Genomic DNA, 57,671 nt, shown 5'->3' with positions numbered 1-57,671 from the left:
TTCCCAGTTTTTCAGATCATTCTGATAGGCCGATTTACTTTCATACAGATGCAATGCACCGTTTGTGCGCACCATAGATGACAGGCCACAACGATCCAGCATCAAGGCAAAACTATCCTTGCCCAAATGCATCAACGCTGCCTGCACGTCTATACTGCGTTTAAATTGTCCGGGGCGTGCTGCTTTTAAGAAACGGATCAACCAGCCCATTGTGTGAGGAAGATCCTGTGGCACCACGGCAAAGGGGCCGACAGGATCCAAAAACCACTTAATTGCTTTTTTAACAATACCGGGGGAAGCCAACGGCATAATATCGGAAAACGCCAATCCTGCCGCATTACCGCGTGAGGCACCGGCTGCGATTTCTTCACGTTCTATCAAGGTCACAGAATGGCCTTCATGCACCAGTTTTTCCGCAATCGCCAATCCGACGATCCCTGCGCCGATAACGATAATGTCCTCTGACTTCCCCATGATATGTGTCCTTAAGCTTGAGTATAAGACGTTTTAACGGTGGTGTAGAACTCAACTGCATATCGGCCTTGTTCCCGCGAACCGTAACTGGACCCTTTGGTCCCGCCAAACGGCACGTGATAATCCACACCCGCTGTCGGCAGATTGACCATCACCATGCCAGCCTTGGAACGTGCCTTAAAATCGGTGGCATATTTCAAGGATGTCGTACAAATTCCGGCAGACAGGCCGAATTCCGTATCGTTGGCAATTGCCAGTGCTTCGTCATAATCTTTGGCCTTGATCACGGTTGCGACCGGACCGAAGACTTCTTCGCGGTTGATGCGCATGTCATTGGTGGTATCGACAAACAAGGCCGGGGTCATGAAATGCCCTTTGCCATCGATTTTTTCACCACCACAGGCCAGTTTCGCGCCTTCGGCCTTGGCTATTTCGACATATTCAAGGTCTTTTGCCAATTGGCGTTCATCAATGACCGGGCCGATTTGTGTGGCGCTGTCACGGGCATCACCGACTTTCAAACCACTGACAGCCTTGCTGAGGGCCGCGACGAAATCATCATAAATACCTTGCGTCACAATCAATCGACTGGACGCTGTGCACCGTTGTCCGGTTGAGAAAAACGCCCCGTTCAGACATGCACCGACAGCCACATCAAGATCGGCATCATCCAGAACGACCATCGGGTTTTTGCCCCCCATTTCCAACTGAACTTTTTTCAAGTTCTTGGTACAGGCTTGTGCAACAGAACGACCTGTTTGTACGGAACCCGTAAAGGAAACAGCCGCAACTTTCGGATGATCAATCATAACCGGGCCAATTTCAGAACCACGACCATTTACAAGATTAAACACACCGGCAGGCAGACCGGAACGGTGAATGATATCTGCCAAGGCCCAGGCACTACCCGGTACGGCTTCGGCAGCCTTCAAAACAACCGCATTGCCGTAACACAGGGCCGGGGCTGCTTTCCACGCCGGAATGGCGATGGGGAAATTCCACGGTGTGATCAGGCCGATCACGCCAACAGCTTCGCGGCGCATGTCGACTTCCACGCCAGGACGAACAGAATCAAGTCGTTCCCCCGGTATGCGCAAGGCTTCCCCGGCAAAGAATTTAAATATTTGTCCGGCACGGGCAACTTCGCCGATCCCTTCCGGCAATGTCTTGCCTTCTTCACGCGCCAGTAATTCACCCAGTTCTTCTTTACGGGCAAGAATTTCTGTTGCGATTGTATCCAGCACATCAAATCGTTGCTGCGGGGTCGATGTCCCCCACCCGGCTTGCGCTGCATGGGCGACTTCAATCGCTGTATTCATTTCATCGGCTGTCGCACTGGCGGCTTCGCCGATGATATCATTTATATCGGACGGATTGACGTTGGGGACACTGTTGGTCCCCATCGTCCATTCCCCACCGATCAAGTTGGGAAAAGTAGTCATTATAAAAGACGTCCCTTTTACTTAGAGTGCGTATTTAGACAGGTCCGGGCGGCAAGCGATTTGGTCACGGATGATTTTTTCAACGCGTGCGCGGTGCTCACCTTTCAGGATTTGACGCGGCGGACGTACATATTCCGTGGAACCTACGGAAATGGCTTCGGCCAATTTAATTTGTTGAACAAGGAACGTTGAAACATCCAAATCCAGAAGTGGGCGCAACCAACGATAAATTTCACGCGCTTCTTCCGTACGACCGGCACGAACCAGATCATAGATACGCTGGTTTTCTTCCGGGAAAGCAATCGAAACGCCGGAAACCCAGCCATCTGCACCCATCAACAGAGCTTCCAGACCCAGGTTGTCTACACCTGTCAGGATTTTATAACGATCACCACAAACATTGATGATCTCTGTTAAACGACGGATATCATCAGAACTTTCTTTAACGGCCACCATACGGTCATCATCGGCCAGTTCCATCATCATTTCCGGTGTCACATCCACACGGTAAGCCACGCGGTTGGAATAAATCATCACCGGCAGATCACCCGCAGAAGAAATCGCTTTCAGGTTCGTGATCGTTTCATCACGGTCAGTGTGATAGATCGGACTTGGTACAATCATCAGACCATCCGCACCAGCCTTGCGACCCATCTGCGCAAGTTCACAAGCTTCGCGTGTACCCGCTTCGCTAACGGTCAATAAGACGGGTTTATTACCGCAAGCCGATTTTGCAATTTTTACCGTTTCGATGCGTTCCTCGTGGGACAGCATATTGCCTTCCCCAAGTGTACCGCACACAATAACGCCTGCATTGCCTGCATCCATCTGCAAACCAACGCAACGTTCCATTTCTGCTGCGTCAATCGCACCGTCTGCTGTAAATTTCGTTGTGACAGCAGGCATCATTCCATTCCACATGGTTCTCAATCCTTCCAAAGATAAGTATATGATTTTGTTTTTTTATTAGAGCATGGCGCGCTCAATAACTGTCACTTGCCATGCTCTAACTTATTCGTTTGACGCAACTTGCGTCACCGCAATCCCAACTGGACCGCGTTAGTCTCGTCTTAACGGACGTTTGCGAGGAACTTACGTGTATGTTCACTCTGGGCTTCACCGAAAATTTGCTCCGGCGGGCCGATTTCTTCCATAATCCCTTGATGGAAATAGGCAACACGGTCAGACACATCACGGGCAAAACCCATTTCATGCGTGACACAGATCATGGTCATGCCTTCTTCCGCCAACATGCGCATGGTTTCCAGAACCTCCCCGACCAGTTCCGGGTCAAGTGCGGAGGTTGCTTCGTCAAACAACATATATTCCGGTTCCATCGCCAAAGCGCGCGCAATGGCCAAACGTTGCTGCTGACCACCGGATAATGAATTAGGATACACATTCAACTTGTCCCCCAAGCCAACGTGCTTGAGTTGCTTGGCGGCAATTTCCAAAGCATCTGTCTTGGAATGCTTTTTCACAATCTGCGGCGCCAGCGCCACGTTTTCAAGCGCGGTCAAATGCGGGAAAGAATTCCATTGCTGAAAAACCATCCCAAGATTTTGGCGCAGTTTGTTGACATCGGTCCCTTTGGCATGCACATCGACACCATCCACAATCACCGCACCTTTCTGAATTTCTTCCAGACCGTTGATACAGTACAACAATGTCGATTTCCCGGAACCGGAAGACCCGATCACGCTCAGGACTTCACCTTTTGCAACATTCAGGTCGATGCCTTTGAGGACGTGCAAATCCCCGAAATATTTGTGGAGCCCTTTGATCTCGATCATGACGCCCACCTTTCTTCTAATTTCTGTGAATATTTAGACAGCGGATAGGAAAGAACGAAGTAGAACGCCCCTGCCACTGCCAAAATGATAAATGGTTCTTGTGTTCGTGTGATCAGGATTTGCGATGCACGCAGCAATTCAACATAGCCCAAGACAGACACCAGTGCGCTGTCTTTCATAACCCCAAGGGCAACACCGACCCACGCCGGGAAAACAGCCCGTAAACCAATCGGCCAGACAACATAGCGCATATCCTGCCAATAACTCATCCCCAGGGAACGTGCCGCGCGACGCATCGGTTTGCCGACAGCTTCGATCCCGCCACGCGCGACCTGCGCAACCAACGATGCCGTATAGAGGCTTAAAACAAATGTCCCTGCCGCAAACGGTTCCAGCGGCCATCCCATAATCGGGAAGAAGTTAAAGAACAAAACCAGTTGGATCAAAAGCGGCACACTTCTGAAAACGTCCAGAACCGTCCCCAAAATAGCACGAACAACCCAATTCCCGCTTTGCAACATCCAACCAAAAATAATTCCAAACACGGTTCCGGTCGAAATCGACAAAACGGAAATAAGAAGTGTTTGCCCCGCAGCCTCAGCCATGAACAAAAGGTCATGGGGCTGAAATCCGCTAAAGAATGACATATTATTACTCATCTAATTCGCCTCCCTAATACCGAAACAGGCGGATAGATGCCAATTTTGCTGCGCCCAAAATAATCTTGACGATCGCGTAGTAAATAAGGGCAGTCACTGCAAAATATTCAAAAATACGAAATGTCTTGGATGCAAAGAACTGGGTCTCGCCTGACAATTCACGGAAACCGACCATCATGCCAAGCGAACTCATCAACACAGCCCAAACCATCTGGTTAGTCATCGGATGATAAACAATGCGTAAAACTTGTGGAATAATGATACGGATATAAGCTTGTGGGATCGTCATCCCCAGCGAACGTGCCGCGCGCAATTGTGTATCGGGAACAGCCTGAAAACCACCACGGAAGTTTTCCGCCAAATAACCTGCATTATTAAAGGAAAGCCCGAACAGGACGATAAAATATGGTGCGAAATGGATCCCGAATGCACCCAGACCAAAACCAAAAAAGAATAATTGAAACAGCGCCGGTGTGTTACGAGCGAGTTCGACCCAACACGTTGCAAACCAACGCAGCGGCTTGATCGGCGACATTCTAGCCAAAGCCAACAAAAGGCCGAGGATGATGCCGATGATCATTGAAAGTACAGCAACCTCAAGCGTTGTCAGACTTGCCTGAAGAAGTTCGGGCAGTTTCTGAAACACGGGGCGCCAGTGAAAATGGTAATCCACGATTACTTACCTCCGGCAAAAAAAGCCCCGGGCCGAGTTTATCAGCGGATGATGACCCGGGGAATATATGCGAGCGTTCTCTTAGTACATTACGCCGGGGATACGCAGTTCGGGTGCTTCGCCACCGACATAAGTTTCCCACAATTCAGCATAACGACCGGAACGAACCTGATGCGTGATGAACAGGTTGAGGTAGTTCAGCCAAGAAACATCCTTGCGCGGACCGGCAAAGGAGGCATAATCCGGTGTCCACGGCATACGCGGGCCAGCTTCAATCGTGTCATATTGTTGTACAATCGGACGAACGGCTGTGTTGGTTGTAATACCGACATCCGCTTTACCCTGTGCAACGGCCAGAACAACTTCGTTTTGGCTTTGGTAAGCTTGATAATCTTTTTCCCAACCGCGTTTCTTTGCAATTTCCAGATAGGCTGCTTCTTCAACAGTGCCCAAACCAGCGGCAACACGTTTACCGGCCAGATCATCAAATGTTTTCACGCCGGCGTCTTTATTGACAATCGCTTGCGCAAAGAAAATCACATAAGGAATTGAAAAACCGACAGTTTTTGCACGTTCCAGCGCATCGGACGTTGACCCGATAACCACGTCTGCGCGGTTAGTAACGATCAACGGCAGGCGCTCAGACCATGTCACAGGCAGCAACTTAAGATCAACGCCGAGTACTTTTGCCAGATCTTTACACATATCCACATCGTAACCGGCTGGCTCATTTTTTTCGTCACGATAGCCGATTGGCGGGAAATCAAGAACAACGCCACAACGCAGTTCACCGTTGTCAATTACGTCATCCAGTTTGTCTGCGTGCGCAGGGGATTGGGAAAATGCGATGGCAAGACCAGCACCCAGTGCCATAGTCTTAAGAAAACGTCCAATCATTGAAACCTCCAAATATAAAACAAATCTGATTTGCGCGCTTTATTCGTCATCTTCAAACCAGCGATGTAGAACCATATTTTAAATTGGATCCAATATGCAATATATTTTTTACAAAAATTTCTATATACTGCACTTAGTTTGACATAAAGTTGTTTGTGGATTATGCACCAAGCGGCTGAAAGCATTGAAAGGACGGACTTTGTACGACGACTTGAAACAGCGGGCGATTGATCTGGGAAAGACAGCTTCTTCTTCAGATATTATTTTCGACGCGTTGCGTGATGCCATCATCAGCGGTTCGTTGAAAGCGGGTGAATCCATTCGTCAGGAATATATTGCAAAAATTTTCAATGTTTCTCGTATCCCTGTGCGTGAAGCCTTGAAACGCCTTGAATCACAAGGGCTTGTTCGCAACGAACGCTATAAGGGCGCCATCGTTTCCTCCCCTAATAAAGAGGAAATCCGCGAAATTTACGAAATTCGTTTGTTGCTGGAGCCGAATATTATTCGTTACGCTGTACAAAATATGTCCAAAGGGACATTGCGAATCGCAAGCGAGTGTCTGGATAAATTGGCCGCCGAACAAGATTCCAGCAAATGGGGGGAATTAAACCGACAGTTCCACGAGGCGCTTTATCGTGATGCCGGACGTCCGATCCATCTGAAAATCGTCAACGATTCAATTGACCGGATTGATTCTTACATTCGTGCACAGCTCAATTTGTCCGGCGGAATGGAAAAGGCGCATGAAGAACATATGGCCATTCTGGAAGCCTGCGAAGCCGGCGATGTTGAAAAAGCTTACGAGTTAACGGTCTCTCACATTAAAGATTCATACAGTACCGTTATGACCCATCTGGGTCACACAGGTGCGATGCTGGACTAAGGCGTGCCTTGCGTTTTCGCCCAACGCAATTTCATCCACCGTTTCCGGTCTGTTGAAGCCACAACGATGCCAAGCGTTGCAATTCCCACCCCAATCATCTGGCCCTGTGTCATTCCTTCGCCCAAAAACGGCACCGCCAGTGTCGCTGCACAAACCGGGATCATGGCATAAAACAGGGCAACCGCACCGGCACCAATCGTGCGTGCCGCATAAGTCGTTATCAACATCGCAAACAAGCCGGGTACAAGCCCCTGCAACGCCCCCTGAAACAAAAGTTCGCTGACCTTATATTCAGCCAGTAACGATGTATCAGAAAACAAAATCCACAACGGCAGGAAAAACAACCCGTTTAAAACAGTACAGGCCGTCAAACTTTGTCCGATACTGACCTGCCAGCGTTCCGCATAGATAATAAAGGCCGCAAAAGACGCGATTGCAAGCACAGCCATAGCATTGCCACTCCAGACCGCCAGATCAAACGCGACCCCCGATTGGTCCGCAACCATCAACAAAATACCGCCGAAGATAACCGCACTACCCAACGCTTGTTCCACCGTAATTTTTTTGCGTAAAAACAAATAGGAAATAACGGCTGTCACAACGGGCGTTGTCCCGTACATAAAGACGCAAACCAACGCAACAGGGCTGCGTTCCACCGCTTCATATGTCAGGATATTCTGGGGCAATCCCCCTAAAACGGCAAGGATAAGGTAACGCTGTACAGACAGCCCTTTCCATGTGCCGAGGTACCATAAGGCAGGCACCAGAACCAAACAGGCCACTATAAAGCGCAAAGCCAGCAGGTCATAAACACCGATATCCGTTTTTAAACCCAAACGGGTTGCCATAATCCAGGACGACCATGTCAACGTAATCGCCAAACCGGCAATCAGACCGGTCAATTTGGTTGCAGGCATCGGCACTATCTTTCTTTATTTTTAATAGAACGTCATATTCATTTGGAGGTTTCATTGACAAGATGCCGCAATACAATGGATAATAAAATCTAAACTTTCTTAAAACTAGAGTTAGATTTAATTACTCATGTCTTTAAACAAGCTTCATATTTTCAAAACTGTGTATGAATGCGGGAATACGGCTGATGCGGCCGCTCTGCTCAAAGTCACCCGACCGGCCATCAGCCAGAATTTATCGCGTTTGGAAGATGAACTGGGCATTAGTCTTTTCACCCGTTTCCCCAAAGGGCTCATTCCCACACCACAGGGGCATCAACTGGCCCGCAATGTCGGCCCCCTTCTTGATCAATTAAATATCGAAATAAGTGCGGTATCACACAATCAGGACAGCCGCGTCGGTATTTTGCATATCGGCGCCCCGCAGGCGACCGGAACCCTTTATATGCCGCGCATTGTTGAACGGTTCAACGCGCTTTATCCCAACGTCGAAATTCACCTCTATCTGGAAAGTTCGACCTTACAACTGGCTCGTTTAATGAAAGGGGAACTGGATTTCGCCATTATAGATGTTTATGGCGGTGAGGAACTGCATCGTAATTTCCAATCCTATTGTTTCAGTGAAACCCTTGTTGAGGAATTTGTCGTTCTGGCGTGTTCCCCCCGCTATTACGAAGAAAACATTGCAGGCGATCTCAGTTTTGACAAGCTGGCCTCGCTGGATTTTCTCACCACACAGGATACAGCACTGGAACTCAAAAGCTGGTTCTATGACCAATTTGGCAAAATACCGCCTTCTTTAACAAAGCGGGTCATTGCGAATAACGGCATTGCCCTTATTGACTGTGCGCGGCGCCATCTTGGCGCCTTTGCCACCGGCAGCAATCTGATTAAAGAATATGTGGAACATGGCGAATTGATAGAAATCACCCCGCGCAGTCGCGGCGAAAACAACAGCATTTGCCTCGCCCAATTGTTGGACAAGAAACCTTCCGCTTTGGAAAAAGCCTTTATCACAGTGCTTAAAGACTATGCACAATCCACATGGGGCAGAGAGTAGCCGAACCACGATTAAAAGGAACAACTTTAAGCAGAGAAAATAAAGGTTGTTTTATCTATGGGATTGCACCTCATTTCCGCCTAAAAGACTATATATATTTTGTATTCATCATACGCATAAAGATAACCCTCTAAAATAAATGGTATTTTTTTACGAAAGTTTTTTGGAAACTGTGTAACGGTATGATAAAAATACACGACTGCTCCGAAAGATAGGACGCGAGGGGAGAGCCGAATGGCTGTTGAAGTTGAAATTTTAAAAGAGTCGCGCATTCTTGTCGTCGACGATAACCCATCCAATGTTCTACTATTGGAAGCCCTGCTTATGCAGGAAGACTATCAAAATGTCAGCAGCACGACCGATCCGACTCAGGTTCGCGCCCTGCATGAAGAAAATGATTTTGATCTGATCCTGCTTGATATTCAAATGCCGAAAATGAACGGTTTTGAAGTTATGAAGCAGCTTAAAGAGCATCACGACCAGGATGATTACCTGCCGGTTCTTGTCCTGACAGCACAAACGGATATGGAAACGCGGCTACGCTCCCTTGATCTTGGGGCGCGTGATTTTGTCACCAAACCATTCCAGCATGCAGAAGTACTGCAACGTATTCATAATTCCCTCGAAATTCGCCATCTTTACAAACAAAAGAAAGAATATACCCATACGCTGGAAGACAAGGTCCATGAGGCCACGGCAGAATTACGCAAATCACAGCTTGATATCATTCGCTGTCTAGGGCGTGCGGGGGAATATCGTGACAATGAAACCGGTGAACATGTTATCCGCATGTCAAAATGTTGCCAGCTTCTCGCCCTTGAAGCCGGTTTAACAGAACGTCATGCGGAATTGATTCTTTACGCAAGCCCCATGCACGATGTCGGTAAAATCGGTATCCCCGACCACATCCTGCTCAAACCAGGGAAATTGACGCCACAAGAATGGGAAACCATGAAAAGCCATGCCGAACTTGGCGCTGATATTTTGGCAGATAATGAGTCTGAAATGATCCAACTGGCGCGCACCATCGCAATTGCGCACCATGAAAAATGGGATGGGTCTGGCTATCCTTATGGCCTGAAAGGCGAAGACATTCCGATTGAGGCCCGTATCGCTGCCATCTGTGATGTTTTTGATGCCCTGACCTCGGCACGCCCCTATAAAAAGGCATGGGATGTCAAGGATGCCATTGCCTTTGTTGAAGAACAATCCGGCACTCATTTTGACCCCAATCTGGTTCCTCATTTCATGAATATTCTGCCCCGTATCCTTGAAATACGTAAAGAACATCAAGACCCGGACGAACTACAAACGCAAGTGGGTTAAACAAATTTGAAACAGGAACAAGCCGAAACCATCGCCCTGCAGGCCATCGCCTTTATCGGGCAGGAAGAACATGCCTTAAACGGTTTACTGGCCCAAACCGGAATGGGTGTGGATGATTTGCGTGAAAACATGCAGGATCCGGCTTTTTTAGGCGGCATTCTGGATTTTCTGCTGAGTGACGAAAGTGCCTTGCTGGCTTTTTGCGATGCAATCGAAATTGCCCCTGAATTCCTGATCCGCGCGCGCCGTTGCCTGCCCGGTGGTGAAAACCTGTGGGACGGCTGAGCCCCAAAATTAACCCAGCCGTCTGACACAATTTTTTTAATTTAAATGACGTCTTCCAGTTGATCAATAAAGCCGGAAACGACTTTCAATCCACGTTTCCAGAAGGTTGGATCACTGGCATCCAGCCCAAAGGGCGCAAGCAATTCCTTGTGACGTTTCGACCCACCGGCCCGCAGCATATCCATATATTTTTGCTGGAACCCATCATGGCCGCTTTGGTAAACGTCATAAAGTGAGTTCACCAAGCAATCCCCAAAAGCATAGGCATAAACATAAAAGGGGGAATGAATGAAGTGTGGAATATAAGCCCAGTAATGCTTGTATTCTTCATCAAAACGAAACGCACCACCCAGACTTTCGCTTTGTACGCTCATCCAGATTTCACCAAGGCGATCCGAACTCAACTCCCCTTTGCGCCGTTCATCGTGTACATGGCGTTCAAAATCACAAAAAGCCACCTGACGTACAACAGTATTGAGCATATCCTCAACCTTACCCGCCAACATAATCCGGCGGCGTTTTTCATCCGTTTCACCGTTGAGCATCGAACGAAACGTCAGCATTTCCCCAAAGACCGATGCCGTTTCCGCCAAGGTCAAAGGTGTATTGGCCATTAACGCCCCTTGATCGGCAGCTAAGACCTGATGCACACCATGGCCTAATTCATGGGCCAGCGTCATCACATCGCGCACTTTGCCATGATAGTTCAACAGAATATAGGGGTGTGCTGACGGAGTTACAGGATGAGAAAAGGCTCCGCTATCCTTGCCAGCGCGCGGCGGTACATCAATCCAGTTTTCGTCAAAGAACCGCTTCCCGATCTGCGCCATTTTCGGATCAAAGGCATGATAAGCATTCAAGACAATTTCGCGCGCGTTGTCCCATTCGATCTTACCATCATCATCTTCCGGCAAAGGGGCGTTACGGTCCCAATAATCCATTTGATCCACACCAAACCATTTGGCTTTCAACGCGTAATAACGGTGTGATAAATCGCCATAAGATTCCTTAACCGATCCGATCAAGGCATCCACGACCTCGTCTTCAACCAGGTTAGAGATATTGCGCGACGAAATCGGTCGATCAAACCCACGCCATTGATCCTCTGTCGCTTTGTCTTTGGCAAGCGTATTGGTAATTAAAGACAACAGACGAATATTATCACCAAGCACCTGACCAAATGATTTGGCGGCCTCTTTACGCACCGCACCGTCTTTGGACGATAATTTATCCAGAATTTCCGAATTGGTCAGCATATTCCCCTGAAATGGAAAACGTAACCCCGCCATTGTTTCATCAAACAAACGTGACCACGCCCGTCGCCCACTGACTGATTTTTCGTGAAGCAGACGTTCGATTTCTTCATCCAGTTGATATGGACGATAGGCGCGCACATCCATCACCCACGCACGGTAATAGGCACAGGCGTCATCTTCAAAATACCCGTCCAGAACAGCGTCATCCAGTTTGTTGATTTCCAAGGTGAAGAATAAAATGGCACTGGAAAGGTCCGTTATTTCTTCTTGTACATTCTGGTAAAATTGCGCAATCGCACTATCGGTATTGTCAGCAGCATACTGGAGTTGCGCATAACTCACCACGCGCCCCAAAATATCGTCCAATTTTTCATAACGTTTCAGCGCATTTGCAAACTCTGCCCCATCCAGTTCAGCAAGCTTGCCTTGATAGGTTTTAGCAAAGCTTTGTGCCAATTCTTTTGCCGTGTTCAGATCATCTCGCAACTGCGGGGCATCAATGGCGCTGTAAAGATGGGTTAAGTCCCAAGTCGGTAATTTTGTCGTCATATTTTTGTCATTTCACTTTGAACGATAGGGAAGTTTAGGGCATAAACGGATATTCATAAAGTAGATCGGCGCATGCATTTTCCGCCTCTCGGGTTAGAATTGTTGTATCGGCCTATATTGTCAACTCTCAGTACCGAATATTTCCATGACACATCCCAATTGGCCTAATCTGGTATCCATGTTCTTTGAACAAGCGCAAAAGCGTGCGTCCAATCCCTTCGTTTGGCAAAAAGTCAACGGCACCTACCAATCAACCAGTTGGAAACAAAGTTCAGATAACGTTGTGCATCTGGCCCGTGCCTTACGCAATCTTGGCATTCAAAAAGGTGACCGCATTGTTTTGGTGTCAGAAAATCGCAGTGAATGGGTCATGGCCGATATGGCAATTATGGCCTGTGGCGGCATCACGGTCCCGGCCTATACGACCAATACGGTGAATGATCATCGCCATATCCTGAACAACGCGCAGGCCAAAGCCGTTATTGTCTCCACTGCCAAGCTTGCCGCGCCCCTGCTGCATGCCAGCCATGAAGCCGCCGATGTGGAATTTGCCATATCGATGGAAAAGCTCGATTTAAAACAAGAGTTATCGCATCCGGTCTATCTGTGGGATGATATGCTGAATAAGGGGGCCATGCTCACCGACGATATCATTGGGGAAGCCAACGCCATAACGCGCGAAGATACGGCCTGTATTATCTATACCTCCGGGACAGGCGGCACCCCGAAAGGCGTGATGCTGCCCCATCGTTCCATTCTTCATAACTGTGTCGGCGCAACCAACCTGTTGAAATCCATTGGTCTGGATAACGAGGTCTTCCTTTCTTTCCTTCCGTTGTCTCATTCCTATGAACATACCGCCGGGTTGATGTGGCCGGTTTATCTTGGTGCGCAAATCTATTACGCTGAACGTGCAGAAACCTTGGCGGCCAATATGGCGGAATGCCACCCGACCCTGATGACCGCCGTCCCCCGCCTTTATGAAATGATGCGTCAAAAAATATTGCGCGGACTGGAAAAAGAAAGTGAAAGCAAACGTGCGCTCTTCTTAAAAACCTGCGCCTTGGGCAAAGCCAAACATCTGGGCGAACCACTTGGACTAATCGGGACCATTCAGAATTTCTTTCTGGAACGTCTGGTGCGCAATAAAGTCCGCCAACGGTTTGGAGGGCGTCTCAAGGCGATGGTCTCGGGCGGTGGTCCTTTGAACCCGGATGTCGGATTGTTTTTCCAGGGATTAGGTATTCGGATTTTACAGGGCTACGGTCAAACGGAATCCGGTCCGGTTATCAGCGTCAACACACCACAGAAAATCAAAATGCATACGGTCGGACCAGCCCTTGATCATACAGATATAAAAATCGCATCGGACGGTGAAATTCTGGTGCGCGGTGAACTTGTTATGAAAGGCTATTGGCGCAATGAAAAAGCGACTAAAGAAGCCTTAAAAGATAACTGGCTGCATACTGGCGATATCGGTTTTCTGGATGATGATCAATATTTGCAAATCACGGACCGCAAGAAAGATATTATCGTTAATTCCGGTGGCGATAACATTTCCCCACAGCGGGTTGAGGGATTTCTGTCACTGGAAAAAGAAATTGCTCAGTCGATGGTCTATGGGGACAAGCGCCCGCATCTGGTTGCCTTGATTATCCCGGATGAAGAATATGCAATGGAATGGGCCAAGACACACAATATGGAATATAATCTGCAACATCTGATTATCCATAAAGATTTTATTGCCGATATCTCCCACGCGATCAGCCGTGTGAATAAAGAACTTTCCAATATTGAAAAAGTCAGAAAGTTTATTTTAAAAGCTCAACCCTTCACAATTGAAAATGAAGAATTAACCCCCACCCTGAAAATTCGCCGACACATTCTTCATTCTAAATATGGAGAAGAGCTGCGAAAACTCTATAAATAGGCACCAAAGTCCCGATACAACCAGATAATCGCTTTTGACGATTTTGTTTCGTATAATGCACGCTTCTAAGCGATAAAGCACAGTGAATAAAAGAAAGAACAACGCATTATGCTGCAACAAACCCTGAGTGAGAGAGATCGCTCACTCGGTGAGCGATTATACAAAATCCACGAAGAGATACGGGCGAACTTTCCTGATTTATGCCGGATTGCCGTGGCGTTATATGACCATGAAACCGATATTTTAAAAACATTTGCCCATTCAACGGATGGCATTTCCCCCATCAGTTTCTATCAGGCAAAATTGTCGGAGGCCCATTCCTTACAAGAAATCGCAAAAACCAATCAAACGCGCATTATTGATGATTTGACAACACAGGAATCGCAAAAGGCCCATTCAACCAAGTTGCTTGAATCCGGTTATAAATCAAGCATGACTATGCCGATTATTTTTAATGACCATCTTTATGGGTTTCTCTTTTTCAATTCACCGAAAAAGAACTTCTTTTCCGATATCCGTTGCGCAACGATCAAGGCTTATGCCGGGGTGATTTCCTTGCTGGTTGTGAACGAAATGCAAACCCTGACCACCTTTCGCGGTGCGGTTCAAACGGCACGCGAATTCAGCCGTCAACGGGACGAGGAAACCGGCAATCATCTGGAACGTATGTCACGTTATGCCCATCTGATTGCATTGGAATTAGCCCCAAAATATAAAAAGGCTGATGATTGGGTCGAATATATATTTCAATTCACCCCCTTGCATGATGTCGGCAAAGTCGCCGTCCCTGACGAAATTTTACTAAAACCCGGCCGTTTGACGGACGATGAGTATGACGTTATGAAAACGCATGTCCAAAAAGGCGGGCAAATCATTTCGCTGATGCGCCGCGAATTTGGATTAGATTCCGTCAACTTCTTCGATATGTTGAATAATATTGTTTTATATCATCACGAAGCCTTGGACGGCAGTGGCTACCCCTACGGTCTAAAAGGCGATGAAATCCCACTGGAATCGCGCATCTGCGCCGTGGCCGACATCTTTGATGCCTTGACCAGTAAACGCCCCTATAAAAACGCATGGTCTAATGGCGATACCATGCAATGGTTATTGGACAATGCCGGGGAACGTCTGGATACGGAATGCGTTCAGGCCTTAAATAAACATATGGACGAAGTCAGAAAAATTCAGGCGGAATTCGAAGAAGATTTCATTGGTTAAATCTCGATTCAGCTCGTCAACCGAACATTTTTCGCAGATGCAACCGAAATGCTGCACTGCATGGCACGCAATTTTACCTTCACGGGAATGAGTGACCGGGTAATTTTTTAAGGCGTTTACCCAAAATCGACATTTTTTATTGCGAATTTTAGGTCAGCATCACTTACCTACTTGAAATCTAGCAATTCATTCCCTGATACTTACATAATAAGTACAAACATTTATATCAGGGACGAGCCATGAACATTCAACGCGATGTAACCTTATCGGACAAATACGCGCTCGAGCGTGGGCAAGCTTATATGACAGGGACACAAGCCCTTGTCCGCCTCCCCATGCTTCAGCGTCAGCGCGATTTACTACGCGGATTAAATACTGCCTGTTTTATTTCCGGCTATCGCGGTTCACCGCTCGGCAATCTGGACCGTGAACTTTGGCGCGCCAAAAAATTTATTGCCGAACAGCACATTCAGTTCGAACCCGGTGTGAACGAAGAACTCGGCGCAACAGCGGTTTGGGGCTCACAACAAGTCGGCCTGTTTAAAGGGGCAAAATACGATGGTGTTTTTGGCATGTGGTATGGCAAAACCCCGGGGATCGATCGTTCCGGTGATGTTTTCAAACATGCCAACTATGCGGGCACATCCAGATATGGTGGTGTCCTTGCCTTGGCAGGTGATGATCACAACTGTAAATCCTCCACCATCCCGTGCCAGTCTGAATATGCGTTTATGGATGCGCAAATTCCGGTTCTCAATCCTTCCAACGTACAGGAATTTCTGGATTACGGCGTACTCGGTTGGGAAATGTCGCGTTTTTCCGGTTGCTGGGTGGCAATGAAGACCATTTCGGAAACAGTTGATGCCTCTGCTTCCGTCTATGTAGACCCGGAACGTATCCAGACCGTCTACCCTGATTTTATCTTCCCCGAAGGTGGCGTTCATATTCGCTGGCCCGACAAGCCACTGGATCAAGAATACCGCCTGCAAAAATATAAACTTTACGCGGCCATCGCCTTTGCCCGTGCCAATAAAATTGACCAAATCAAGATCGACAGCACAAACGCCCGTCTTGGTATTGTCACATCCGGCAAATCCTATCAGGATGTTCTTCAAGCCTTGGACGACCTCGGCATTGATAAAGAACGCGCCAGCCAATTAGGCGTCCGTCTTTATAAAGTCGGTATGCCTTGGCCGTTGGAACCTGAAGGCATTAAAGAATTCACCAAAGGACTTGATGAAATTCTTGTTGTCGAAGAAAAACGTGCCGTTATTGAAAACCAGTTAAAAGAACAACTTTATAACTGGTCTGAAAATGTGCGCCCGCGCGTGATCGGTAAATTCAATGAAGAAGGCGAATGGATTTTACCCAGCGCCAACGAATTATCCCCGGCCCGTATTGCCCGCGTTATCGCATCCCGTATTCAAAAATACCATGATGATGAAACCATGCAGGAACGCCTTGCCTGGTTGAATGCCAAGGAACAGGAACTCGCAAAACCGCGCAATACCACGCACCGCATGCCGACTTTCTGTTCCGGCTGTCCGCACAACACATCCACCAAGGTCCCCGAAGGATCGCGCGCCTTGGCCGGGATCGGTTGTCACTATATGGCAACATGGGTTCGCCCGGATACAACACAGACTTTTACCCAAATGGGCGGGGAAGGTGTGCCGTGGGTCGGACAAAGCCATTTCACCGATGAAAAACACGTTTTTGCCAACTTGGGTGACGGTACCTATTATCACAGTGGCATCCTCGCCATTCGTCAGTCCTTGGCGGCAAATGTCAATATCACCTATAAAATCCTGTTCAATGCCGCCGTTGCCATGACAGGCGGGCAACCCGTGGACGGCCCCTTGACCATTCAGGGCTTAACCAAACAGTTACATGGCGAAGGTGTGGGCCGTATTGCCATTGTGGCCGACGATCCCAATAAATATCCAACAAAAACCGACTTCGCCCCCAACGTCACCTTTAATCATCGTGATGAACTGGATCAAATCCAACGCGATTTGCGCAACTGGAAAGGTGTCTCCGTTCTGATTTACGACCAGCACTGTGCGACAGAACTTCGCCGTATGCGCAAACGCGGCAAAGCGCCGAAACCAAACCGCCGCGTGTTTATCAATGATGCCGTCTGTGAAGGCTGTGGTGATTGCGGTGTTGTGTCAAACTGTGTTTCCATCACCCCGAAAGAAACATTGCTGGGTCGTAAACGCAAAATCGATCAATCCACCTGCAATATGGATTACTCCTGCGTAAAAGGTTTCTGTCCAAGCTTTGTTTCCGTACATGGCGGTAAATTACGTAAAAAAGAAGGATCATCCCAAGCCGATCATTTTGCGACAACTCACCTACCCGCACCGATCCTGCCCGCAACCAAGGACACATATTCCATCGTTGTCACCGGGATTGGCGGCACAGGCGTTGTCACCATTGGTGCGTTGTTGGGGATGGCTGCCCATATGGAACAAAAAGGGGTTTCCGTTCTGGATATGACGGGACTGGCCCAAAAGAACGGGTCTGTTATTTCGCACATCCGCTTGGCAGACAGTCCCGAAGATATCTATTCGGTTAAAATCCCGGCTGGGGAAGCCGATCTTTTATTAGGGTGTGACCTTGTCACTTCTGCAAGCTTTGACTCCTTGGCAAAACTGAAAGCCGGAAAATCCAAAGCCATCATCAATGATCATAAAGTGATGACCCCGGATTTCACCTGCAACCGGGATGCCCCCTTCCCGACCAACGATATGAAACAATCCATTGCAGAGTCCGTTGCAAAAGATGACAGCTGGTTCTTTGATGCCAGCCATCTGGCCTCTCAATTGCTGGGGGATTCCATTGGATCAAACCTGTTTGTTGTCGGTTATGCCTTCCAGCTCGGTCTCATTCCCATTTCCGAAGGTGCGTTGCTCAAAGCCATTGAACTGAACGGTGTGGCGGTTGATTTTAACCAACGTGCCTTTATCTTGGGTCGTTGGGCGGCACACGACATGGATAAATTGTCAGAATTGATCAAAGAAGAAAAACCGGAGTTCATCCCGCAAGATCTGGATAAACTGATCGAACATCGCATTAAATTCCTGAGCGATTATCAGGATGCCAGCTATGCCGATCAATACCGTCATATGGTTGATCGCGTTTATCGTGCCGAAAAAGAATTGGGAACAGGTTCACAAGAACTCACCAAATCAGTGGCACACGTTTTGGCTAAACTGATGGCGTACAAGGACGAATACGAAGTCGCTCGCCTCTATAGCCAGCCGGATTTCAAAAAGAAACTGGATGAACAGTTCGAAGGAAACTACAAACTGTCCTTCCACCTTGCCCCGCCGCTTCTGTCCGAAAAAGATCCGAAAACAGGTCATCTTATCAAAAAAGAATATGGCCCCTGGGTTTTAAAAGCCTTCAACATGTTGGCAAAATTCAAAGGACTGCGCGGGTCTAAATTCGATCTCTTTGGTAAAACAGAAGAACGCAAACAGGAACGTGCCCTGATTTCAGAATATAAAGGGGTGATTGAAGAAATCTGTCAGAACCTGAATGCAGATAATCTGAAACTTGCCATTCGCATTGCAGACCTTCCCCGCGATATTCGCGGCTACGGTCACGTCAAAGAAAAAGCAATCCGGGAAGTCAAAGCCAAAGAAGCCACTCTTCTGGAAGAGTTCAGAAACCACAAACCGCATCAGGTTGCCGCACAATAAAGGAACCAGCCCTCACAAAAAAGCAGCGGCGCTTGACAATTAACACCGCTGCTTTTTTTTATTAAGTATTCTGAAAAATTTACAAGACGTACCACAACAAAGCAGGCAAAGCGGCAAATCCCATGAACGTTGATACGATTACCAGACCCGCAACTTCTTGCGGACGTTGGTCATAAAGCTGCGCAAACAAATAACAAAAGACCGCCGCAGGCATGGCACATTCCAAAATCACGACACCGGCGGCAGCCCCACTTAATCCCATAATTTTGACCAGTCCAACGCCGACCCCAAACCCCATACCGAGGCGCAGAATCGAAAGCCATACGGCGCGTTTTAAACTGCCCATCTGTAGGCTGGCAAGCGAAACGCCCAAGGTAAACAACATCAAAGGAATGGTCAGATCACCAATAAGTTTCGTCGTATTAAAAAGCCAGACAGGGACTTCAAGGTCGCTGAATAAAAAGACCGAGGCCAGAATAGTCGCAGGAATAATCGGCATTTTCAAAAGGGCTTTGGCCGAAAAACTGCCTGAAACAAAGGCCACCCCAACCGTCATTTGCAACACCACATAAACAGTGAAGAAAGCAACCGCCAGCGCTAGACCTTCTGGACCAAATGCCAACAGGCACAACGGCAAGCCGACATTGCCCACATTGGGCCAGGTCAACGCCTGTAAAAACGCCCGTTGCGGCAATTTAAAAAGCGCCAACGCCGCCGCACCGATAATTGTAAAGGCAATATTGGCTGCCAAGGCGGCAATCCCCATATCCCAAAGATAGGATGTATCCAGTTCAACCTTGGCCAGTGCATAAAACACAAGGCAGGGCGTGGCAAAATAGGTCACAATTGTTGTGACCATCGGGGTGTCGAACGCCCGTCCGCTTTTGGACCAGCCGTAGCCAATACCAACACAAACGAAAACGGGCGCCAGAATAGAAAAGATTTCTGAGAACATGTACCTAACTTAAAGTCGCGATCCGTAGAATATTCGTTGCCCCCGGCGTACCAAACGGCACCCCTGCAGTCACAACCAGCGTATCCCCACGTTCCCCGATCTTTTCAGCCTTGGCCATTTTACGCGCACCTTGAACCATTTCATTAAAGTTTTTGGCATCCGGTGTCACAGAAGCCAGCACCCCCCAAACAAGTGCCAGCTTACGCGCTGTTTCGACTTTTGGCGTCAATCCCAAAATCGTGATTTCCGGGCGTTCCCGCGCCACACGATAAGAGGTCGACCCCGTTGTCGTATAGGTTACAATCGCCTTGGCTTTAATGGTTTGCGCCACTTGCCGCGCCGCTGCACTTATCGCATCGGCTTCGGTTTCTTCCGGTGCAACCCGGTCCGCATCGCGCAGTTTGTGATAAAGGACATCCCCTTCGACACGTTGAATAATGCGGTCCATGATCTCGACCGTTTCAATCGGATAATCCCCGGCAGCCGTTTCCGCAGACAACATCACCGCATCGGTCCCGTCATAAATCGCCGTTGCAACATCGGACGCCTCTGCCCGTGTCGGGGCCGGTGCTGTGATCATGGATTCCAGCATTTGTGTTGCTACAATAACCGGTCTCCCTTTTTCGCGTGCTTTTGTGATGATGCGTTTTTGCAGGATCGGCACATCTTCGGGCGGCAATTCCACCCCCAGATCCCCACGTGCGACCATCACGGCATCTGCCAATTCAACAATTTCATCCAAATCATCAATGGCCGATGGTTTTTCCAGCTTGGCAATGATGGATGCTTTCTTGCCGATAATCTTGCGCGCTTCGCGAATGTCATCTGCTTTTTGTACGAAAGACAGGGCCACCCAATCCACACCGATTTGCAGACCAAAACGCAAGTCTGCCATATCTTTTTCCGTTAAAGCAGACAGGGGCAGAACGGCATCAGGAACATTCACCCCTTTGCGATCACTGAGCACACCATCCACCATCACTTCTGTTTCCGCAAAATCGGCACCGCATTCCAGTACCTTCAAACGCATTTTTCCATCATCAAGCAACAGGGTCATACCCGGCTTCAGCACCTCGAAAATCTCGGGATGAGGGAGCGGGGCGCGTGTCACATCACCCGGTGCGTCATTCAGGTCAAGGCGAAAACGGCGCCCGATCCCCAACAACGCACTGCCATCGCGAAACTTGCCCAGACGTAGCTTCGGTCCCTGCAGGTCCATCATAATACCGATGGGTGCCCCCAGCTCCTTTTCCACATCGCGGATCGCGTCATAACGTTCCTTGTGATCTTCATGTGAACCATGCGAGAAGTTCAGGCGAAAGACATCGGCTCCGGCCTTGAACAACTGCTCGATACGTGTGCGGGTCGAACTCGACGGGCCCAGCGTTGCGATAATTTTTGCGTTTCTTGATCTTTTCATATTGGTAGAATAGCGAGATGTGTTTAGATTTCCACAAGATTTTCGTGCTACAATCAGATATCGGTTCAATTTTCATATCGTTGAAACAAAAGACATCATGTTCGAGTCCTTACAAAAGATCTTGCTGAACAAAGCAATGGGCAAAACGGATAAGAAAAAAAACCGTCAGGCCAACGAAAAAAACAAGCATTCTCAGGAAAATGACTTGCGTACCGTCTCGGGTATCGCCTTGGATGATGCCATACAAAAGTTGGAAAGCAGTGGCGAAAAGATGGACGACCTGCTGGCGAAAAACGAAGACCTTCTTGCCCAAGTCAAAGCCGAAGCTGCCAAAAAAATGACACCGGAGCGCAGAGCCTTGATCGAGTCGGCGCAAAAAGTCCGTAAAGCGAAAGCGCAAATTCTGGAAGATCTCGATGATGAAACACGGGCGAAACTTTACCTGACCGCCATTCGCGCCTTTACTGGACGGAATTAATCTACATCCAACGCGCGCGGCTTTATAAAATCTGCCAAGGTTCCTTTTGTCTGTTTAACTTCTGCCCAATCAGAAATATCGAAGGTTAAATGGACGCAAGCCGCCGTGGGAAATTTGCTCGCCAGATCAGCACGTAATTTTTCATCCCCCGTCCCACATAAAAGGTGGGCACATACTTCCAGCCCGGGATTATGTCCAATCAACATCAAAACATCAGGCGTTCCAACCTTGGCGATTTCATCAATCAAGACAGCCTCACTCGCATGATAAAGGCAACGTCTTAGCGCAATATCAACAGGATGCGCGTAGACCTGCAACAAGGCTGACAATGTTTGTCGTGTGCGGTGTGCGGTGGAACATAAAATGACATCAGGTAACGGCAGGTGTTGGCTCAAATAGTTTGCCATATTTTGAGCGGCCTGCATTCCCCGTTCATTCAACGGGCGGTCAAAGTCCAACAGGTCCATATTCACCCAACTGGATTTTGCATGCCGAAATAAAAGTAAATGCTTCATTTCCCACCTTTCCCTACGATTTATTTTATATATAATAAGCTGTTATCATAAAAGTTTCATAATTTTCGATTACACCCCAGCCAATCGGATACATGCAGCAAACAAAATCGCGTTCTTCGCGTTTGCTCTGTATTCTTGCCTTTTAATATAATAGGGAGTCTCGCCGCATGACGACAGAAAATCAGGCCAATCCAATCGCCCCCGCCATTGCACCGGACTCCCCGGAACGTTTTATCAACCGCGAACTCTCGTGGCTTGCCTTCAACACCCGTGTGTTGGAAGAAGCAGACAATGTGCGCCATCCTTTACTGGAACGTGTACGCTTTCTGTCTATTTCAGCGGCAAACCTTGATGAGTTCTACATGGTTCGCGTTGCCGGCCTGAACGGTCAGGTTCATGCCGGCATTAAAAACCTGAGCTATGACGGCCTCGGCCCGGCACAACAACTCGAACAAATCCATAAATCAGCAAACAAACTGATTATGGGACAGCAGGAACAATATCGTTCACTGCGCGCCCTACTTTTAAAAGAAGGGATTAAAGTTTTAAAATGTCAGGATATCCCGAAACGCGATATTGCGTGGCTGGAAGAACATTTCCTCGAACAGATTTTCCCATCCCTGACACCGCTTGCGATTGATCCGGCCCATCCCTTCCCCTTTATTCCGAACCTCGGGCTTGCGATGATGTTTGCATTGGAATCCGATCTTGACCAAAGCGCCCTCAAAGCTCTTGTTCCCTTGCCGCAAATGTTGCCGCGTTTCGTGCGTCTGCCTGATTATGGAAAAACCATTCGTTTCATGCCGATGGAAGAGGTTATTCGCCTGTTTCAGCGTCATCTGTTCCCCAATTATGCGGTGGCTTCGTCCGGGCTTTTCAAAATCATTCGGGACAGCGAGATGGAAATCGACGAAGAAGCCGAAGATTTGGTACGCACCTTCGAATCAGCCTTGAAACGCCGCCGCCGGGGATCTGTGATCCGCATGTCACTGGATGCTGAACTCTCCGACGAATTGCGCGATTTGGTGGTTGAGGAATTGGGTGTTGATCCTGCCGATTGTTTTGTTCTGGACGGGTTGCTCGGTTTGGCAGACACCAAGGAATTGATCGTCGATGAACGTCCTGATCTGCAATTCAAACCCTACAACGTGCGTTTCCCGGAACGTATCCGTGATTTTGGCGGGGATTGTTTTGCCGCCATTCGCAAAAAAGATTTTGTTGTTCACCATCCTTATGAAAGCTTCGATGCGGTGGTTCAGTTTGTTTTACAAGCCGCACGCGACCCTGATGTCGTTGCCATTAAGCAAACGCTTTATCGGACCTCCAACAACTCCCCGATTATCAAAGCCTTGGTCGAAGCTGCCGAGGCCGGGAAATCCGTCACCGCAATGGTGGAACTGAAAGCCCGTTTTGACGAAGAAGCCAACATCCGTTGGGCGCGCGATCTGGAACGTGCTGGCGCGCAAGTGGTCTATGGGTTCGTCGATAAAAAAACCCATGCCAAGATCAACCTTGTTGTGCGCCGCGAAGGTGAAAAACTCCGTTCTTACGTCCACCTTGGAACCGGGAACTACCATCCGATTACAGCAAAAATTTATACCGACTTATCTTTCTTCTCCTGCGATCCGGCCTTGTGTCGCGATGCGACCAAACTGTTTAATTACATGACAGGTTATGCAGAACCGGAAAAGATGGAGAAAATGGAATACTCTCCCCTGACATTGCGGAATGCCGTCATTCGCGGGATCGATCAGGAGATCCAGAATGCCCAGTCCGGCAAACCCGGTCATGTCTGGGCGAAAATGAACTCCATCGTTGATCCAAAAATCATCGATGCGCTTTATCGCGCTTCGCAAGCCGGTGTTCAGGTCGATCTGGTTATTCGCGGTATCTGCTGCCTGCGCCCCGGTGTCCCCGGCCTGTCGGATAATATCCGCGTCAAAAGCATTGTCGGGCGTTTTCTGGAACATTCCCGTATCGTTTGTTTCGGCAATGGGGGAAAACTACCAAATGCCAAAGCAAAAATTTATATTTCATCAGCGGACTGGATGCCCCGAAATCTGGATCGTCGCGTGGAAACCCTCATCCCTATTGAAACCGATACCGTTCATCGCCAAATCATGGATCAAATTTTGGTCGCCAATTTGAAAGATGAGGCACAAAGCTGGGTTTTGAAAGCCGATGGGTCTTTCAGCCGCGTTCCTGCCGGGGATGATGGTTTTTCCTGCCATACGTATTTTATGACCAACCCCAGTCTTTCCGGGCGTGGGTCGGCATTAAAGAAAAAGGGTACTATCCTGAAAAAGTTGATGCTGGACTAAAATTAAAGAAAAGAAGACGCCTTTATGACACATCAATTCGGGTCCGCACACAAAGGAAGCCTGACAGCCATTGTCGATATCGGGTCCAATACCGTTCGTCTGGTTGTCTTTCACGGCCCGGCGCGTATCCCCTTGCCTGTTTTTAACGAAAAAGTCCAATGTCGTCTCGGCTTGGGGATTGATCAAAGCGGGTGTCTCAATCCCGAAGGTGTTAGCCTTGCACTGGAAACGCTCAATCGTTTTATGAAACTGGTTGAGGTCATGGAGGTTGATAATGTCAGCCTGCTGGCAACGGCCGCTGTGCGCGAAGCCCGTGACGGTCCCCACTTTGTGCAAAAGGTAAAAGACCTCTTCAATGCCGATGTACAAGTTCTAAGCGGTGAAGAAGAAGCCAAACTCGCTGCCTTCGGTGTTTTAAGTGGCTTGCCTGATGCCGATGGGCTTTTAGGGGATATGGGCGGTGCAAGCTTCGACCTTGTGGCCCTTGATCAGGGGCGTTTTTCCCAACATGATACGACCCCCTTGGGCCATTTGCGTATTCTGGATGAAAAACGCAAGACGGTCACCCAAATGCGCGACTTCATTCACGAACACCTGAAGCCTTTAAGTTGGACAAACCAGATGAAGGGCCGCCCGTTTTACGCGGTTGGCGGATCCTTACGCGCGGTCGCCCGCTTATTCATGCACCGTCTCGATTACCCCTTGCATGTCATTGATAACTTTACCCTGCCCACCGATCAGGCCTTAAACCTGCTGGATCAACTGGTTCAAATGACACCGGAAGAATTCATGCAAGTTCCCGATGTCTCAAAAAAACGGCAGGAAACACTGGCGGCCGCAATTGCCCTGTTGCAAGAAGTATTGGAAACCATAAAGCCGTCCTGCCTTGTTTTTTCAGGATACAGCATGCGCGAAGGACAATTTTTTCTTTCGCTGGATGAAGACCAAAAGGCCAAAGACCCCTTAATCAGTTCCTGCATCAATCTGGTTGAACGCGAAGGTCGTTTCGGTCAACAAGGTGAAGAAGTCTTCCACTGGATGACCCCTTTATTTGCCAATGAAAGCGATAAACATAAAAAATTGCGCCACGCCGCCTGCCTCTTGCACGATATTGCTTGGGCGGAACACCCGGATTATCGCGCGGACCATGGTTTTTTGCGCGTTCTACGCCTGCCTGTTGCCGGACTTTCCCATCATGACCGCGCCTTGATGGCCGCCTGTGTCTACAGTCGCTATAAAGGGAATTTTAACGCCCGTATCGCCAAACCGTTACGCACGTTTTTAGATAATGATGATGCAATATGGACAAAAACAGTCGGCGCAGCCTTACGGTTGGCACATACACTTGCCAGCGGCGCACCGCATTTGCTGGAAGACACACACCTTGAAATTCGCGGTGGCGAGTTGATCTTATCCTTGCCCGAAGGTGAAGATATATTTATCGGTGAAGCTGTCGCCAGACGCGTTCAAACCGTTGCCAAGCATCTCAATTTAAGTGGTCGCCTGGAACATGATTAGCGCATGTCTCATTTAATCTAATTCAGAAGATATGCTCTAACTTATTGATTTTACGCAAATACGTTGTCGTAATCTGTTTCAGATTACTCGGGATTTGCTCTAGCGCCTAAACGTCTTCCCCAACATCAATCACACGGATTGAACGCCCTTTTACCGCCAAGGCCAAATCGCCCGCGCATAAACGTAACGCATCGTTTCCAAAAAGATCGCGGCGCCAACCCTGTAAGCACGGTACGTCCGCCTCTTCCCCATAAGCGGCAAGATGTTCAAGATCACCGGCATTGGCGATTAATTTTTGTGCCACATCATTATGTTCGGATTTGAATTTCAATAACACTTTCAACAAGTCAACAACCGGCCCCAATCCCTTGGGTAAATCTTTCTTGGTCGGTGCTGCCGGATGGTCTTCCGGGGCCAGACTCATCGCCTGTTGAATGGCTTCCAGCATCTCGTTGCCATAACGCCCATTTGCGATGGATTTATTCATCCCGCGCACCCGTTCCAATGCCGCCGCATCTTTGGGTGATTGATGGGCGATGTCGATTAAAGTATCATCGCGAATAATACGGTTGCGCGGCATGTTTTTCCGCTGCGCTTCATATTCACGCCATGCTGCAACGGCCTGCAAAACAGCCAGAACTTTTGTGCTTTTCGTACGTGCCTTTAATCGTTTCCATGCCGTTTGCGGATCAACAATATAGGTTTCAGGACTGGTCAGGGCCATCATTTCTTCCTCCAACCAACCGGCCCGATTATTTTGTTCCAGCTTGTCCCGTAAAAAGACATAGATATCGCGCAAATACGTAACATCGCCCAAGGCATATTTGATCTGACGCTCTGTCAAAGGCCGCTTGCTCCAATCGGTGAAGCGCGATCCCTTATCCAGATTTTTCTTGCAAATATTATTGACCAGTGTTTCGTAACCAACAGATTCTCCGAACCCGCAAACCATTGCCGCGACTTGCGTATCGAACATGGGCGTTGGTGTCGCCCCCGTTGCCTTGACAAAAATTTCAACATCCTGACGGGCGGCATGAAACACTTTCAGGACATTTTTATTTGCCATTAGGTCGAACAAAGGTTGCAAGTCGATCCCATCGGCAAGGACATCGATACAACAGGCCTCGTCACTGCCGCCCAACTGCACCAGACAAAGCATCGGCCAATAGGTTTTTTCCCGCATAAATTCCGTATCGACCGTGACAAAACGTTCCGTTGCCAACCTGTCGCAAAACGCCACAAGCGTTTCTGTATCAGTAATTAAATCCATGACGATAGCTATACACTTTTTCCCAAGATGAGGAAACGAGAAAACCTTACAAATAAAAAGTCAATTGATTCCAACGCACCCTTTCACATACTCTTAGCTGTAAAAGCGCAGAAAATTGTCGGCACTTCTAAAAGAAATGATTGGAATATGATGAAAAAGTTTTCTTCCTTCCTTGTTGCACTTACTCTTTTGATGGGGCTAAGTCATATCGCGCAGGCTGTTGAACAACGTTTTATTACAGTTGCGTCCACAACATCCACAGCCAACTCGGGTCTTTTTGCTTATCTTCTTCCCAAGTTTACAGAAGAAACCGGGATTGAGGTGCGCGTCATTGCGGTCGGTACAGGACAAGCCATACGCATCGCACGCAAAGGCGATGCCGATGTTCTCTTCGTTCACCACCGCCCTTCAGAAGATAAATTTGTCGCAGATGGATATGGAACCAAACGTTACGATGTGATGTATAACGATTTCATCATTGTCGGCCCCGAAAACGACCCGGCACAAATCAAAAATTGCACGTCACCGATGCAGGCTTTGCTCAACATTCGGCAAAACAAACAGGTTTTTGTCTCGCGCGGGGATAATAGCGGCACGCATAAGCGAGAACTTTCCATCTGGAAAACTACAGACATTACACCGGACCAACTTCAAGGAAACTGGTATCGCAGCACAGGGTCCGGCATGGGGGCGGCCCTTAACATTACGGCCGGTATGGATGGCTATACCCTCAGCGACCGGGGAACATGGCTGGCCTTTAAAAACAAACGCAAGCTCGTTATTTTGTGTGAAGGCGGGGATGCGTTACTCAACCCTTACGGTGTTATTGCTGTCAATAAAAACCGTTTTCCTCATATCAAATCACAAGACAGTCAAATCTTCATTGACTGGCTGGTTTCGGACAAAGGGCAGAAGCTGATCGGAAGTTTTAAAATAAACGGAGAACGTTTATTCACACCCAACGCACAAAAATAAAATAGTCAGCCTGCAATCTTGCGATAAATATTTTCAATTCGCTTGATCAAGTCAGATTCGCTATAAGGCATGAGGACATATTCATTCACACCGTAACGCTTGGCTTCCATGATGGAGGCCTCGTCGTTTTTTGGCGATAACAGCATAAACGGCAACCCTTCATCCAGATCTCGGACTTCTTCCAGAATTTCCTGACCTTCCATATCGGGCAGGTTGTCCGAACAAATCATCAGCTTAACGGGTGTGCGTTCGGCCTCAAAAACACGCAAGGCGGTTTCCCCATCCCCGACACTGCGAATATCGATAAAGCCGAGTTCTGTTAAAGAATTTTCAAGACGCCTGCGCATTTCATCATTTTCTTCAGCCAGCAAAACACGACTATTTGAGAAATGTTCCGTATATCGACTGCGCACCTTATTCATCCGGTTAAAGACGGTTCGTCGCAAATCCATAACAACATCATTGGGCAGGTTATGTTTTGAAATCATCTGGTTAACCAGACTTGTGGTCACATATTCCGCAATATTTTTAACAGCCTGTTCCGGTAATTCATCCCGGTTGACCAATGGACCATGCCAATTTTGATGATCGACCGCTTTTTCAGAAATAAACGTCAAAGTATTATCGGAAAGCTGAGCGGAATTATTCTCCAGCAACGCCTGAACCGCTTGACCGCTTTCTGTTTCTGCAACCGCATGTGCAACGTGTTCGCCTAGTCCTTTGCGCTTTGCAATCGCTGTCAAGGCATCGTCTTGAATGCTATCTGAAATAATTTCAATCAGTTCGTTATCTTCCAGCAAGGGAGAGAACTGCAACATGGGTGAAGAAACAGTCGCATCCATATCGCGCGCCAGCCTGGACACCGTATGTTTCGGAATACTTTCCATATGCTTGATTTCTTCGGTCAAAATCGCCCGAATTTCAGAAAGTTGATCCGTTGCCAGACCTTCCAAAACCTCAATTACCATTTGCGAGGCACGCGATGATGCATCCTGATCCAGGGCCGGTGTCAGTTCCGCAATACGGGACGCCAGCTTTGCACGAACCGCTTTATCTTCATCCTTACACAGAACAACTTTAGCCTGAACCGGAGCGGCCTTGTTATCAGCGACCGCCTTGCGGACTTCCGGGTCTTTGTCGGTTGCGAAGAAATATAAAAGTTCAGGTTCCAGATCGGTTAAGGCCGCAAGGTCACGACGTGCTGCGACATTGTCGCTTTTCGCGATTTCCTTCGCCTCCTCATAAGAGGGACTCGTATCACGTTTGCCTTTTAACCAACCAAACACTTAGTTTTTCTCCATTAAAGCGGATACAACAACAGACATGGACTTATCGCTCCCTAAAGGCATTCAGCAAAGACACATAGACAGGCCTTGTCAGATACGCCAACAGGGTTTGTTCGCCTGTAATAATATTGGCCTGAACCGTCATGCCGGGAACGATTTTATGTTTCACACCATTGGCGGTCAGATGTTCTTCATTCAACCGAATATGCCCCCTGAAAAACGGGTTCCCTTTTTCATCCATAAATGTGGTTGGCGACATATTAATCAATTTACCTTTCATGGTACCATACCGTCTGGCATCAAACCCTGTAACGGTCACGGTGGTTTCCTGTCCGACCTCAACATGCCCGATATCACTGGGCAGGATCTTGTTCTCGATCAAGACATCTTCATCTGCAGGAATAATTTCCATGACCACTTGTGCCGGTTCAACCACTGCTCCTGCCGTGTTGACCTGCAAGGCATGGACGACACCGCTGACGGGGCTTACAAGTTCCAGACGGGTGACTTTATCTTCAAGGCGGGCAATATTTTCACGAACTTCAGCCAACTGCGCACCGACATTATCCAGTTCATCCAGTGCCCGCCCCCGTTCTGTCACATCAATTTCCAGCATCTGGTTTTCCGTTTCCACAATGCTTGCCAGTGCTTGTTCCTTGGAGACTTCTGCTTCCGTAATCGAGCCTTTATTCTTTGCTAAATCCAATTCTGCATTGATCAGATTAACGCGTGATCCATGACCGGAATCAAACAATTTTTTGCGCATGGCCACAGACTGACTTAATAATTTTTGCTGTTTTGTCAGACTGATAATTTGTTTTTCAAAATTTTCAACGGATTTACGCTGTTGCGCAATTTGAGAACTTAAAACCGTTTTCTCCCCTTCGATACGCGCGCGTATCCCCTTCAGGTTGAAGTTACTTTCCTCCACCAGTTCCGGGTATTCTTTCTCAAACGCACTATAGTCCGGCATTGTCCCATCGATAAAAGCACGCAAGCGCTGCTTTTTTATCGACAAGGCCGCTTCACGTGCGCGGATCTGGTTTAATTCAGCCGTGCGCAACGTGGGTTCAAATTGCAGCAACGGTTGCCCTTTTTCAACGATATCACCATTGCGCACCAGAATGGATTGAACGATCCCACCTTCCAAATGCTGCACCACACGTTTATCACCAGATGGGATAACAGTCCCGAGTGTGGTTGCCGACGTTTTAATATCCACATAATTGGCCCAGACAAAAGCCACAAACAGCATTGATGTAATCAAGACAATAAGGGTTGAGGCCGCCCGCGACGGACCAGATTCTTCCAGCATCGCTTCATGCGACAAAAGTTTAAGCTGTTCACGCGGCATCGTACGCGTTTTTGACAGCATTTCCTGTACACCATTATCAGATGAATTACTCATGCTGCTGTTCCTTGCGGTTTCGGATTAGGTTGGGGTTTTGCAAACATTTTTGCCAACACCTCCTCCGGGTTACCATTCATGTCGATTTGCCCTTCTTTCAACACCAATAGCCGATCACACATCCGCATATGGCTGGGACGTTGGGTAATCATAATAATCGTTTGTTTCCCCCGCACCCGTTTCAAGGCCTCGATAAAGACGGCTTCATCCTTTTCATCCATCGAACCGGCGGGTTCATCCAAAATCAATACGGGTGCCTTTCGCAAGAAAGCGCGGCCCAAGGCAATTTTGCGCAAGAAGCTTTGTGGAATTTGCGTTTGCAAACCCTCTTTAAATTCCGTCTCAAAGCCACGGGGCAAGGCCTCAATCGTATCAAGGATACCGGCTTGACGGCACGCTTTGCGTACTTGTGCAAAACTCGCTGTTGGATCCGCTAACGTCAGGTTTTCGTATATATTTCCGGGGAAAACATGATTGCTTTGCGGGACATACGCCAATGTCTGACGCAATGTAATCGGGCGCAACTGTCGAATATCGACCCCATCCAAAGTAACTGACCCGGCCTGTGGACGATAAAGACCCAAGATGAGTTTCGCCAAGGTTGTTTTTCCTGATCCCGAATGCCCTGTAACCGCAATCATTTCACCGGGTTGCACCTTAAAGCTTACGCCCAGCATGGCCGGATTGGCATCGGATTTATAACGCATACTGACCCGGTTAAATTCAATCGCGCCTTTATATTCAACATTTGCATGCGGCGTATCCCCCGGTTCCTGTTCCGGGGCAAAACGCAAAATGCTTTTCAGTTGGCGTACACCATTTTGCATTTGTTCAATCCGGTTTGACACATTGAACAAGGCTTGTAACGGCGACAAAATGCGCCAGACCAGCATCATGGTCGCCACCAACGCGCCCAAACTGATGACGCCGTTCATAACCCCATACACACCAAAAACAAGCGTTGCAACACCAGCCGCCATCATCAGGCTTTGTGCAATATTCTGTACATTGCCTTGCAGGCGGGTCACTTGCATATTCGCCCATGCCGCATCGCCGGATAATTCCCGAAACCGTTTCAACCAACGTTCTTCACTACATCTTTGTTTTACTTGGCGCATTTGCCAGAGCATCTCGACTAAAAACGTATAACGCGCAGATCGAACCTCTGCCGACATCTTCGACCGTGCCCGTATTTCCGGCATAATAACCGCCCCAAAAATCGCATATATGGTCGCAAGCACCATTGGAACCGCCACCATAGGACCAGCAATAAAACCAATCACCGCCACAAACAAAAGAACAAACGGTAAATCCAATAACGTATTGGCCAATGAACCCGTGAAAATTTCGCGCAAGGATTCAAAACTGCGAATACGTGACACTTGGCCGCCAACCGGGGCGCGTTCGGTAAAAACGGGTGGCAAATGCAAAATTTGCTCAAAGACTTTCGTACTGACCAGATAGTCAAAACGCGCCCCGATATAAGCTTGTTCCTTGGAACGCATGATCCGCAGCAAAAGTTCAAACCCCAAGGCAAGCCCCACGCCACTGGCAACATACAGCAAGGTAACCTTGGATTCTTTCGCAATCACCTGATCATAAATCATCATAACGGCCAACGGTATAGTCAGGGCCATCAGGTTAATGAAAAAACTGACAATAAAAGACTTCGCAATCAAGGGCTGGAATTGTAAAAACAAATTTCTAAACCACAGGGCGGACCGATCCACATCGTCCGCTTTTTCCCGATCAATCTTTTCAATGACATAGAATGTACCCCCGCGCACACTGCGAACGGGTTTATCCTCACTTGAAACCGGATCATGGGCAACAATTTTTCGCCCATCGGCACGCACAATATAATACCGTCCTTTTGCATGCAGGATACAAGGGCACAGCCGCAACGATAACTTGTCATGGCGCGTTTTCAATCGAATGGTTTTAAATCCCAAACGCATCAAAATATCGCGCAAATCATAAATCGTCATTTGCCCCGCATCATAAGGCATAGCCTCAATTAAACGATGGGGCGACCCTTTCCAGTCAATCGCTTCCAACAGAGACAATAAACTTTGCAAAACAGGTTCAAGTTCTTCTGCCCCTGTATAATTAAACAAAGCCTTTCGCCACAATCGCGATAAATTTTGAGGTGGTGGCTGATGTAAAACAACATGTCCCATTATGCCACTCCCTTCTGTTCATGCGGGCGTGACGGTTTCAAGGGATTGGGCCTTGGTTTCGGCCTTGACCCAAAGCCTTCCCATTCAATTTGTTTCACCACACCATGCGAGGCGTCAAAGACCCGATCTGCAATATTAATCAGGGACGGACGTTCCGTGATCATTAAAATTGTCGTTTCGCCCTTCAACGTTTCCAAATACTCGCGCAATCGTCTGTCGGCATCACCGTCCAAGGCCGTATTGGCTTCGTCCAACAAAAGAATGCGGGGCTTGTCTGCAAATGTCAGGGTTAAGCTCACCATCTGCTGAACGGAGCCCGATAAACCTTCCGATGCCGACTCCCCCACCGGCGTGTCCAAGCCTTTCGGCATCGCCGCGATAATCTCGCTCAACCCCAATTTATCCGCAATATCAAGGGCAGCGGGTAAATAATCCCGACCTCTGAATTTTGTCAGGTTCTCGCGCAAGGTCCCTCTAAATAACGGGGCATTTTGACGGACATATCCCATTTGTTGGCGAAGTTTGCGATAACTCAACTGCCTTGAATCAACACCATCATAATAAAGGTTCCCTTCCAAAACAGGAATAAAGCCTGCAATCGCCTCAAGCAAAGACGATTTCCCCCCGCCGACCTGCCCCAAAATGGCAACCGTTTCACCCGCACGAATATGCAAATTCAAATCCTTGAAAATTGGCATTCCCGTATTAATCTGATAAATCGTCGCCTTTTCAAAAACGATATCCCCTTTGATTTGCGGTGTATTTTCTTCGTGAACGGGTTCTTTATTTTCCTGACGGATCGCCCCCAGCTTTTTCAATCGCTCGTTTGACAATTTCAATGACCGATATTGTACCCAAACACCAATCATGCGAATTAAGGGTTGAATCGCACGCCCACCCAACAGGGTACAGGCCATCAACGATCCCCCCGTCAAGTTGCCCTCAATCACAAATATACTGCCCAGCAAGGCAACCGATACCATTGCAAAGTTGCTCAAAATTGCGCCAACGGATTGCCCAAGGGAAGAATAAAACACCATTTTTTCCATAATCAGGGCAACCGGTGCATGTAAGTGCTGATAATGGCGACACATCAAGCCTTCCATCCCTAATCCCTTGACGGAATGGATGCCATTTAAAACCTGAAATATGAAATTGTAACGATCATCATCCAGCTCATTTCTTGTCCGGATAATTTTATCAAGGCTATAGCCCAGCCAAATCGCAAAAATCGCGGCTATAGCACAGACCGCAATCGGTGCAATCACCAAGGGACCGCCAATAAGCGCAATCAACGCCACAAAAATCACCGCAAACGGCAATTCGGTAAAGCTGATCAACCCTTGCCCGGATTGATGATCGCGCAGTGCCTCAATTGATGAAAAACGCTCCATTTGCACACCGGGTGGCGTTGTCTCAAAATCCTGAATTTCCGAACTTAAAAAAGTTTCACAGGCGCGCACAGATGCGGCATGCTCAAAACGCGTCCCCGCCCATGTAATCGTATATGTTCTTAAAACCCGCAGACTTCCATCCAACAAAACGACACCGACCAATCCCAAAACCATAAAGGTAAAGGTGTCCGTTGAACTGCTGGGTATAATCCTGTCATACACCTGAAGAACTACTAGAGGTAGAGCTAACGTCAGCAAATTTACCGCAAACGACGATAAAAGCACATCCATGCGACTAAGCATTACGCGACGCATCGGTCTTACAAATCGATTCTGTGCTTTTTCATGGGCCATAGAATTATTTCATTACTTTTTTCAAATATTTACCAAAAAGTGAAGGACTTTGACTTTTATGGACTCTATCCAAAGTGTAGGATTCGTTGGTTAATAAATAGTAACGACTATCCATAAGGCTATAAGTAACCTTCCGTATATTTACGTAATTATACCTAATACCTTTTTCGATTATGTTATTTTAAATAATATTAATTAATCTTATTTTCAGACTTATATTGAAACTTCGAATCTCAACGACCTCCCTATGATAAGATTAGGCAACTTCTAGTTTATTTTTAAAAGGTTGCTTACGCCCGAATCCGGTGTTTGCGTCAGGGGAACGATCATGGAACAGAATCAGGCCACCAAAAGCAGTATCGAAATGTTTGATCTCGACACAGGGGCAAACGATCAGGGCTTGTCCGACAAAGTCGTCGTTATTAACAATTTTGAGATTGAACAGGAAAGCGATCTGGCCCTGCAATCCACCCATATTGCAAGCGATAAATCCAAATCCCTTGGTGAACAACGTATCTCAACTGGTAGCCGCCTTTCAAACGACGATGACGCAAACAGTCTTCAACACCTGAAGGTCAATATCTCCTCGGAAGACTTGAGCTCTGCGGCCCAAGCCGGAAAATTCGCTCTCCTTTCTCTTGATTTATCTAAATATACCGATGGTACCAACCAACAAATTATCCTGCGCAACCTCCCCCAAGGTGTTGAATCTTCTGCGGGCTACGTTCAAGGAGACGGTTCTATCGTCATTAATACGTCAGATAGTAATGAGTTTTACCTCGCCATTGACCCGCAACAAACAACCGTTAACATTCAACTTGAAATCGACATCGTTTTAAATACCGAAAACGACAAAGACACCACCGATGATATATCAGAAGAAAACAGCGCACCTGTTGCAACAGAAGATGCTTCCCTTGAAGTCAACGAAGACGGCACCCTGACCATTACCCAAGCCGACCTTCTCGAAAATGTCACTGATGCAGATGGTGACCAACTGACAGCTTTCGACTTGCAGATGGAAGGCGGTAACCTGACCGACAATGGCGATGGCACATGGACATTCCAGCCCAACGCCGATTTCAACGGTGATATTGACCTCTCCTATAAAGTAACAGACGGCGAAAGCACAACAACCGTTGAAGGCACGATTGAAGTTGCCGCCGTCAATGACGCAGCCGTGGTCAGCGAAGATACCTCGTTTGCCATGAATGAAGATGGCACCATTACCATTTCTGAATCTCAGTTGCTGGCGAACGCATCAGACGTCGATGGCGATAATCTGTCTGTGCAGAACCTCGCAGCCGATGGCGGCACGCTGAGTGATAACGGCGATGGCACATGGACGTTCGAACCCGCTGATGATTTCAACGGATCCATCGATCTCACGTATGATGTCTCGGATGGCACCACCATCACCGCCGCCGGTGGCACCATCGAGGTCGCCGCCGTCAATGACGCGGCCGTGGTCACCGAAGACACATCGTTTGCCATGAATGAAGATGGCACCATTACCATTTCTGAATCTCAGTTGCTGGCGAACGCATCAGACGTCGATGGCGATAATCTGTCCGTGCAGAACCTCGCAGCCGATGGCGGCACGCTCACCGATAACGGTAACGGCACATGGACGTTCGAACCCGCTGATGATTTCAACGGTTCCATCGATCTCACGTATGATGTCTCGGACGGCACCACCACCACGCAAGCCGGTGGCACCATCGAGGTCGCCGCCGTCAATGACGCAGCCGTGGTCAGCGAAGATACCTCGTTTGCCATGAACGAAGATGGCACCATCACCATTTCTGAATCTCAGTTGCTGGCGAACGCATCAGATGTCGATGGCGATAATCTGTCCGTGCAGAACCTCGCAGCCGATGGCGGCACGCTCACCGATAACGGTAACGGCACATGGACGTTCGAACCCGCTGCGGATTTCAACGGTTCCATCGATCTCACGTATGATGTCTCGGACGGCACCACCACCACGCAAGCCGGTGGCACCATTGAGGTCGCCGCCGTCAATGACGCAGCCGTGGTCAGCGAAGATACCTCGTTTGCCATGAATGAAGATGGCACCATTACCATTTCTGAATCTCAGTTGCTGGCGAACGCATCAGATGTCGATGGCGATAATCTGTCCGTGCAAAACCTCGCAGCCGATGGTGGCACGCTGAGTGATAACGGCGATGGCACATGGACGTTCGAACCCGCTGATGATTTCAACGGATCCATCGATCTCACGTATGATGTCTCGGACGGCACCACCACCACCGCCGCCGGTGGCACCATCGAGGTCGCCGCCGTCAATGACGCAGCCGTGGTCACCGAAGATACCTCGTTTGCCATGAACGAAGATGGCACCATTACCATTTCTGAATCTCAGTTGCTGGCGAACGCATCAGATGTCGATGGCGATAATCTGTCCGTGCAAAACCTCGCAGCCGATGGTGGCACGCTGAGTGATAACGGCGATGGCACATGGACGTTCGAACCCGCTGATGATTTCAACGGATCCATCGATCTCACGTATGATGTCTCGGACGGCACCACCACCACGCAAGCCGGTGGCACCATCGAGGTCGCCGCCGTCAATGACGCAGCCGTGGTCAGCGAAGATACATCGTTTGCCATGAATGAAGATGGCACCATTACGATCTCTGAATCTCAGTTGCTGGCGAACGCATCAGACGTCGATGGCGATAATCTGTCTGTGCAAAACCTCGCAGCCAATGGCGGCACGCTCACCGATAACGGCGATGGCACCTGGACGTTCGAACCCGCTGATGATTTCAACGGTTCCATCGATCTCACGTATGATGTCTCGGACGGCACCACCACCACCGCCGCCGGTGGCACCATCGAGGTCGCCGCCGTCAATGACGCAGCCGTGGTCAGCGAAGATACCTCGTTTGCCATGAATGAAGATGGCACCATTACCATTTCTGAATCTCAGTTGCTGGCGAACGCATCAGATGTCGATGGCGATAATCTGTCTGTGCAAAACCTCGCAGCCAATGGCGGCACGCTCACCGATAACAGTAACGGCACATGGACGTTCGAACCCGCTGATGATTTCAACGGTTCCATCGATCTCACGTATGATGTCTCGGACGGCACCACCACCACCGCCGCCGGTGGCACCATCGAGGTTGCCGCCGTCAATGACGCAGCCGTGGTCAGCGAAGATACCTCGTTTGCCATGAATGAAGATGGCACCATCACCATTTCTGAATCTCAGTTGCTGGCGAATGCTTCGGATGTGGATGGCGATAATCTGTCTGTGCAGAACCTCGCAGCCGATGGCGGCACGCTCACCGATAACGGTAACGGCACATGGACGTTCGAACCCGCTGATGATTTCAACGGATCCATCGATCTCACGTATGATGTCTCGGACGGCACCACCACCACGCAAGCCGGTGGCACCATCGAGGTCGCCGCCGTCAATGACGCGGCCGTGGTCAGCGAAGATACCTCGTTTGCCATGAATGAAGATGGCACCATTACCATTTCTGAATCTCAGTTGCTGGCGAACGCATCAGACGTCGATGGCGATAATCTGTCTGTGCAAAACCTCGCAGCTGATGGCGGCACGCTCACCGATAACGGCGATGGCACATGGACGTTCGAACCCGCTGATGATTTCAACGGATCCATCGATCTCACGTATGATGTCTCGGACGGCACCACCACCACCGCCGCCGGTGGCACCATCGAGGTCGCCGCCGTCAATGACGCAGCCGTGGTCAGCGAAGATACCTCGTTTGCCATGAATGAAGATGGCACCATCACCATTTCTGAATCTCAGTTGCTGGCGAACGCATCAGACGTCGATGGCGATAATCTGTCCGTGCAAAACCTCGCAGCCGATGGCGGCACGCTGAGTGATAACGGTAACGGCACATGGACGTTCGAACCCGCTGATGATTTCAACGGATCCATCGATCTCACGTATGATGTCTCGGACGGCACCACCACCACGCAAGCCGGTGGCACGATTGAAGTTGCCGCCGTCAATGACGCGGCCGAGGTCAGCGAAGATACCTCGTTTGCCATGAATGAAGATGGCACCATCACCATTTCTGAATCTCAGTTGCTGGCGAACGCATCAGACGTCGATGGCGATAATCTGTCTGTGCAGAACCTCGCAGCCGATGGCGGCACGCTCACCGATAACGGCGATGGCACCTGGACGTTCGAACCCGCTGATGATTTCAACGGTTCCATCGATCTCACGTATGATGTCTCGGACGGCACCACCACCACGCAAGCCGGTGGCACCATCGAGGTTGCAGCGGTCAATGACGCAGCCGTGGTCAGCGAAGACACCTCGTTTGCCATGAATGAAGATGGCACCATCACCATTTCTGAATCTCAGTTGCTGGCGAACGCATCAGATGTCGATGGCGATAATCTGTCCGTGCAGAACCTCGCAGCCGATGGCGGCACGCTCACCGATAACGGCGATGGCACCTGGACGTTCGAACCCGCTGCGGATTTCAACGGTTCCATCGATCTCACGTATGATGTCTCGGACGGCACCACCACCACGCAAGCCGGTGGCACCATCGAGGTTGCAGCGGTCAATGACGCAGCCGTGGTCAGCGAAGATACCTCGTTTGCCATGAATGAAGATGGCACCATCACCATTTCTGAATCTCAGTTGCTGGCGAACGCATCAGATGTCGATGGCGATAATCTGTCCGTGCAGAACCTCGCAGCCGATGGCGGCACGCTCACCGATAACGGCGATGGCACATGGACGTTCGAACCCGCTGATGATTTCAACGGATCCATCGATCTCACGTATGATGTCTCGGACGGCACCACCACCACCGCCGCCGGTGGCACCATCGAGGTCGCAGCCGTCAATGACGCAGCCGTGGTCAGCGAAGATACATCGTTTGCCATGAACGAAGATGGCACCATCACCATTTCTGAATCTCAGTTGCTGGCGAACGCATCAGACGTCGATGGCGATAATCTGTCCGTGCAGAACCTCGCAGCCGATGGCGGCACGCTCACCGATAACGGTAACGGCACATGGACGTTCGAACCCGCTGAGGATTTCAACGGTTCCATCGATCTCACGTATGATGTCTCGGATGGCACCACCATCACCGCCGCCGGTGGCACCATCGAGGTCGCCGCCGTCAATGACGCGGCCGTGGTCAGCGAAGATACATCGTTTGCCATGAATGAAGATGGCACCATTACCATTTCTGAATCTCAGTTGCTGGCGAACGCATCAGACGTCGATGGCGATAATCTGTCCGTGCAAAACCTCGCAGCTGATGGCGGCACGCTCACCGATAACGGCGATGGCACATGGACGTTCGAACCCGCTGATGATTTCAACGGTTCCATCGATCTCACGTATGATGTCTCGGACGGCACCACCACCACCGCCGCCGGTGGCACCATCGAGGTTGCCGCCGTCAATGACGCAGCCGTGGTCAGCGAAGACACATCGTTTGCCATGAATGAAGATGGCACCATTACCATTTCTGAATCTCAGTTGCTGGCGAACGCATCAGACGTCGATGGCGATAATCTGTCCGTGCAGAACCTCGCAGCCGATGGCGGCACGCTCACCGATAACGGCGATGGCACATGGACGTTCGAACCCGCTGATGATTTCAACGGATCCATCGATCTCACGTATGATGTCTCGGACGGCACCACCACCACCGCCGCCGGTGGCACCATCGAGGTCGCAGCGGTTAATGACGCAGCCGTGGTCAGCGAAGATACATCGTTTGCCATGAATGAAGATGGCACCATTACCATTTCTGAATCTCAGTTGCTGGCGAACGCATCAGACGTCGATGGCGATAATCTGTCCGTGCAGAACCTCGCAGCCGATGGCGGCACGCTCACCGATAACGGTAACGGCACCTGGACGTTCGAACCCGCTGATGATTTCAACGGATCCATCGATCTCACGTATGATGTCTCGGATGGCACCACCACCACGCAAGCCGGTGGCACCATCGAGGTCGCCGCCGTCAATGACGCAGCCGTGGTCAGCGAAGATACCTCGTTTGCCATGAACGAAGATGGCACCATCACCATTTCTGAATCTCAGTTGCTGGCGAACGCATCAGACGTCGATGGCGATAATCTGTCTGTGCAGAACCTCGCAGCCGATGGCGGCACGCTCACCGATAACGGTAACGGCACCTGGACGTTCGAACCCGCTGATGATTTCAACGGATCCATCGATCTCACGTATGATGTCTCGGACGGCACCACCACCACCGCCGCCGGTGGCACCATCGAGGTTGCCGCCGTCAATGACGGCCCAACAGCGAATGCCGATACGGCAAGTACGTCGGAAGATACAGCCGTCACCCTTGATTTGACAGGCAATGACAGCGACATTGAAAGTGATGATCTCAACATCACTCAAATCAACGGTGTTGATGTATCCGCAGGTGATAGCGTTGATGTTGGCAATGGGACTGTCACATTGAATGAAGATGGTACGGTCGAGTTCAGTGCCGATGAAGATTACAGTGGAACAGAAAGCTTCAGCTATACCGTCAGCGATGGCATCGACAGCGCCACATCAAACGCGACTGTTGATGTCAGTGCAGTGGCCGATGCCCCCACAATTTCTATGAATATTGGTGACGGAACAGCCCAGACTGTGGGTGGACAAACCACAGAAGTAACAATCGACAACAATAACGTGCTGGATGGTGGAAATGGATTTAGCGTCTCTGGCCGGGTCATTGATCATGGACAACTGAGCGAAGCCTCCAGCGATAATATAGGTGTCACCAACGGAAATCCTTCAGGTTTTGGTGTGAATGGTCGTGCCTCGGGTGCCGATGTCGAAACAGGTCACAGCAATGGCTTGTCTGAAGAATTAATCGTTGATTTTGACAATGACGTATCCAGTGTCGATGTTTCCTTTGCTTGGCAAAACAGTCAAGAAGACGCCAAATACGAACTGTATCAAGATGGTGAAAAAGTCGGTGAAGGCGTTATTCATGGTGGAAGTGACGGCGTTGACGGTGCAATCACAATCCATACAGATGACAACAGCGCCTTTGATCAAATTATTTTCACCGCACCGGGGGATGATGACGATTTCCTGATCAACAATATCGAATTTGAACATGTTGAAGCAGGTAACCCTGTCATTGATTATCCCATTGACATCAATGTTGCCCAAACAGATGCGGATGGATCGGAAACATTATCCGACATCACCCTGAATGACATTCCCGCTGGGGCTGTACTGTTGGTTAACGGAGAAGAAGTCGAGGTCAGTGACGCCAGCGCAACTCTTTCCACGAATGATTTAAGTGATGTTGTTCTGCGGATGCCACAAAACCACGATGGATTTGACCTTTCTGCTTCCGTCACATCAACAGACGGGGATGACAGTGCCACAAGCAGTACAACAGCCCAGGTCACAGCCGATGCACAGGCCGATGCCCCCTCACTGAACCTTGAAATCGGCGAACCGAGCACAATCATCCTTGGGGCCGAAGCTGGTGAAACTACCACTGTCTTTTCAACAAGCTTTGGTGAAGCCAGCAGCGGCTTCCATTCTGGTGAAGTGGATGGTTGGGATACCAATTCAGATGCCATCGAAGTCTGGAATCAATCCCGGTATAACAACGATTATTCCGGTGATGGTGCCTACGTTGAATTAAATGACGATGCCCGCGACCATTATGATGATGCTACCAGCATTAACCGGACCATTGATACGGTAGAAGATGCGACCTATAACATTGAGTTTGATTATTCTGGTCGCCCCGGCTTTGATGAAAACGTCAACGCCATTGAAGTTCGCATCAATGGCCAAACGGTTGCAGAGTTCAGCCACGACAATTCTCATGGATCAGATACCAACTGGCAAGATGGGTCTTTCAGCTTTACCGGAACGGGCGAGCCAATGACCATCGAATTTGTCAGTGTCGGCGATGCACAGGATTATGGCCGGGGAATGTATCTCGATAACATCGACGCAACACAAACATTGCCGGATAATCCGGGTGAAACATTTGTCGATTACCCCGTAAACCTGAGTGCCGAATTAACAGATACAGACGGTTCAGAAACTCTTTCTGATGTAACGCTTAGCGATATTCCTGATGGAGCCGTCCTGTTGGTTGACGGACAAGAAGTCACCATCACCGCAGGATCAGCAAATATTTCGGCTGATAATCTGGGAGATGTCGTCCTTCGTCTACCTGAAGGTCATGGCGAATTCAATCTGTCTGCTTCTGTAACCGCCAGTGAAGGTTCGGATACCGCAACGACAAGCGTAAGTGCTGAAATCGCAGCGCATGAAACGGAAACGCCTGAAGACCCCGTTATTGTGGAACCCGAAGTACCACTATCCAATATCGAAGCCGAAAACGAAAATACCGATAACAGCAATTATCGCGAGTTCGATGAAGCAAAAGACGACATGGGGGGATCAAAAGCGTTCACCAAAAACAATGGTAGTGGTCGTGATGATAATATGGATGCCCACAACACAGACTGGAAAACCGATGGCAAAGAAATGTACACTGGCAAAGGAGGCGATGACCGGGTTGGTGATGCCAACGACAACTATGGCGACGACCTTATGTCCGGTGGGGCTGGCGATGACCGTGTCTATGGCGGGGCTCATAACGATGTAATGTACGGCGACGACGGAGACAATCTGGATGCCGCCACAGACAATAACACCGATGGCAACGACACATTAGACGGCGGGTCCGGCAACGATGAAATTTACGGCGAAGGTGGTAACGACGTTCTGGACGGTGGATCCGGCGATGATTTCCTTGTCGGCGGGTCCGGTGATGACCAACTGACTGGGGACTCTGGAACCGATACCCTGCATGGTGGATCGGGCGACGATACACTTGAAGGCGGGTCTGGTAACGACGAATTGGTCGGTGGGTCCGGTGCCGACACCCTGATGGGTGATGGAGGCGATGACAAGCTGGTTGGTGGGAGCGGAAACGACACCATCTATGGCGATGATCGCAACAGTACCGATTGGGGCAATGACGATATCGATGGCGGTGCCGGGGACGACACCTTGTTTGGCGGTCGTGGGTCCGACGACATATCCGGCGGAGACGGCAATGATGTTCTGGATGCCGGCAACGATTGGAGCAGCAATACGCTGGATGGTGGCGCCGGTGACGACACCTTCTATGGCGGGGCTGGCAACGACACGATGATCGGCGGTGAAGGCGATGATCTGTTCTACTTCGGGGAAGGGTCCGGCGATGATGTTGTTCATGGTGGTGACAGCGGGGCCGAAGGGTGGATGGACACCGTCTATCTTGAAAATGAAGATGGCAGTGCTGTTGCCGAACACGAATGGTCGCTGGACCTGGAAAACGGATCTATCGAAGAACAAGCCGATGGATATATTGAGCTTTCAGACGATGCCTCCGGTACCATCACGTTCTCTGACGGTAGCGAATTAACATTCGAAGGAATTGAACGTTTCGAATGGTAAGAACCCCCTAAAACTACAAGGCGGGTCTTTATTAATTGAGGATCCGCCTTTTTTTGTGACTTGACAGGTCTCGCGTCAAATGGGATCACAAGAAAATTTTAACATTTGGAATAAAGGACGAGATCATGTCTCTTTGCCCCTGCGGTTCTCGCGAGGAATACGAAAATTGCTGCGCCCCGTTTCATAACGGTGAGATTGCACCCACTGCTGAAAAACTGATGCGTTCACGTTACAGTGCTTTCGAAAAAGAACAACTCGGCTACCTCGAAGAAACACTCAGCTTTGCCAGTCGCAAGGATTATGACGCAGACGAAACCGCGCAATGGGCCAATCAAGCCCGATGGGACAGTCTGGAAATCGTCAAGACCGAAGGCGGTCAGGAAAATGACGACACAGGCATTGTTGAATTTCGTGCTTTCTTCAAAATAAACGGGCGCAAACAGGTTCACCACGAACGCAGCCGTTTTACAAAGGTCGAGGGCCGCTGGTATTATGAAGACGGTGAAATGAACCCCGCCCAGGAACAACGCATTGTGGCCAATAAAGTGGGCCGTAACGACCCCTGTATTTGCGGGTCCGGTAAAAAATTCAAAAAATGCTGTGGGGCATAAAGCATTTGGGGTAAAGCCCTAAGTTATGTCAGAATGTCTTAAACTGATATAATGAAGGGGCTTATTCATGGGGCGGATCATCAAGTCCAAACTGGCAAACGGTGTTTTTTGGCTGGAATTCCCCGGTGCTGATCTGCGTATTTTATGCGGATGCCCGGCGGACTCGGTCAAACACATGATGAAACGCGGGGTGATTTTGCAAAATGAAGCAAGCCCCGTGTTTCTTGAATCCGGCCCCAATGCCATTTTGTTATCAGACCTAAGTGTTCAAAAAGGCAGTTTCTCCAATCTGGGGGAATTTCCCGTCCTTCAAATGCTGTACCGCCAAGGGATGATTTTGCCCGATCATCCCGGCAACACCGGCGTAAAACCCCTTTTGATCGGACATCCCGACCAACTTTCTGCACAAATTCAATATATCTATCGCGGCAATTACGGTCTGGCGAGTGAACGCGAGTTAATGAATGCCGGGGCCAGCCCCGAACAAGCAAAAGAACTGATGCGTCTGAAACTGAAGTTCGCCTTCGGTCAAATTGCCAACCCTAAAGAATTACTCGACAGTCTTGTCGTCGACAGCGCGATAACATCCATTCGAAATGGTGTCACCGTGCGCCGTCTGGATGTCAATATTTTTGAATTTTCTTATGAGAATGAAAGCGTCCAGATTGATTTGAATTTAGCAGAGGGGGAGCAATATATGCCCTCCTACACGTTGGGTCATTTTCAAGTCGCACGGGAATATTTCAGTGTCGTACATTCCGGCGAAGGCGATGGTTGGGATATTGAACGCCCGTCAATGGCAAGTTTGCTGACCTTCCAAGGCCGCATCTACTTGATTGACGTTGGTCCCAATATCGAAACGACTTTAAAATCCCTCGGGGTCGATATCAGTGAAGTTGAAGGGGTTTTTATGACCCACTGCCATGACGATCATTTTGCAGGTTTACCGACATTGATCCGGTCCGATCATCGGATTAAATTTTTCGCTACCCCCTTGGTTCGTCATGCAACCGTCAAGAAATTATCCGCCCTTATGGGACTGGATGAAAGCCGATTTAATCAGTTTTTTAATGTTTATGACCTATGCGAAGGCACATGGAACGATATTGGCGGGCTGGAAATCAAACCCGTCAACTCCCCTCACCCGATGGAAACCAGCATTCTGTATTTCCGCACCCAATGGGGCGGTGGTTATAAAACGTATGGGCATCTTGCCGATATTGCGGCCTTTGATGTACTCGACGCCATGATCACCACAGACGAGAATGCCCCCGGCATATCGCAGGAATTTTGTGATCAAGTAAAACAAGCCTATCTTGAACCCTGCGATATTAAAAAGGTTGATAACGGCGGAGGCATGATCCACGGACAAGCCAAAGATTTTACAGATGATCAATCCAGCAAAATCATCTTTGCCCATACCGCACGTGCGTTAAATGAAGATGAGCGCCTTATCGGCAGTGGTGCCCCCTTTGGCACCGAAGATATCCTGATCCCCAGCAACCATGATTACATGTTTGGCAGTGCCCTGAAATCACTGGAATCTTTTTTTCCCGATCTCCCTCAAAACCAATTCCGGCTTTTGTTGAACCATGAAATTGTGACGATCAACCCGGAAGAAATCATTCTCAAAGCCGGTGATAAAATCGACAATGCCTATTTTATTTTAAGCGGAACCACCGAAATCCTCGATCCCATCAGCAATAAAACCCACCGTATGTCCGCAGGCAGTTTCATTGGTGATATGCACGGTCTTTGTGATGCCTTATCCAGCGAAACATATCGGGCAATCAGTTTTGTCAAAGCCTTGAAACTGCCGATCCAAATGTATCGGGAATTTGTTAATCGCAACGATTCATTTTCTGCCATTGCCGCCTTGGCTGAAAAACGCGAATTATTGCAAAAATCTTGGTTATTCGGGGGATCTATATCCGATGGCATAAAAAATGCCATTGCCGCCAGTATGCATTTAACAAAAGATATCAATGACCTTCATGACTACAGCCTGACCCAAAATTATATTGGCTTGATTAAAGAAGGCCAAGTCACGCTCAAGCTGGGCGAGAATGACTTTTTAACGCTTTCACCGGGAGACTCCCTCTTTGAAGATCATGCCGTTTACAAGATGAAAAGCATCTTTACACTGGCATTTTCCCCCAATTGCTCGGTTGCCCTGATCCCGGTTTCTGCCATTCAGGAAATCCCCATCGTGCAGTGGAAGCTTCTGGAAACCGTAACCCGCCAAATGCGCGCTTTGTCCAACTCGCGTCTTTGGGATGAAAGCTTACTGATATGGCGCGATACCTATAGCGTTGGCATCCCTGAAATGGATGCCCATCACAAGCGTTTGCTCGAATTAACCAAAGGTCTTATTCATGCGCTAGGCGTTCAGAAGCCCCAAGAAGATATGACGCGGCTTATTGAAGACCTGATGGAATACACAAGTTTCCATTTTGCCCGCGAAGAAGAGATTTTTGTTGAATCCGGCTATTCAGAAGCCGCTTCACATATGGATACCCATGCCAAACTGGTTGGGCAAGTGGGGGAGTTAAAGCGGAATTGCCGTTTCCCAATATCAGAAAAAGATGCTGAAGAAATCCATACATTCCTGAAACGATGGATTTTGATGCATATCCTGCTTGAAGATCGCAAATATGCCTCTTACATCTTGGGTAGAAGGTCTACTAATGCGAATGCGCAGGGGATTACCCAAAAAAGATAGTTGTCCGCCACCTATGTTTCAGGCAAAATTTGCAGCAATAAAATGAAATAAAACAATAATCAAAGCCCACGAGGGGGATAACCATGCAGTCAAATATGGACGGCGTTTACGCAAAAGGCGTGGGTGAAATCGTAGACCAGCTACGATCTGAATTTCTTGATGAAGTCAAAGACACACTCGAAAAATTAACCTTCACCATTGATGAAGTGCGCCATGAACGCAACGATATTAAAATGTTGGTGGAGGAGGTCCAGCGCGCCACCATGTCCATTAAAGGACAAGCGCACAACTATGACCTAGCTGCACTGGCAACCGTGGCTGCGCGCTGTGAAGATTATCTTGCCAATGTCAGAAACTATCCGCCACGCACACTGGATGATATCCAGACCTATGTCGATTGCATGATCGACATTGCCGAAAAACCGGATATCGAAGAACGCGACATTTCCCACCTTGTGCGCGAACTTCCCGCAAAAGTCCGCCTTGATGCCAGCATCCTTGAGGTGCGCAACGTCGAAGTTCTGCTTGTCATGTTACATGGTGCGGCGACACATTTTGTTGAACGCGAACTACAGGAATGCGGCTATCGTGTTTCCACCTGCACATCCGCCCTTGATGCCATGCCCCTGATTATCCGCACAAAACCGGATTTGGTGATTATCTCCGCCATGATGCCGGAACTGTCCGGTATTGATCTGGCCTCCGGTCTTGCTGCCATGCCCGCCACCCGCAACATTCCGACGGCCCTGATTACAAGCTTGCCTGAAGATGATCCCTATCTGCAACTTCTATCCGATCGCGTTCCGATTATTCACAAGAGCGCCTCGTTCGGGGATGATCTGGCAGAAGCCTTAAGCAACCTTTTCCTCATTTAACCAAATGAAAAGGAACGAATTTGAAACAACAACAACCAATTTTAAGGCAGAACTCTTTGATCTAAAGATTTCTGCCCACAGGGAATGTCATCATGTCGCAAACAATCACCTACAAATTTTATGCTGCCAACCAACAAATCATACAAATGGATCTGCGTTTTAATGATAAAACGTATCAGATTGAATTAAGCGACGATAACCCAAAACCTGACTGGGCGAAATTATCCCATCATAAATGTTCCAATTGCCCGCTTGGTGAAGATGTTGAATGGTGTCCGACGGCCTTGGCCCTTTCAGAATTTCTACCACATTTCAAAACCAAATTTTCTTATGAAAAGGCGGTGATTGAAGTCGATACGCCCATGCGTAGTATCATTACAAAATCCAATTTCCAAAATGGCATTGCCTCCCTGTTCGGGCTGGCTTGCGCGACTTCGGGGTGTGAACATACAAAATTTCTGCGACCCCTTGCACGTTTTCATCTGCCCTTTGCTAATGAACAGGAAACCGTCTTTCGCACCCTCAGTGCCAATTTATTGATGCAATATGTTAACAATATTCAGAAGGGCCGAAACGACCCGATTAATTTCGATAGCCTGAATGAAAGCTATGCAAAGCTCTCCGTTGTCAATTCACACCTAACCAAACGTTTAAATGATGGTGTTGAACGGGACGCGGTCTTAAATGCTGTTATTATTTTAGACGTGTTTGCCCTGATTACCCCGGAAAATACAGATGGAACGTTTGAAGATCTGGAAGATGTCTTTGTAACGGAGTAATCTTTTCTTAAACATACTCTTACACACTGCATAGTATGCGTCAGTCTATCCGGGTGAAATATGACAACCGAAGAAGAAAGCAAGCTCTATAAAGCACAGACGGAAAATCGTCATTTAATCAACACGATTTCTGCCCTTCGTGACGAACTTGATCGGGTCAATGCCGCCAAAGACGAGGCTGTTCAAAAAGCTGTTGCCAATGCCCATCAGGAAAACCTGCTTCTGCAAAAAACCATACAAGCCTTGCGCGATGAAATGGAAGCCGTGCGCCGTGAAATGGACGATGCCGTCCAGAAGGCACGCGCAGATGCCCACGGTGAAATCCTTCAATTAACCCAGACCGCTCAGGCCTTGCGCGACGAGCTGGAAAAAATGCGCGCCCATATGGATGAAGAAGTTCAAAGAACACTGGCAGACGGTAAACAAGAAGCCAACACCTTAATCCACACCGCTCAGGCCCTGCGGGACCAATTGGAAAAATTACAACAAAATAAAGAAGAAACCGTGCAACGCACCAAAGCAGATGGTCATGGCGAAGCACTTCAATTACAACGCACTGTCGCGTCCTTGCGTGACGAGATGGAATTGATGAAACATCGCTACGATGAACAAAGACAAGAGCTGGAACGCAGCTTTCGAGATGAAAATCAGCAATTACGTGATACAATCACGGCCTTAAGGGAAACGTTGGAGGCACAACATGCCGGAAAGTAGTTCTGATCTGCAAGATACAACAAACAACACCTATGTGACGGCCAGTTCGGCTCAGCTTGTCTTGCAGGTCTCCCACGATGTTGCCCGCGCCGATAGTCTGGATGAACAACTGCACATTATTATGGAAGCGGTGACCAAAGCGACCAATTCAGAACGCGGCACCCTTTTCCTCAATGACTTTGCCACCAACGAACTTTATTCACGGGTCGCACTGGGTGATGTGAAACGCGAAATTCGTATCCTCAACAATTCCGGTATTGCGGGGGCCGTCTATACGACAGGCATCCCTGAAATCGTTGATGATGCCTATGGCGATAAACGGTTCAACCACAGTGTCGATCACGTCACAGGCTACAAGACACGCAACATCCTGTGTGCCCCGGTGCGCACCGTAAAGGGCGATATTCTGGGCGTTGCGCAAACCCTGAATAAAAATGATGGCGGCCAGTTTAGCGAAGACGATCTCGCCATTATGCAGGCGATTACGACGCAGGCCTCTATTGCGCTGCAAGGCACCTTGTTTATTGAACGCATGGAAAAATTGCGTGAGCAGGAAGCCGAATTTCTCAATGTTGTTTCCGATGTCTCCTCGGAAATCAACCTCGGTCCGTTGCTGCAAATGATTATGAGCGCCATCACAAAGATGTTGCAGGCTGATCGTTCCACCTTGTTCCTCAACGACGAAAAAACCAACGAGCTTTATACCCAGATCGGTCAAGGCTTGGGCGCAACCAACATTCGCCTGCCCAATCACCTCGGTATTGCCGGGGCGGTCTTTACTTCGGGGAAAACGGTCAACATCCCCTATGCCTATGCCGATCTTCGTTTTAATCCCGCCTTCGATAAACAAACCGGATATTTCACCCGTTCCATTCTCTGTTGCCCCGTTTTAAACAAGGACGGCAAGGTCATCGGTGTGACGCAGGTTCTCAACAAAAAGGGCGGTCCCTTCAATCAGGATGACGAACAACGCCTGACCGCCTTTACCTCGCAAATCGCCATTGGGCTGGAAAATGCCCAACTGTTTGCGGACGTTCAGCAGATGAAGAACTATAACGAAAGCATGCTGGAAAGTATGAGTAACGCGGTTGTCACCTTTGATGAAGAAGGTGTCATTGTGACCTGTAACGCCGCAGGACTTCGTATTCTCAAAGCCACGCAAGATGAAGTCATCGGCCATAAAGACGAAGACTTTTTCACAGGCGAAAACAGCTGGGTCGTTGAACGTCTGCATATGGTGCGTGAAAGCAACGAAGCTGACATTTTACTGGATGCTATTCTCAAAATCGGACCAAATGCGGAAGAAACCTCGATCAACGTCACCACCCTGCCCTTGCTGGATAAAGATTCCAAAGCAATCGGCACCATGATTATGATGGAAGATATCAGTTCGGAAAAACGGATGAAGTCCACCATGTCACGCTATATGGATCCGGGTTTGGCTGACAAGCTGATGGGCGGCGGCGAAGAGATTCTCGGTGGTCAAAGCAGCATCGCAACCGTCCTGTTTTCCGATGTGCGCAGCTTTACAACCTTGTCCGAAGAACTGGGCGCACAAGGGATCGTCAGTCTGTTAAACGAATATTTCACCGTTATGGTCGATTGCCTGAATGCAGAAGAAGGCATGCTGGATAAATTCATCGGGGACGCCATCATGGCGATTTTCGGCACACCCTTCCCCCATGAAGATGACCCGGACCGGGCGGTGCGATGCGCCATTGATATGATGAATAAATTGCGCGCGTTTAACAAAGATCGGACGACCAAGGGTTTGATGCCTATTGATATAGGCATCGGCCTCAACACCGACAACGTGGTTTCCGGTAATATTGGTTCCCCCAAACGGATGGATTATACGGTCATCGGGGATGGTGTGAACCTTGCTGCACGTCTTGAAAGCGGCACCAAACAGTATGGTGCCCATATCCTTATTTCAGAATTTACCTTTAAGGCGTTGCGCGGTACGTATCGTTACCGGGAAATGGACCATGTGGTTGTAAAAGGCAAAACCAAACCGGTTGCGATTTACGAATTGCTTGATTATCACACCGAAGAAACCTTCCCCAATATGGTGGATGCCTTGGCCCATTTCCGTGATGGGATGGAATGCTATCGCAAAGGGACCTTTGACAACGCGATTGACAGCTTCAAAAAAGTTCTCGCCCTCAATCCAAAGGATAAAGCTTCCGAAATTTATATTGAGCGTTGCGAACATCTCAAAGAAACCGTTGATCCGGATAACTGGGACGGCATTTGGGTAATGACGTCCAAATAAAGGCGACTTTGCCCTATTCTTGACCTTTTTCGAATATACTGTCTCGCCTATTCTCAGGAACTATGGGGTCATAGCCATGCGCGCTGCTGCTTTTTTTATTTTTGCCTTTTCTCTTTTGATAAACTTTTCCGCTTCTGCTGATGATTTTTATGATCTGAAGCACAGCATTCGCGGGTATAAAAATCTGGTCAATACGCCGCCAGCCCCGCTGACCAAATTCACCGACAAAGATGGCAACACCGTTACACTGGCTGATTTCAAGGGAAAAGTGGTTTTATTAAACCTATGGGCGACATGGTGCCCGCCTTGCATTAAAGAAATGCCCGGCCTGAACGAGTTGGCGAAATATTTTAAAGATAAAGATTTTGTCGTTCTTGCCATTGCCACCGGTCGCCAAGGCCGCGAAAGCCCCGATGATTTTCTTGAAAAGCGTGAATTAACAGCGATGGCTTCCTATTCCGATAAGGATCAGGAATTTTTACGCATGATGAAAATCAGCAGCTTGCCCGTCAGTTTTATTATTGATCAAAACGGCCTAATGCGCGGCGGGGTTAAGGGACGTACCGAATGGGATACCCCGGATGCCAAAGCCGCCCTTGGCAAATTGCTGGATAATCTGAAACAATCATAAAAAACCAGCCTCCCATAAACAGAAATCCATCTGTCCAATTTTCAATTTATTTTCTTTTTAATTTTACGCAAATGCATCGTCGCAATCTAAAACAGATTGCTCGGGATTTACTCTTATAAAAAAGCGAGCCGGGTATATCCCAGCTCGCTTCGTTTCAAAATTATTTCCCAGACACTTAACGTGCAGAAGAATAACCAATTGTTTGCAAGGCTTCATCGATTTCCGGCAAAATGGTCGGATCATCAATTGTTGCAGGCATTTTATAGTCTTTGCAATCTGCAATCGCCTGCATGGTGCCACGCAGAATTTTACCGGACCGTGTTTTCGGCAAACGATCTACGACAACGCATTTCTTGAAAGCGGCAACCGCGCCGATTTTATCACGAACCATTTTGACGACTTCATTGACGATTTCGTCATGTTTTTTCTCAACACCCGCTTTCAGGACAATAAAGCCAACCGGCATTTGACCTTTCAGTTTGTCATCCGCACCAATTACCGCACATTCCGCAACATCAGGGTGTGCAGACAGGACTTCTTCCATACCGCCTGTTGACAAACGGTGGCCTGCCACGTTGATGATATCATCTGTACGCGCCATGATGGAAACATAGCCATCTTCATCAATGACACCCGCATCCGCTGTTGCGTAAAAACCGGGGAATTCTTCCAGATATTTGGCTTTATAAAGGTCATCATTGCCCCACAATGTCGGCAACGTTCCCGGCGGCAACGGCAATTTACAAACGATTGCACCGATTTGACCGGCAGGAACCGGATGACCGGCATCGTCCAGAACCTGAACGTCCCAGCCCGGTACCGGCTTGGTCGGTGAACCCGGCTTGACCGGGAATTCGTGCAAGCCCAACGGGTTGGCACAAATGGCCCAACCTGTTTCCGTTTGCCACCAGTGATCGACCACCGGTTTTTTCAGGATATCCTGCGCCCATTGTAAAGTATCCGGGTCGGTACGTTCGCCTGCCAGATACAGCGCTTTCAGGCAGGATGTATCGTACTTGCCAAGGAATTCAGCCTTCGGATCATCACGTTTAATGGCACGGAAAGCCGTTGGTGCCGTAAACAGAACGCGAATGTTATATTCTTCGATCATACGCCAGAAAACACCCGCATCCGGCGTCCCGACAGGCTTACCTTCAAAGAAGACTGTTGTACAACCTTGCAGCAGCGGACCATAAACGATGTAAGAATGACCAACAACCCACCCCACATCGGACGCCGCCCAGTAAACGTCACCAGCTTCGACGTTATAGATGTTTTTCATGGTCCACTTCAGCGCAACCATATGGCCGCCATTGTCGCGAACCACGCCCTTCGGCTGGCCTGTTGTGCCGGAAGTGTACAAAATATAAAGCGGATCAGTCGCAGCAACAGACACACAGGCAGCCGGTTCAGCCTTTGCCATTTCCGTTTCGTAATCGAAGTCATACCCGTCTTTCAATTCGGCTTTGGCTTCTTCGCGCGCGACAATCACCGTTGCGTCCGGTTTATGTTCGGACAGTTCAATCGCACCGTCCAACAGCGGTTTATAAGCAATGACACGGCCCGGTTCGATCCCGCAAGAGGCCGAAACAATGACTTTCGGTTTCGCATCATTGATACGGACCGCCAATTCGTTTGAGGCAAAACCACCAAAGACAACCGAATGAACCGCACCCAAGCGGGCAACCGCCAACATAGCAATCGCAGCTTCCGGGATCATCGGCATATAAATAATAACGCGGTCGCCCTTGCCAACACCACGCGCTTTTAACACACCGGCAAAGCGCGACACTTTATCTTGCAACTGGTTGTATGTGATTTTGCTTTTGTGCCCTGTAATCGGGCTGTCGTAAATGATTGCATCCTGATCGCCACGGCCATCCTCTACGTGACGGTCCACTGCGTTATAACAGGTGTTACATTCTGCGCCGGTAAACCAACGGTACAACGGGGCATTGGAATCATCCAAAACCTTGTCCCATTTTTTGTCCCATTTGATATCTTCAGCAGCTTTTGCCCAAAACCCGTCCGGGTTTTCCATCGATTCTTTGTATGCTTCTTCGTACCGGTTGGTCATAACGTCCCCTATTTCCAAGCGATTTTCCCAAAAAACGTTCGAAGACTTCCCTGTCGTTCAAACCTGAGGTGGAGTGTGACTCAAATCGAGAAAAAATAAAAGTGTTAATTTGGTATTGTTTTACCGATTTTTTGTTCTTAATAATCATTCCGTGCAGAAAAAGGAGGCCTTATCTTACAAAAAATCCACATATACCGATTTATTTTTACGTGCATACTCGCTTTTTGGTATTCCTGAATGGCGTCTATGCTGCTATGAATCCCTTCAATAAATCTCCACCAAAATACCAATCGGGGAAGAAACACCATGGAAAATATCTACGACCTTCATCTGGAAAAGACACCCGCGAACTATGAATCGCTGTCGCCTTTATCCTTCATCAAACGAACCGCAATGGTTTATCCGGACCGCGCCAGTGTCATTCACGGGGATCGTGTCTACACATGGAAAGAAACGTACGAGCGTTCTGTCCGCCTTGCCTCCGCCCTTGCCAAACTCGGCATTAAAAAAGGCGATACCGTTGCCGTTATGGGCAACAACACCCCGGAAACATACGAAGCCCATTTTGGTGTACCGATGTGCGGGGCTGTGTTAAACACCCTGAATATCCGACTGGATGCCGAAGCTATTGCCTTTATCCTGCAACATGGGGAAGCCAAGGTTTTGTTCACTGATCGTGAATTTTCAGCAACCACCAAAGCCGCCGTTGCCCGATTGGAAAAGAAACCGATCCTCATTGATATTGATGACGCCTTGGCAGAAGGCGGCGAATTGATCGGTCAGGAAGATTACGAACAGTTCATTTCAAAAGGTGATCTGGAATATGACTGGAGCGGCCCGGCTGATGAATGGGACGCCATTTCACTGAACTATACATCAGGTACAACCGGCAATCCGAAAGGCGTGGTTTATCACCATCGCGGCGCTTATTTGAACGCCATCGGCAACGCCCTTGACTGGAACATGCAACAACACGCCATTTATCTGTGGACGCTGCCCATGTTCCATTGCAACGGCTGGTGCTTCCCTTGGACAATTGCAGCCAAGGCCGGTACCAACATCTGCCTGCGCAAAGTAAATGCCAAAAACATTTATGAAGCCATTGAAAAACATAAAGTCACCAACTTCTGCGGCGCACCGATTGTGTTGTCTTTTGTCATTAATGCGACAGAAGAAGAGAAAAAGCCGTTTGACCATAAATGTTCTATTATGACGGCTGCGGCCCCACCGCCGGCTTCCGTTTTAAAAGCCATTCAGGATGAAGGCTTTGATGTGACCCATGCCTACGGCCTGACGGAAACATATGGTCCGGCTGTTTTCTGCGCCTGGAAAGAAGAATGGAACGATCTGCCGATTGAACGCCAAGCCTTCCAGAAATCGCGCCAGGGTGTGCGCTATACACTGGAAGAAGGGCTGATGATTGCTGACGCAGAAAGCACGGTTGAACATCCGTGGGATGGGGAAACAATGGGCGAGGTCTGCTTCCGTGGCAATATCGTGATGAAAGGCTATCTGAAAAACCCGTCCGCCACAGACGATGCGTTCCGTGGCGGCTGGTTCCATTCCGGCGATTTAGGTGTGCGTCATAATGACGGCTATATTCAACTGAAAGACCGTTCAAAAGACATCATCATTTCCGGTGGGGAAAATATTTCTTCGATCGAAGTCGAAGATGCCCTTTACCGTCACCCGGCTGTAGCGGCCGTTGCCGTTGTGGCCAAACCCGATGAAAAATGGGGGGAAACACCGGCGGCCTTTATCGAACTCAAACCCGATGCAGGCCCTGTCACCGAAGAAGATATCATCAAACATTGCCGCGACAATCTTGCGCATTATAAATGTCCGCGCACGGTTATTTTCCAGGAAGTACCGAAAACATCCACCGGTAAAATCCAGAAATTCGTCCTGCGTGATGGATTGAGAAAAGAAGCTGGCGAACTGTAAAAGAAACCGCAGCCTATCCCCAAAAAAACCCCGTTTGTTTTCAAGCGGGGTTTCAGACTGCTGACAAAGTGTTTTCAGTAAATAACGTCAATTCGGGATAAGGAATGTTGTCGGCAAGGCTTTCAGTGAACATGCAGGTTTCCTCGGTTTCAAAACATATGCAGCCAATCCTGCAAGCAGATTGATGAAGAAATGATCTGTTTTCCTGTGTCTTGAATGTTCAATCTGGCAAATTTCTTTCAGTTGTCCGATAACAGCTTCGACAATCGCCCGCTTGGACAGGAACCATTTCTGGAAAGAAGTATGATTGGCTGGTTTCATTTTCTTTCGGTGTTTTGTAATGAACTCAACCCCTTGTTCTGACAAATCTTGCGTCAACTTTTTGGAGATGTAGCCTTTGTCAC

39 protein-coding genes (1 of these 39 running past the window's edge) are annotated in these 57,671 nt (G+C 48.8%); 20 read left to right on the top strand and 19 right to left on the bottom strand.

The window, feature by feature from the left end; genetic code table 11:
• The 7 genes from IEW74_RS12885 to IEW74_RS12855 form a co-directional block, all read right to left on the bottom strand.
• Positions 1-474 carry the 5' end (the start) of an NAD(P)/FAD-dependent oxidoreductase gene (locus tag IEW74_RS12885; RefSeq protein WP_188665876.1) on the bottom strand. Its footprint begins 762 nt before the window's first position, so only the first 474 of its 1,236 coding nucleotides appear in the window; the start codon lies at positions 472-474; the stop codon falls past the left edge of the window.
• 11 nt (positions 475-485) lie between these two features.
• Positions 486-1,916: an aldehyde dehydrogenase family protein gene (locus tag IEW74_RS12880; RefSeq protein ID WP_188665874.1), complete on the bottom strand. Its 1,431-nt coding sequence runs from the start codon at positions 1,914-1,916 to the stop codon at positions 486-488.
• Positions 1,917-1,937: 21 nt separating this feature from the next.
• The gene (locus tag IEW74_RS12875) at positions 1,938-2,837 is read right to left on the bottom strand and encodes a dihydrodipicolinate synthase family protein (protein ID WP_188665873.1); all 900 of its coding nucleotides are present in this window, start codon (positions 2,835-2,837) and stop codon (positions 1,938-1,940) included.
• 149 nt (positions 2,838-2,986) lie between these two features.
• Positions 2,987-3,709: an amino acid ABC transporter ATP-binding protein gene (locus IEW74_RS12870; RefSeq protein ID WP_188665870.1), complete on the bottom strand. Its 723-nt coding sequence runs from the start codon at positions 3,707-3,709 to the stop codon at positions 2,987-2,989.
• Entirely contained in the window at positions 3,706-4,368 is a 663-nt protein-coding gene (locus IEW74_RS12865; RefSeq protein ID WP_188665867.1) for an amino acid ABC transporter permease, read from the bottom strand. The genes IEW74_RS12870 and IEW74_RS12865 overlap by 4 nt, the downstream gene beginning before the upstream one ends.
• Before the next feature lie 13 nt (positions 4,369-4,381).
• Positions 4,382-5,041, bottom strand: a complete 660-nt coding sequence (locus tag IEW74_RS12860; RefSeq protein ID WP_229734354.1) for an amino acid ABC transporter permease — start codon at positions 5,039-5,041, stop codon at positions 4,382-4,384.
• Between the two features lie 81 nt (positions 5,042-5,122).
• Complete coding sequence (locus IEW74_RS12855; RefSeq protein ID WP_188665864.1) at positions 5,123-5,938, bottom strand: transporter substrate-binding domain-containing protein; 816 nt, start codon at positions 5,936-5,938, stop codon at positions 5,123-5,125.
• 199 nt (positions 5,939-6,137) lie between these two features.
• Between IEW74_RS12855 and IEW74_RS12850 the strand changes: the two genes are divergently transcribed.
• Positions 6,138-6,824 (top strand): GntR family transcriptional regulator, encoded by a 687-nt coding sequence (locus IEW74_RS12850; protein ID WP_229734353.1) that lies wholly within the window; start codon positions 6,138-6,140, stop codon positions 6,822-6,824.
• Here the strand turns inward: IEW74_RS12850 and IEW74_RS12845 are convergent.
• Positions 6,821-7,741: a DMT family transporter gene (locus IEW74_RS12845; RefSeq protein ID WP_188665861.1), complete on the bottom strand. Its 921-nt coding sequence runs from the start codon at positions 7,739-7,741 to the stop codon at positions 6,821-6,823. The genes IEW74_RS12850 and IEW74_RS12845 overlap by 4 nt on opposite strands.
• A 127-nt stretch (positions 7,742-7,868) precedes the next feature.
• Between IEW74_RS12845 and IEW74_RS12840 the strand changes: the two genes are divergently transcribed.
• From IEW74_RS12840 to IEW74_RS12830, 3 genes are all read left to right on the top strand, one after another.
• Entirely contained in the window at positions 7,869-8,798 is a 930-nt protein-coding gene (locus tag IEW74_RS12840) for a LysR family transcriptional regulator (RefSeq protein WP_188665859.1), read from the top strand.
• A gap of 234 nt (positions 8,799-9,032) precedes the next feature.
• Positions 9,033-10,124 carry an HD domain-containing phosphohydrolase gene (locus IEW74_RS12835; protein WP_188665857.1) on the top strand — a complete coding sequence of 364 codons (1,092 nt, stop codon included), beginning with the start codon at positions 9,033-9,035 and terminating at the stop codon, positions 10,122-10,124.
• 6 nt (positions 10,125-10,130) lie between these two features.
• Entirely contained in the window at positions 10,131-10,409 is a 279-nt protein-coding gene (locus IEW74_RS12830) for a DUF3572 domain-containing protein (protein WP_188665853.1), read from the top strand.
• 41 nt (positions 10,410-10,450) lie between these two features.
• Here IEW74_RS12830 and IEW74_RS12825 read toward each other — a convergent pair whose 3' ends face one another.
• Positions 10,451-12,214: a M3 family oligoendopeptidase gene (locus IEW74_RS12825; RefSeq protein ID WP_188665850.1), complete on the bottom strand. Its 1,764-nt coding sequence runs from the start codon at positions 12,212-12,214 to the stop codon at positions 10,451-10,453.
• Between the two features lie 145 nt (positions 12,215-12,359).
• On the opposite strand from IEW74_RS12825, the gene IEW74_RS12820 reads away from it, so the two are divergent.
• The 3 genes from IEW74_RS12820 (at position 12,360) to IEW74_RS12810 (ending at position 19,075) form a co-directional block, all read left to right on the top strand.
• The gene (locus IEW74_RS12820; RefSeq protein WP_188665848.1) at positions 12,360-14,144 is read left to right on the top strand and encodes an AMP-dependent synthetase/ligase; all 1,785 of its coding nucleotides are present in this window, start codon (positions 12,360-12,362) and stop codon (positions 14,142-14,144) included.
• A gap of 108 nt (positions 14,145-14,252) precedes the next feature.
• Positions 14,253-15,365, top strand: a complete 1,113-nt coding sequence (locus tag IEW74_RS12815; RefSeq protein ID WP_188665845.1) for an HD-GYP domain-containing protein — start codon at positions 14,253-14,255, stop codon at positions 15,363-15,365.
• Positions 15,366-15,604: 239 nt separating this feature from the next.
• Entirely contained in the window at positions 15,605-19,075 is a 3,471-nt protein-coding gene (locus IEW74_RS12810) for an indolepyruvate ferredoxin oxidoreductase family protein (RefSeq protein WP_188665842.1), read from the top strand.
• Positions 19,076-19,154: 79 nt separating this feature from the next.
• Here IEW74_RS12810 and IEW74_RS12805 read toward each other — a convergent pair whose 3' ends face one another.
• Positions 19,155-20,030 (bottom strand): AEC family transporter, encoded by an 876-nt coding sequence (locus IEW74_RS12805; protein ID WP_188665839.1) that lies wholly within the window; start codon positions 20,028-20,030, stop codon positions 19,155-19,157.
• A gap of 4 nt (positions 20,031-20,034) precedes the next feature.
• Positions 20,035-21,450: a pyruvate kinase gene (gene pyk / locus IEW74_RS12800; RefSeq protein WP_188665836.1), complete on the bottom strand. Its 1,416-nt coding sequence runs from the start codon at positions 21,448-21,450 to the stop codon at positions 20,035-20,037.
• 97 nt (positions 21,451-21,547) lie between these two features.
• Between pyk and IEW74_RS12795 the strand changes: the two genes are divergently transcribed.
• Positions 21,548-21,928 (top strand): hypothetical protein, encoded by a 381-nt coding sequence (locus IEW74_RS12795; protein WP_188665833.1) that lies wholly within the window; start codon positions 21,548-21,550, stop codon positions 21,926-21,928.
• Here IEW74_RS12795 and IEW74_RS12790 read toward each other — a convergent pair.
• Positions 21,925-22,443 (bottom strand): SixA phosphatase family protein, encoded by a 519-nt coding sequence (locus tag IEW74_RS12790; RefSeq protein WP_188665831.1) that lies wholly within the window; start codon positions 22,441-22,443, stop codon positions 21,925-21,927. The two genes, IEW74_RS12795 and IEW74_RS12790, sit on opposite strands and share 4 nt — an antisense overlap.
• A gap of 167 nt (positions 22,444-22,610) precedes the next feature.
• Here IEW74_RS12790 and IEW74_RS12785 point away from each other — a divergent pair, with 167 nt between their 5' ends.
• Both IEW74_RS12785 and IEW74_RS12780 read left to right on the top strand, forming a co-directional pair.
• Positions 22,611-24,764 (top strand): RNA degradosome polyphosphate kinase, encoded by a 2,154-nt coding sequence (locus IEW74_RS12785; RefSeq protein WP_188665827.1) that lies wholly within the window; start codon positions 22,611-22,613, stop codon positions 24,762-24,764.
• A gap of 24 nt (positions 24,765-24,788) precedes the next feature.
• Complete coding sequence (locus tag IEW74_RS12780; RefSeq protein ID WP_188665824.1) at positions 24,789-26,282, top strand: Ppx/GppA family phosphatase; 1,494 nt, start codon at positions 24,789-24,791, stop codon at positions 26,280-26,282.
• A gap of 106 nt (positions 26,283-26,388) precedes the next feature.
• Here IEW74_RS12780 and rnd read toward each other — a convergent pair whose 3' ends face one another.
• Positions 26,389-27,552 (bottom strand): ribonuclease D, encoded by a 1,164-nt coding sequence (gene rnd / locus IEW74_RS12775; protein ID WP_188665821.1) that lies wholly within the window; start codon positions 27,550-27,552, stop codon positions 26,389-26,391.
• 147 nt (positions 27,553-27,699) lie between these two features.
• On the opposite strand from rnd, the gene IEW74_RS12770 reads away from it, so the two are divergent.
• Positions 27,700-28,527, top strand: coding sequence for an ABC transporter substrate-binding protein (locus tag IEW74_RS12770; RefSeq protein WP_188665818.1), 828 nt, complete (start codon positions 27,700-27,702; stop codon positions 28,525-28,527).
• A 5-nt stretch (positions 28,528-28,532) separates the two neighbouring features.
• Here the strand turns inward: IEW74_RS12770 and IEW74_RS12765 are convergent, their stop codons facing one another.
• From IEW74_RS12765 to IEW74_RS12750, 4 genes are read right to left on the bottom strand one after another with little or no spacing between them, the layout of a single operon-like run.
• Positions 28,533-29,813: a DUF2336 domain-containing protein gene (locus IEW74_RS12765; protein WP_188665815.1), complete on the bottom strand. Its 1,281-nt coding sequence runs from the start codon at positions 29,811-29,813 to the stop codon at positions 28,533-28,535.
• A 43-nt stretch (positions 29,814-29,856) separates the two neighbouring features.
• The gene (locus tag IEW74_RS12760; protein ID WP_188665812.1) at positions 29,857-31,221 is read right to left on the bottom strand and encodes an HlyD family type I secretion periplasmic adaptor subunit; all 1,365 of its coding nucleotides are present in this window, start codon (positions 31,219-31,221) and stop codon (positions 29,857-29,859) included.
• Positions 31,218-33,401: a peptidase domain-containing ABC transporter gene (locus tag IEW74_RS12755; RefSeq protein ID WP_188665809.1), complete on the bottom strand. Its 2,184-nt coding sequence runs from the start codon at positions 33,399-33,401 to the stop codon at positions 31,218-31,220. Before IEW74_RS12755 ends, IEW74_RS12760 begins: the two co-directional genes overlap by 4 nt.
• Positions 33,401-35,086: a peptidase domain-containing ABC transporter gene (locus tag IEW74_RS12750; RefSeq protein WP_268233809.1), complete on the bottom strand. Its 1,686-nt coding sequence runs from the start codon at positions 35,084-35,086 to the stop codon at positions 33,401-33,403. The genes IEW74_RS12755 and IEW74_RS12750 overlap by 1 nt, the downstream gene beginning before the upstream one ends.
• A 391-nt stretch (positions 35,087-35,477) precedes the next feature.
• Between IEW74_RS12750 and IEW74_RS12745 the strand changes: the two genes are divergently transcribed.
• From IEW74_RS12745 to IEW74_RS12710, 8 genes are all read left to right on the top strand, one after another.
• A complete protein-coding gene (locus tag IEW74_RS12745) occupies positions 35,478-44,639 on the top strand; it encodes a cadherin-like domain-containing protein (RefSeq protein WP_188665803.1) in 9,162 nt (3,053 codons plus the stop codon).
• Positions 44,640-44,764: 125 nt separating this feature from the next.
• Positions 44,765-45,250 (top strand): YchJ family protein, encoded by a 486-nt coding sequence (locus IEW74_RS12740; protein ID WP_188665800.1) that lies wholly within the window; start codon positions 44,765-44,767, stop codon positions 45,248-45,250.
• 67 nt (positions 45,251-45,317) lie between these two features.
• Complete coding sequence (locus IEW74_RS12735; protein ID WP_188665797.1) at positions 45,318-47,972, top strand: bacteriohemerythrin; 2,655 nt, start codon at positions 45,318-45,320, stop codon at positions 47,970-47,972.
• Positions 47,973-48,055: 83 nt separating this feature from the next.
• Entirely contained in the window at positions 48,056-48,847 is a 792-nt protein-coding gene (locus IEW74_RS12730) for a response regulator (protein WP_188665795.1), read from the top strand.
• A 92-nt stretch (positions 48,848-48,939) separates the two neighbouring features.
• Positions 48,940-49,626, top strand: a complete 687-nt coding sequence (locus IEW74_RS12725; RefSeq protein ID WP_188665792.1) for a DUF6901 family protein — start codon at positions 48,940-48,942, stop codon at positions 49,624-49,626.
• Between the two features lie 60 nt (positions 49,627-49,686).
• Entirely contained in the window at positions 49,687-50,340 is a 654-nt protein-coding gene (locus tag IEW74_RS12720) for a hypothetical protein (protein WP_188665788.1), read from the top strand.
• Entirely contained in the window at positions 50,327-52,615 is a 2,289-nt protein-coding gene (locus tag IEW74_RS12715) for a GAF domain-containing protein (protein ID WP_188665782.1), read from the top strand. Before IEW74_RS12720 ends, IEW74_RS12715 begins: the two co-directional genes overlap by 14 nt.
• A gap of 76 nt (positions 52,616-52,691) precedes the next feature.
• Complete coding sequence (locus IEW74_RS12710; RefSeq protein ID WP_188665780.1) at positions 52,692-53,246, top strand: TlpA disulfide reductase family protein; 555 nt, start codon at positions 52,692-52,694, stop codon at positions 53,244-53,246.
• A gap of 175 nt (positions 53,247-53,421) precedes the next feature.
• On the opposite strand, the gene IEW74_RS12705 is transcribed toward IEW74_RS12710, so the two are convergent.
• Entirely contained in the window at positions 53,422-55,323 is a 1,902-nt protein-coding gene (locus tag IEW74_RS12705) for a propionyl-CoA synthetase (protein ID WP_188665777.1), read from the bottom strand.
• Positions 55,324-55,629: 306 nt separating this feature from the next.
• Between IEW74_RS12705 and IEW74_RS12700 the strand changes: the two genes are divergently transcribed.
• The gene (locus IEW74_RS12700; protein ID WP_188665774.1) at positions 55,630-57,267 is read left to right on the top strand and encodes an acyl-CoA synthetase; all 1,638 of its coding nucleotides are present in this window, start codon (positions 55,630-55,632) and stop codon (positions 57,265-57,267) included.
• 87 nt (positions 57,268-57,354) lie between these two features.
• On the opposite strand, the gene IEW74_RS12695 is transcribed toward IEW74_RS12700, so the two are convergent.
• A partial coding sequence (locus IEW74_RS12695) for a transposase (protein ID WP_188665771.1) occupies positions 57,355-57,671 on the bottom strand: 317 nt, incomplete at its 5' end.

The organism is Terasakiella brassicae (genome assembly GCF_014641495.1).
GTDB classification, from domain to species: domain Bacteria; phylum Pseudomonadota; class Alphaproteobacteria; order Rhodospirillales; family Terasakiellaceae; genus Terasakiella; species Terasakiella brassicae.
This window is presented reverse-complemented; position numbering and strand designations above follow the sequence as displayed.

Bases quoted from the DNA above. Each gene is read 5' to 3' on its own strand.
- IEW74_RS12790 (WP_188665831.1), bottom strand. From the start codon at position 22,443: ATGAAGCATTTACTTTTATTTCGGCATGCAAAATCCAGTTGGGTGAAT.
- IEW74_RS12780 (WP_188665824.1), top strand. From the start codon at position 24,789: ATGACACATCAATTCGGGTCCGCACACAAAGGAAGCCTGACAGCCATT.
- IEW74_RS12705 (WP_188665777.1), bottom strand. From the start codon at position 55,323: ATGACCAACCGGTACGAAGAAGCATACAAAGAATCGATGGAAAACCCG.
- IEW74_RS12720 (WP_188665788.1), top strand. From the start codon at position 49,687: ATGACAACCGAAGAAGAAAGCAAGCTCTATAAAGCACAGACGGAAAAT.
- IEW74_RS12845 (WP_188665861.1), bottom strand. From the start codon at position 7,741: ATGCCTGCAACCAAATTGACCGGTCTGATTGCCGGTTTGGCGATTACG.
- IEW74_RS12870 (WP_188665870.1), bottom strand. From the start codon at position 3,709: ATGATCGAGATCAAAGGGCTCCACAAATATTTCGGGGATTTGCACGTC.
- IEW74_RS12760 (WP_188665812.1), bottom strand. From the start codon at position 31,221: ATGAGTAATTCATCTGATAATGGTGTACAGGAAATGCTGTCAAAAACG.
- IEW74_RS12750 (WP_268233809.1), bottom strand. From the start codon at position 35,086: ATGGATGTGCTTTTATCGTCGTTTGCGGTAAATTTGCTGACGTTAGCT.
- IEW74_RS12815 (WP_188665845.1), top strand. From the start codon at position 14,253: ATGCTGCAACAAACCCTGAGTGAGAGAGATCGCTCACTCGGTGAGCGA.
- rnd (WP_188665821.1), bottom strand. From the start codon at position 27,552: ATGGATTTAATTACTGATACAGAAACGCTTGTGGCGTTTTGCGACAGG.
- IEW74_RS12795 (WP_188665833.1), top strand. From the start codon at position 21,548: ATGTTCGAGTCCTTACAAAAGATCTTGCTGAACAAAGCAATGGGCAAA.
- IEW74_RS12840 (WP_188665859.1), top strand. From the start codon at position 7,869: ATGTCTTTAAACAAGCTTCATATTTTCAAAACTGTGTATGAATGCGGG.
- IEW74_RS12810 (WP_188665842.1), top strand. From the start codon at position 15,605: ATGAACATTCAACGCGATGTAACCTTATCGGACAAATACGCGCTCGAG.
- IEW74_RS12700 (WP_188665774.1), top strand. From the start codon at position 55,630: ATGGAAAATATCTACGACCTTCATCTGGAAAAGACACCCGCGAACTAT.
- IEW74_RS12730 (WP_188665795.1), top strand. From the start codon at position 48,056: ATGCAGTCAAATATGGACGGCGTTTACGCAAAAGGCGTGGGTGAAATC.
- IEW74_RS12820 (WP_188665848.1), top strand. From the start codon at position 12,360: ATGACACATCCCAATTGGCCTAATCTGGTATCCATGTTCTTTGAACAA.
- IEW74_RS12865 (WP_188665867.1), bottom strand. From the start codon at position 4,368: ATGAGTAATAATATGTCATTCTTTAGCGGATTTCAGCCCCATGACCTT.
- IEW74_RS12880 (WP_188665874.1), bottom strand. From the start codon at position 1,916: ATGACTACTTTTCCCAACTTGATCGGTGGGGAATGGACGATGGGGACC.
- pyk (WP_188665836.1), bottom strand. From the start codon at position 21,450: ATGAAAAGATCAAGAAACGCAAAAATTATCGCAACGCTGGGCCCGTCG.
- IEW74_RS12875 (WP_188665873.1), bottom strand. From the start codon at position 2,837: ATGTGGAATGGAATGATGCCTGCTGTCACAACGAAATTTACAGCAGAC.
- IEW74_RS12770 (WP_188665818.1), top strand. From the start codon at position 27,700: ATGATGAAAAAGTTTTCTTCCTTCCTTGTTGCACTTACTCTTTTGATG.
- IEW74_RS12715 (WP_188665782.1), top strand. From the start codon at position 50,327: ATGCCGGAAAGTAGTTCTGATCTGCAAGATACAACAAACAACACCTAT.
- IEW74_RS12745 (WP_188665803.1), top strand. From the start codon at position 35,478: ATGGAACAGAATCAGGCCACCAAAAGCAGTATCGAAATGTTTGATCTC.
- IEW74_RS12740 (WP_188665800.1), top strand. From the start codon at position 44,765: ATGTCTCTTTGCCCCTGCGGTTCTCGCGAGGAATACGAAAATTGCTGC.
- IEW74_RS12725 (WP_188665792.1), top strand. From the start codon at position 48,940: ATGTCGCAAACAATCACCTACAAATTTTATGCTGCCAACCAACAAATC.
- IEW74_RS12710 (WP_188665780.1), top strand. From the start codon at position 52,692: ATGCGCGCTGCTGCTTTTTTTATTTTTGCCTTTTCTCTTTTGATAAAC.
- IEW74_RS12735 (WP_188665797.1), top strand. From the start codon at position 45,318: ATGGGGCGGATCATCAAGTCCAAACTGGCAAACGGTGTTTTTTGGCTG.
- IEW74_RS12785 (WP_188665827.1), top strand. From the start codon at position 22,611: ATGACGACAGAAAATCAGGCCAATCCAATCGCCCCCGCCATTGCACCG.
- IEW74_RS12805 (WP_188665839.1), bottom strand. From the start codon at position 20,030: ATGTTCTCAGAAATCTTTTCTATTCTGGCGCCCGTTTTCGTTTGTGTT.
- IEW74_RS12855 (WP_188665864.1), bottom strand. From the start codon at position 5,938: ATGATTGGACGTTTTCTTAAGACTATGGCACTGGGTGCTGGTCTTGCC.
- IEW74_RS12835 (WP_188665857.1), top strand. From the start codon at position 9,033: ATGGCTGTTGAAGTTGAAATTTTAAAAGAGTCGCGCATTCTTGTCGTC.
- IEW74_RS12755 (WP_188665809.1), bottom strand. From the start codon at position 33,401: ATGGGACATGTTGTTTTACATCAGCCACCACCTCAAAATTTATCGCGA.
- IEW74_RS12825 (WP_188665850.1), bottom strand. From the start codon at position 12,214: ATGACGACAAAATTACCGACTTGGGACTTAACCCATCTTTACAGCGCC.